56 protein-coding genes, 2 tRNA genes and 1 pseudogene (2 of these 59 only partly in view) are annotated in these 55,601 nt (G+C 63.7%); 29 read left to right on the top strand and 30 right to left on the bottom strand.

From position 1 onward, the window contains the following. From thrS to O3305_RS20925, 6 genes are all read left to right on the top strand, one after another. Positions 1–1,551, top strand: partial view of a threonine--tRNA ligase gene (gene thrS, locus O3305_RS20950; RefSeq protein WP_269574266.1) — the 3' portion only. 441 nt of this gene lie to the left of the window's left edge; 1,551 of the gene's 1,992 nt are visible here — the last part of the coding sequence; the start codon falls outside the window, past its left edge; the stop codon is at positions 1,549–1,551. Next, positions 1,548–1,874, top strand: coding sequence for a YnfA family protein (locus O3305_RS20945; RefSeq protein ID WP_269574265.1), 327 nt, complete (start codon positions 1,548–1,550; stop codon positions 1,872–1,874). The genes thrS and O3305_RS20945 overlap by 4 nt, the downstream gene beginning before the upstream one ends. Continuing rightward, positions 1,874–2,314, top strand: a complete 441-nt coding sequence (locus tag O3305_RS20940) for an acetyltransferase (protein ID WP_269574264.1) — start codon at positions 1,874–1,876, stop codon at positions 2,312–2,314. Before O3305_RS20945 ends, O3305_RS20940 begins: the two co-directional genes overlap by 1 nt. A gap of 149 nt (positions 2,315–2,463) precedes the next feature. Next, positions 2,464–2,997, top strand: coding sequence for a translation initiation factor IF-3 (gene infC, locus O3305_RS20935; RefSeq protein WP_184170369.1), 534 nt, complete (start codon positions 2,464–2,466; stop codon positions 2,995–2,997). Beyond that, on the top strand, positions 2,997–3,869 hold the full coding sequence (locus O3305_RS20930) for a glycoside hydrolase family 16 protein (protein ID WP_269574263.1): 873 nt from the start codon (positions 2,997–2,999) through the stop codon (positions 3,867–3,869). The genes infC and O3305_RS20930 overlap by 1 nt, the downstream gene beginning before the upstream one ends. A 70-nt stretch (positions 3,870–3,939) precedes the next feature. Further along, positions 3,940–6,021, top strand: a complete 2,082-nt coding sequence (locus tag O3305_RS20925) for a sulfatase-like hydrolase/transferase (RefSeq protein WP_269574262.1) — start codon at positions 3,940–3,942, stop codon at positions 6,019–6,021. Positions 6,022–6,240: 219 nt separating this feature from the next. On the opposite strand, the gene O3305_RS20920 is transcribed toward O3305_RS20925, so the two are convergent. The 7 genes from O3305_RS20920 to O3305_RS20890 all read right to left on the bottom strand — a co-directional run bounded on the left by O3305_RS20920 (position 6,241) and on the right by O3305_RS20890 (position 13,097). Next, the gene (locus O3305_RS20920; RefSeq protein WP_184170375.1) at positions 6,241–6,624 is read right to left on the bottom strand and encodes a VOC family protein; all 384 of its coding nucleotides are present in this window, start codon (positions 6,622–6,624) and stop codon (positions 6,241–6,243) included. 16 nt (positions 6,625–6,640) lie between these two features. Then, positions 6,641–9,391: a [protein-PII] uridylyltransferase gene (locus O3305_RS20915; protein ID WP_269574261.1), complete on the bottom strand. Its 2,751-nt coding sequence runs from the start codon at positions 9,389–9,391 to the stop codon at positions 6,641–6,643. Between the two features lie 49 nt (positions 9,392–9,440). Next, positions 9,441–9,998, bottom strand: a complete 558-nt coding sequence (locus O3305_RS20910) for a hypothetical protein (protein WP_269574260.1) — start codon at positions 9,996–9,998, stop codon at positions 9,441–9,443. Positions 9,999–10,105: 107 nt separating this feature from the next. After that, complete coding sequence (locus tag O3305_RS20905) at positions 10,106–10,915, bottom strand: ferredoxin--NADP reductase (protein WP_269576577.1); 810 nt, start codon at positions 10,913–10,915, stop codon at positions 10,106–10,108. Between the two features lie 54 nt (positions 10,916–10,969). Further along, entirely contained in the window at positions 10,970–11,368 is a 399-nt protein-coding gene (locus O3305_RS20900; protein WP_184170384.1) for a hypothetical protein, read from the bottom strand. Positions 11,369–11,451: 83 nt separating this feature from the next. Next, positions 11,452–11,889 (bottom strand): DUF1003 domain-containing protein, encoded by a 438-nt coding sequence (locus O3305_RS20895; RefSeq protein WP_184170386.1) that lies wholly within the window; start codon positions 11,887–11,889, stop codon positions 11,452–11,454. Between the two features lie 239 nt (positions 11,890–12,128). Continuing rightward, a complete protein-coding gene (locus O3305_RS20890; protein ID WP_269574259.1) occupies positions 12,129–13,097 on the bottom strand; it encodes an SDR family NAD(P)-dependent oxidoreductase in 969 nt (322 codons plus the stop codon). Positions 13,098–13,237: 140 nt separating this feature from the next. Between O3305_RS20890 and O3305_RS20885 the strand changes: the two genes are divergently transcribed. Further along, positions 13,238–13,807 (top strand): TetR/AcrR family transcriptional regulator, encoded by a 570-nt coding sequence (locus O3305_RS20885; RefSeq protein ID WP_269574258.1) that lies wholly within the window; start codon positions 13,238–13,240, stop codon positions 13,805–13,807. Between the two features lie 173 nt (positions 13,808–13,980). Here O3305_RS20885 and grpE read toward each other — a convergent pair whose 3' ends face one another. From grpE to O3305_RS20870, 3 genes are all read right to left on the bottom strand, one after another. After that, entirely contained in the window at positions 13,981–14,535 is a 555-nt protein-coding gene (grpE, locus tag O3305_RS20880) for a nucleotide exchange factor GrpE (RefSeq protein WP_269574257.1), read from the bottom strand. 10 nt (positions 14,536–14,545) lie between these two features. Then, entirely contained in the window at positions 14,546–15,589 is a 1,044-nt protein-coding gene (gene hrcA, locus O3305_RS20875) for a heat-inducible transcriptional repressor HrcA (protein WP_184170393.1), read from the bottom strand. A 148-nt stretch (positions 15,590–15,737) separates the two neighbouring features. Continuing rightward, positions 15,738–16,247, bottom strand: a complete 510-nt coding sequence (locus O3305_RS20870) for a DUF6438 domain-containing protein (RefSeq protein ID WP_269574256.1) — start codon at positions 16,245–16,247, stop codon at positions 15,738–15,740. 106 nt (positions 16,248–16,353) lie between these two features. On the opposite strand from O3305_RS20870, the gene rph reads away from it, so the two are divergent. From rph to O3305_RS20855, 3 genes are all read left to right on the top strand, one after another. Next, on the top strand, positions 16,354–17,067 hold the full coding sequence (gene rph, locus O3305_RS20865; protein ID WP_184170397.1) for a ribonuclease PH: 714 nt from the start codon (positions 16,354–16,356) through the stop codon (positions 17,065–17,067). Beyond that, positions 17,064–17,696: an RdgB/HAM1 family non-canonical purine NTP pyrophosphatase gene (gene rdgB / locus O3305_RS20860; RefSeq protein WP_269574255.1), complete on the top strand. Its 633-nt coding sequence runs from the start codon at positions 17,064–17,066 to the stop codon at positions 17,694–17,696. Before rph ends, rdgB begins: the two co-directional genes overlap by 4 nt. A 101-nt stretch (positions 17,697–17,797) precedes the next feature. Next, positions 17,798–17,974, top strand: a complete 177-nt coding sequence (locus tag O3305_RS20855) for a hypothetical protein (protein WP_269574254.1) — start codon at positions 17,798–17,800, stop codon at positions 17,972–17,974. A 71-nt stretch (positions 17,975–18,045) separates the two neighbouring features. Here the strand turns inward: O3305_RS20855 and O3305_RS20850 are convergent. Continuing rightward, a tRNA-OTHER gene (locus O3305_RS20850) sits at positions 18,046–18,118 on the bottom strand. 410 nt (positions 18,119–18,528) lie between these two features. On the opposite strand from O3305_RS20850, the gene O3305_RS20845 reads away from it, so the two are divergent. Together O3305_RS20845 and O3305_RS20840 are read left to right on the top strand one after the other, a co-directional pair. Further along, positions 18,529–21,624, top strand: coding sequence for an HD domain-containing protein (locus O3305_RS20845; protein ID WP_269574253.1), 3,096 nt, complete (start codon positions 18,529–18,531; stop codon positions 21,622–21,624). 2 nt (positions 21,625–21,626) lie between these two features. Further along, on the top strand, positions 21,627–22,094 hold the full coding sequence (locus O3305_RS20840; RefSeq protein WP_269574252.1) for a hypothetical protein: 468 nt from the start codon (positions 21,627–21,629) through the stop codon (positions 22,092–22,094). 175 nt (positions 22,095–22,269) lie between these two features. On the opposite strand, the gene O3305_RS20835 is transcribed toward O3305_RS20840, so the two are convergent. Both O3305_RS20835 and O3305_RS20830 read right to left on the bottom strand, forming a co-directional pair. Then, positions 22,270–22,923 carry a hypothetical protein gene (locus tag O3305_RS20835; protein ID WP_269574251.1) on the bottom strand — a complete coding sequence of 218 codons (654 nt, stop codon included), beginning with the start codon at positions 22,921–22,923 and terminating at the stop codon, positions 22,270–22,272. A 10-nt stretch (positions 22,924–22,933) separates the two neighbouring features. Continuing rightward, complete coding sequence (locus O3305_RS20830) at positions 22,934–23,518, bottom strand: recombinase family protein (RefSeq protein WP_269574250.1); 585 nt, start codon at positions 23,516–23,518, stop codon at positions 22,934–22,936. 351 nt (positions 23,519–23,869) lie between these two features. Here O3305_RS20830 and O3305_RS20825 point away from each other — a divergent pair, with 351 nt between their 5' ends. The 3 genes from O3305_RS20825 (at position 23,870) to O3305_RS23185 (ending at position 25,293) form a co-directional block, all read left to right on the top strand. Then, positions 23,870–24,217: a hypothetical protein gene (locus O3305_RS20825; protein ID WP_269574249.1), complete on the top strand. Its 348-nt coding sequence runs from the start codon at positions 23,870–23,872 to the stop codon at positions 24,215–24,217. Next, complete coding sequence (locus tag O3305_RS20820) at positions 24,214–24,657, top strand: hypothetical protein (protein WP_269574248.1); 444 nt, start codon at positions 24,214–24,216, stop codon at positions 24,655–24,657. The genes O3305_RS20825 and O3305_RS20820 overlap by 4 nt, the downstream gene beginning before the upstream one ends. Positions 24,658–25,050: 393 nt before the next feature. Continuing rightward, a complete protein-coding gene (locus O3305_RS23185; RefSeq protein ID WP_353739210.1) occupies positions 25,051–25,293 on the top strand; it encodes a DUF2188 domain-containing protein in 243 nt (80 codons plus the stop codon). Here O3305_RS23185 and O3305_RS20815 read toward each other — a convergent pair. From O3305_RS20815 to O3305_RS20805, 3 genes are all read right to left on the bottom strand, one after another. Next, positions 25,290–25,535: a hypothetical protein gene (locus tag O3305_RS20815; RefSeq protein ID WP_269574247.1), complete on the bottom strand. Its 246-nt coding sequence runs from the start codon at positions 25,533–25,535 to the stop codon at positions 25,290–25,292. The two genes, O3305_RS23185 and O3305_RS20815, sit on opposite strands and share 4 nt — an antisense overlap. A gap of 73 nt (positions 25,536–25,608) precedes the next feature. Further along, on the bottom strand, positions 25,609–26,070 hold the full coding sequence (locus O3305_RS20810) for a Ros/MucR family transcriptional regulator (RefSeq protein ID WP_269574246.1): 462 nt from the start codon (positions 26,068–26,070) through the stop codon (positions 25,609–25,611). Between the two features lie 165 nt (positions 26,071–26,235). Next, complete coding sequence (locus O3305_RS20805) at positions 26,236–27,630, bottom strand: hypothetical protein (protein WP_269574245.1); 1,395 nt, start codon at positions 27,628–27,630, stop codon at positions 26,236–26,238. Between the two features lie 411 nt (positions 27,631–28,041). On the opposite strand from O3305_RS20805, the gene O3305_RS20800 reads away from it, so the two are divergent. Next, positions 28,042–28,368, top strand: coding sequence for an excalibur calcium-binding domain-containing protein (locus tag O3305_RS20800; RefSeq protein WP_269574244.1), 327 nt, complete (start codon positions 28,042–28,044; stop codon positions 28,366–28,368). Between the two features lie 69 nt (positions 28,369–28,437). Here O3305_RS20800 and O3305_RS20795 read toward each other — a convergent pair whose 3' ends face one another. Further along, positions 28,438–28,632, bottom strand: coding sequence for a helix-turn-helix transcriptional regulator (locus O3305_RS20795; protein ID WP_184000764.1), 195 nt, complete (start codon positions 28,630–28,632; stop codon positions 28,438–28,440). Between the two features lie 127 nt (positions 28,633–28,759). After that, the gene (locus O3305_RS20790) at positions 28,760–29,164 is read right to left on the bottom strand and encodes a hypothetical protein (protein WP_269574243.1); all 405 of its coding nucleotides are present in this window, start codon (positions 29,162–29,164) and stop codon (positions 28,760–28,762) included. Between O3305_RS20790 and O3305_RS23180 the strand changes: the two are divergent. Then, positions 29,159–29,791: pseudogene (locus O3305_RS23180) on the top strand (tyrosine-type recombinase/integrase); the annotation flags it as partial. The gene O3305_RS20790 and the pseudogene O3305_RS23180 overlap by 6 nt on opposite strands. 193 nt (positions 29,792–29,984) lie before the next feature. Here the strand turns inward: O3305_RS23180 and O3305_RS20780 are convergent. Continuing rightward, positions 29,985–30,070 (bottom strand) — tRNA-Tyr (locus O3305_RS20780). A gap of 113 nt (positions 30,071–30,183) precedes the next feature. On the opposite strand from O3305_RS20780, the gene O3305_RS20775 reads away from it, so the two are divergent. The 3 genes from O3305_RS20775 to O3305_RS20765 are packed head-to-tail and all read left to right on the top strand — an operon-like array spanning position 30,184 to position 33,336. Then, on the top strand, positions 30,184–31,809 hold the full coding sequence (locus O3305_RS20775; RefSeq protein ID WP_269574241.1) for a M20/M25/M40 family metallo-hydrolase: 1,626 nt from the start codon (positions 30,184–30,186) through the stop codon (positions 31,807–31,809). Then, positions 31,809–32,558, top strand: a complete 750-nt coding sequence (gene rlmB, locus O3305_RS20770; protein ID WP_269574240.1) for a 23S rRNA (guanosine(2251)-2'-O)-methyltransferase RlmB — start codon at positions 31,809–31,811, stop codon at positions 32,556–32,558. The genes O3305_RS20775 and rlmB overlap by 1 nt, the downstream gene beginning before the upstream one ends. 16 nt (positions 32,559–32,574) lie before the next feature. After that, the gene (locus O3305_RS20765; RefSeq protein ID WP_269574239.1) at positions 32,575–33,336 is read left to right on the top strand and encodes a hypothetical protein; all 762 of its coding nucleotides are present in this window, start codon (positions 32,575–32,577) and stop codon (positions 33,334–33,336) included. A 44-nt stretch (positions 33,337–33,380) separates the two neighbouring features. Here O3305_RS20765 and O3305_RS20760 read toward each other — a convergent pair whose 3' ends face one another. Continuing rightward, a complete protein-coding gene (locus tag O3305_RS20760) occupies positions 33,381–33,698 on the bottom strand; it encodes a 2Fe-2S iron-sulfur cluster-binding protein (protein ID WP_184170438.1) in 318 nt (105 codons plus the stop codon). Between the two features lie 63 nt (positions 33,699–33,761). Between O3305_RS20760 and O3305_RS20755 the strand changes: the two genes are divergently transcribed. Continuing rightward, positions 33,762–34,385 carry a DNA-3-methyladenine glycosylase family protein gene (locus O3305_RS20755; protein ID WP_269574238.1) on the top strand — a complete coding sequence of 208 codons (624 nt, stop codon included), beginning with the start codon at positions 33,762–33,764 and terminating at the stop codon, positions 34,383–34,385. A gap of 33 nt (positions 34,386–34,418) precedes the next feature. On the opposite strand, the gene O3305_RS20750 is transcribed toward O3305_RS20755, so the two are convergent. After that, a complete protein-coding gene (locus tag O3305_RS20750) occupies positions 34,419–35,300 on the bottom strand; it encodes an ROK family protein (RefSeq protein ID WP_269574237.1) in 882 nt (293 codons plus the stop codon). A gap of 124 nt (positions 35,301–35,424) precedes the next feature. Beyond that, entirely contained in the window at positions 35,425–38,589 is a 3,165-nt protein-coding gene (locus tag O3305_RS20745) for a TonB-dependent receptor (protein ID WP_269574236.1), read from the bottom strand. 312 nt (positions 38,590–38,901) lie between these two features. Between O3305_RS20745 and O3305_RS20740 the strand changes: the two genes are divergently transcribed. Continuing rightward, positions 38,902–39,933 (top strand): aldo/keto reductase, encoded by a 1,032-nt coding sequence (locus tag O3305_RS20740; protein WP_269574235.1) that lies wholly within the window; start codon positions 38,902–38,904, stop codon positions 39,931–39,933. A gap of 3 nt (positions 39,934–39,936) precedes the next feature. Here O3305_RS20740 and O3305_RS20735 read toward each other — a convergent pair whose 3' ends face one another. Genes O3305_RS20735 through O3305_RS20725 form a run of 3 tightly spaced genes read right to left on the bottom strand, consistent with a single transcriptional unit; the run spans position 39,937 to position 44,347 of the window. Continuing rightward, the gene (locus O3305_RS20735) at positions 39,937–41,172 is read right to left on the bottom strand and encodes a cytochrome P450 (protein WP_269574234.1); all 1,236 of its coding nucleotides are present in this window, start codon (positions 41,170–41,172) and stop codon (positions 39,937–39,939) included. Continuing rightward, positions 41,169–42,752, bottom strand: coding sequence for a Dyp-type peroxidase (locus O3305_RS20730; RefSeq protein ID WP_269574233.1), 1,584 nt, complete (start codon positions 42,750–42,752; stop codon positions 41,169–41,171). The genes O3305_RS20735 and O3305_RS20730 overlap by 4 nt, the downstream gene beginning before the upstream one ends. Next, positions 42,734–44,347, bottom strand: coding sequence for a hypothetical protein (locus O3305_RS20725; RefSeq protein ID WP_269574232.1), 1,614 nt, complete (start codon positions 44,345–44,347; stop codon positions 42,734–42,736). Before O3305_RS20725 ends, O3305_RS20730 begins: the two co-directional genes overlap by 19 nt. Positions 44,348–44,548: 201 nt before the next feature. Here O3305_RS20725 and O3305_RS20720 point away from each other — a divergent pair, with 201 nt between their 5' ends. Together O3305_RS20720 and O3305_RS20715 are read left to right on the top strand one after the other, a co-directional pair. After that, on the top strand, positions 44,549–46,165 hold the full coding sequence (locus O3305_RS20720; protein WP_269574231.1) for a family 43 glycosylhydrolase: 1,617 nt from the start codon (positions 44,549–44,551) through the stop codon (positions 46,163–46,165). An 88-nt stretch (positions 46,166–46,253) separates the two neighbouring features. Next, entirely contained in the window at positions 46,254–46,793 is a 540-nt protein-coding gene (locus O3305_RS20715) for a pseudouridine synthase (protein WP_269574230.1), read from the top strand. Between the two features lie 16 nt (positions 46,794–46,809). Here the strand turns inward: O3305_RS20715 and O3305_RS20710 are convergent, their stop codons facing one another. After that, positions 46,810–47,469, bottom strand: coding sequence for a trimeric intracellular cation channel family protein (locus O3305_RS20710; RefSeq protein WP_269574229.1), 660 nt, complete (start codon positions 47,467–47,469; stop codon positions 46,810–46,812). Positions 47,470–47,561: 92 nt separating this feature from the next. Here O3305_RS20710 and O3305_RS20705 point away from each other — a divergent pair, with 92 nt between their 5' ends. Then, a complete protein-coding gene (locus tag O3305_RS20705; RefSeq protein WP_269574228.1) occupies positions 47,562–49,088 on the top strand; it encodes a tryptophan halogenase family protein in 1,527 nt (508 codons plus the stop codon). A gap of 215 nt (positions 49,089–49,303) precedes the next feature. Here the strand turns inward: O3305_RS20705 and O3305_RS20700 are convergent, their stop codons facing one another. Then, the gene (locus O3305_RS20700; protein WP_269574227.1) at positions 49,304–50,512 is read right to left on the bottom strand and encodes an alginate export family protein; all 1,209 of its coding nucleotides are present in this window, start codon (positions 50,510–50,512) and stop codon (positions 49,304–49,306) included. A gap of 64 nt (positions 50,513–50,576) precedes the next feature. Next, positions 50,577–51,950, bottom strand: a complete 1,374-nt coding sequence (locus O3305_RS20695; RefSeq protein WP_184170475.1) for a cation:proton antiporter — start codon at positions 51,948–51,950, stop codon at positions 50,577–50,579. A gap of 206 nt (positions 51,951–52,156) precedes the next feature. Between O3305_RS20695 and O3305_RS20690 the strand changes: the two genes are divergently transcribed. The 3 genes from O3305_RS20690 to O3305_RS20680 all read left to right on the top strand — a co-directional run bounded on the left by O3305_RS20690 (position 52,157) and on the right by O3305_RS20680 (position 53,467). After that, positions 52,157–52,381 carry a type II toxin-antitoxin system Phd/YefM family antitoxin gene (locus tag O3305_RS20690; RefSeq protein ID WP_184170478.1) on the top strand — a complete coding sequence of 75 codons (225 nt, stop codon included), beginning with the start codon at positions 52,157–52,159 and terminating at the stop codon, positions 52,379–52,381. Next, positions 52,381–52,878: a type II toxin-antitoxin system VapC family toxin gene (locus tag O3305_RS20685; protein WP_184170481.1), complete on the top strand. Its 498-nt coding sequence runs from the start codon at positions 52,381–52,383 to the stop codon at positions 52,876–52,878. Before O3305_RS20690 ends, O3305_RS20685 begins: the two co-directional genes overlap by 1 nt. 70 nt (positions 52,879–52,948) lie before the next feature. Next, positions 52,949–53,467 (top strand): GAF domain-containing protein, encoded by a 519-nt coding sequence (locus tag O3305_RS20680; protein ID WP_184170484.1) that lies wholly within the window; start codon positions 52,949–52,951, stop codon positions 53,465–53,467. 10 nt (positions 53,468–53,477) lie between these two features. Here O3305_RS20680 and O3305_RS20675 read toward each other — a convergent pair whose 3' ends face one another. Beyond that, positions 53,478–53,867, bottom strand: coding sequence for a response regulator transcription factor (locus O3305_RS20675; protein WP_184170487.1), 390 nt, complete (start codon positions 53,865–53,867; stop codon positions 53,478–53,480). Between the two features lie 3 nt (positions 53,868–53,870). After that, positions 53,871–54,239 (bottom strand): response regulator, encoded by a 369-nt coding sequence (locus O3305_RS20670; protein WP_184170490.1) that lies wholly within the window; start codon positions 54,237–54,239, stop codon positions 53,871–53,873. 153 nt (positions 54,240–54,392) lie between these two features. Between O3305_RS20670 and O3305_RS20665 the strand changes: the two genes are divergently transcribed. Continuing rightward, a protein-coding gene (locus O3305_RS20665; protein ID WP_269574226.1) for an ATP-binding protein crosses the window boundary here: on the top strand, positions 54,393–55,601 show its 5' end (the start). It continues 1,365 nt past the right edge of the window; 1,209 of the gene's 2,574 nt are visible here — the first part of the coding sequence; it begins with the start codon at positions 54,393–54,395; its stop codon lies beyond the right edge, outside the window.

Below are 55,601 nucleotides of genomic sequence, written 5' to 3'. Positions count from 1 at the left end.
GATCGCTGGACCAGGCAGGGCGAGACCTTCAAGGCCGAATGGGCGCAGGAACTGCCCGAGGGCGAAGAGCTGACCGTCTACCGCGCCGGCAAGGGCGAGGACGCCTGGCTCGACATGTGCCGCGGCCCGCACCTCGCCTCCACCGGCAAGGTCGATCCCAACGCCTTCAAGCTGACGCGCGTTTCGGGCGCCTATTGGCGCGGCGACCAGAAGAACGCGATGCTCTCGCGCATCTATGGCACGGGCTGGCTCAACAAGAAGCAGCTCGACGAGCACATGATGCGCCTCGAGGAGGCCGCCAAGCGCGACCACCGCAAGCTCGGCCAGGAGATGGACCTGTTCCACCTCCAGCAGGAAGCGCATGGCTCGGTGTTCTGGCACCCGAACGGCTATGTCATCTACCGCGCGCTCGAGGATTATATGCGCCGTGCGGTCAACGCCGCGGGCAGCCGCGAGGTGAAGACCCCGCAGGTGATGGACGCGCGCCAGTGGGAGCAGTCCGGCCACTGGGGCAAGTATCGCGAGAACATGTTCGTCATCCCCGACGAGACCCCGAACATCGAGGACGAAGGCCCGATGGTGTCGGAAGACGTGCAGTGGATGGCGCTCAAGCCGATGAACTGCCCGGCGCACATCTTGATCTTCAAGCAGGGCATCAAGTCGTATCGCGACCTGCCGCTGCGGCTCGTCGAGAATGGCTGCTGCCACCGCAACGAGCCGCACGGCGCGCTGCACGGGCTGATGCGCGTCCGCCAGTTCACCCAGGACGACGGCCATATCTTCTGCCGTGAGGACCAGATCGTCGACGAGGTGCAGGATTTCTGCCAGCTCGCCGACCGCGTCTACAAGGACTTCGGCTTCACCTATTCGATCAAGCTGGCACTGCGCCCCGAGAATCGCTTTGGCACCGAGGAGATGTGGGACCAGGCCGAGGCCGAGCTGCGCGACGCCGTGGTCCGCGCCGGAATGGCGACCGAGGAATATGGCTGGGAAGAGCTGCCCGGCGAAGGTGCCTTCTATGCGCCGAAGCTGGAGTGGCACCTGACCGACGCGATCGGCCGCACCTGGCAGGTCGGCACGATCCAGTCGGACCGCGTGCTGCCCGAGCGTCTCGACGCGTCTTACGTCGCCGAGGATGGCGAGCGTCACCGCCCGGTGATGCTCCACCGCGCGATCTTCGGGTCCTATGAGCGCTTCATCGGCATCCTGATCGAGCATTTCGCCGGCAAGCTGCCGACCTGGCTCGCGCCGACCCAGGCGGTGGTCGCGACGATCGTCTCCGATGCGGACGATTATGCGAAGGAAGTCGCCAGGAAGCTCCAGGCCGTCGGCATCCGCGTCGAGACCGATCTTCGCAACGAGAAGATCAACTACAAGGTCCGCGAGCATTCGGTGGCCAAGGTCCCCAACCTGCTCGTCGTCGGCAAGCGCGAGGCCGAAGAAGGCACCGTGGCGTTGCGCGTGCTGGGCAGCCAGGGCCAGCAGATGCTGAGCCTCGACGAAGCGGTGGCCAGGCTGGTGGCCGAGGCGACTCCGCCCGACCTGGCATGAACCCGGCAACGCTCGCGATCTATGCCGGCGCCGCGCTGGCCGAGATCGTGGGCTGCTTCGCCTTCTGGGCGGTGCTGCGGCTGGACAAGTCGGCGTGGTGGTTGATCCCCGGCGGCATCTCGCTCGCCCTGTTCGCCTGGCTGCTGACGTTGAGCAGCGCCGATGCGGCCGGGCGGGCCTACGCCGCCTATGGCGGGATCTACATCCTCGCCTCGCTCGGCTGGATGGCGCTGGTCGAACGCGTGATGCCCACGCGCTGGGACATGGCCGGCGCCGCGCTGGCAGTGGCAGGTTGCCTGGTGATCCTGTGGGGGCGCCGCTGATGCCCCGCGTTCGTCTTGGCACCAAAGCCGATGTACCCCGTGCACTGGCTATCTGGCGCGCGGCAGTTGATGCCACCCATGGCTTCCTCTCTGCAGAACACCGCGCCGAGATCGACACCATGGTCGCGGAGCAGTTCCTGCCCCAGGCACCGCTTTGGCTGGTCGAGGACAATGCCGGGGTGGTTCAGGGCTTCCTCGCCATGGACGGGGCCATGATCGACGCATTGTTCGTCGATCCGGCCGCGCATGGCCGCGGCCTTGGCAGTGCCCTGGTAGCACACGCCCTGTCCCTGTCTCCGGACCTACTGGTCGATGCCAACGAACAGGCGGACAATGCCCTGCCCTTCTATATCGCACGCGGCTTCGAGGTCATCGGTCGCTCGGAAAGCGATCCGGCAGGGCGGCCTTATCCCATCCTCCACTTGCGTTATGTCGGCTAAAACCCGATATCAGCGTTACGTCCACGCCACAGTGCGCGGAATTTCGGCGGAAACGCGGTCGCCGGGCTACCGATTTGCCCCTTACTGCGTTATTGAGCCGCCCAAACCCTGAGTCTGCAACAACAGGAGCAAGTCGTATACGTCCGCCCATGAATCGCCGCTCGATGGTGGCACCGCCGATGAACGGTCCGCGGTTTAACGAATTCATTCAGTCGCCCAAGGTCCGCGTGATCGACCATGAGGGCGAAAATCTCGGCGTGATGTACACGCGCGAGGCGATGGAACAGGCGCAGGAGCTTGGGCTCGACCTTGTCGAAGTGTCGCCCAACGCTGATCCGCCCGTTGCCAAGTTCCTCGACGTCGGCAAGTTCAAGTACGAGGCGCAGAAGAAGGCCAACCTCGCCCGCAAGAGCCAGAAGACGCAGGAGATCAAAGAGATCAAGATGCGTCCGAACATCGACGATCACGATTACGACGTGAAGATGAAGGCCATCCACAAGTTCATCGGCGAAGGCGACAAGGTGAAGGTCACCCTGCGCTTCCGCGGTCGTGAGCTCAGCCATGGCCAGCTCGGCATGATCCTGCTCAAGCGTGTGCAGGAAGACTGCGCCGAGGACGCGAAGGTCGAGTCCTATCCGCGCATGGAAGGTCGCCAGATGCTGATGGTGCTGGCACCCAAGTGATGCACAAGGCGCGAGGGCTGCTGATCGCGGCCCTCGCCGCCCTTCCCCTGCCGGCAGCGGCACAGACCGCCGCCTCTTCCACCACTTCCGAAGCCAGCGAGCCGATGGCGGTGCCCACCGGCTATCGTCAGGTATGGGCCGACGAGTTCGACCGGCACGGCGCCCCGGACCCGGCGAAGTGGCGCTACGACACCAGCCGCAACAAGGCGGGCTGGTACAACAACGAACTCCAATATTATGCCGCCGACCGGCCGGAAAATGTCCGGGTCGAGAAGGGCCATCTCGTCATAGAGGCGCGCAAGGAACGGCTGGCCGACAAGCCCGATTTCGGCGGCCAGGACTATGCCTCGGGCAAGCTCGTCACCGCCGGTATCGCCGACTGGACCTATGGTTTTGTCGAGGTCCGGGCCAGGCTCGCCTGCGGGCGCGGCGTCTGGCCGGCGATCTGGATGCTCGGCACCGACGGCAAGGCTGGCTGGCCGGCGCTCGGCGAGATCGACATCATGGAGCATGTCGGCTGGGACGAGGGCCGGGTCCATGGCACGATCCACACCAAGGCCTATAACCACGCCATCCACACCCAGCGCGGCGCCAATACGCTGCTTGCGGATGCGTGCACCGCCTTCCACACCTACCAGCTCGACTGGACCAAGGATCGCATCCTGATCGGAGTCGATGGGCGCGCCTTCATGCGCTTCGACAATGACCATAAGGGCGATCCCGCGACCTGGCCGTTCGACAAACCGCAGTACCTGATCCTCAACGTCGCCGTAGGCGGCTGGGGCGGGCAGAAGGGCATCGATGACGATGCCTTCCCGTCGCGGATGGACGTCGACTATGTCCGGGTTTGGCAAGCGCCGACACCTCGATAACGGTGCCATCCCTCGTTGAAGGCTGCACGGCCGTGAAGCATCCTCCCGCCCAGCTTGGGGAGAGGGAATCATGGCGACCAGCACTGCCGGGGACGCCACCGCGCGTCCGAACATCCTGCTCATTACCTGTGACCAGTATCGCTTCCCCCGCTTCGCCTATGGCGCCGAGGGCGGGTTCGACGCCGAGCTGAAGGAGATATTGGGCTTCCAGGGCGAGATCGGCACCCATAACCGCTACGCCGAATATTTCCCCGGGCTGCTGCGACTGCGCGAAAACGCCGTGGTGCTGCGCAACCACACGATCGCCGCCTCGGCCTGCACGCCCAGCCGCGCGGTGATCTACACCGGCCAATACGGCACCCGCACCGGCGTCACCCAGACCGACGGGCTGTTCAAGAACGGCGACTCGCCCAACTTCCCCTGGCTCGATGCCGACGGCATCCCGACACTGGGCAGCTGGATGCGCGAGGCCGGCTACTCGACCCATTATTTCGGCAAGTGGCACGTCTCCAACCCGCCCGAGCACAGCCTGAAACGCTATGGCTTCGACGATTGGGAAGAGAGCTATCCCGAGCCGCACGGCGCCCAGCCCAACAATCTGGGCGTCTACCGGGACACCGGCTTCACCGACAGCGCCTGCAGCTTCCTCCGCCGCCAGGGGCTGGCGCTCAACTATAACCGCGTCTCGGCCGAAATGGCGGTGCAGGACCCGGCCTCGACCGGCCCGGACGTGAGCAGCATCCCGCCCTGGTTCGCGGTGGTCTCCTTCACCAATCCACACGACATCGCCACTTATCCCGGTGTGATCGCCCAGGCGCTGCCGGACCATCAGAACAAGAGAGGCACCCAATCGATCTTCGGGCCGCTGACCATCCCCGGCAAGCACCAGAAGACCCCCGCCCCGATCGCCGGGTCGATGCGCATTCCGCTCAATCCGCTCGACTTCCCGCAGGATTGCTCGCGCGCATCCCCAACCCAGAACGAGGATCTCTCGACCAAGCCGAGCGCGCAGCACGAGGCGGCCTACAAGGTCGGGCTCGCGCTGGCGGCCAAGGGCGGGTTCAACATCGTCAATGGGCTGGTCGCCGCCGGCGAGAACTGGCTCGACCAGCACGACCTCGACCCCTCGCTCGATCCCGAAAAGGCCGCCGCGCGGCGCAAGCGGCTCGCGCTGCAACAGTCGCTGAAGAGCTGCATTCCCTTCCAGCTCGCGACCGAGGAGCAGGGCGGCGCCGACGCGAACTGCGTCCAGTTCCTGCAATTCTACGCCTGGCTGCATTCGGTGGTCGACCAGCACATCGACGCCGTGCTCGATGCGCTCGAGCAATCGGGCCAGGCCGACAACACCATCGTCGTCTTCCTGACCGATCACGGCGAATATGCCGCGGCGCACGGCATGATGATCGAGAAATGGTACACCGCCTATCAGGAGGCGCTGCACGTGCCGGTGGTCGTGCAATTCCCCAAGGGCGGGCGCGACCTGGGCCACGACGTCGTGGCGCCGGAGCCCGCGCAATATGACGGACTTACCAGCCATATCGACATCCTGCCGACCATCCTCGGCCTTGCCGGGGTGGGTGCGGACGAGCGGCATGCGATCAGCCAGAAGCTGGCGCTGAGCCGCCCGGTGCCGCCGCTGCCCGGTGTCGATCTGTCGGCGATCATCGCCGGCGCCGTCACCAAGGGCGAAATCGCAGTGACGCCGATCGTCGAGCCGGACGGACAGGAGCGCAAAGGCGTGCTGTTCATCACCGATGACGACATCACCGCGCCGCTGCCGCTCTCCCGCACCGCGCAGGAGCGGCACAGCTATGAGGAGTTCGCCGTCTATCTCGACGTGGTCGACAGCGTGATTCACGGCAGCGACGGCAAGGGGCCGGTCTCGCTCCGGCGAGGGCCGGTGAAGCAGCCCAACCACGTTCGCGCGGTGCGCACCCACGACTTCAAGCTGGTCCGCTATTTCGACCCTTCCGGCCACGAGCCGCAGGAATGGGAGATGTACGACCTGCGCAGCGACCCGATCGAGGCGAACAACCTGGTGCAGGTAGCGGTGACCCCGCCGACGATCCGCGAGGGGCTGCCGGCCGCACTGCAGCAGGAGGCCGACAAGCTCGCCCAATTGCTGCGGCGGCTGGAATTGCGCGACCTGTAGCGCTTTGCACCAAAACGAAAGTACACGAAGTACAGGCCAAGAACCGGTTTCCAGCGCCCCGCCACGCAAGTTCCTTGCGCGCGCGAGATCCTATTTTTCCAACAACTTGAATAGCGGCCCGGGCTGGCCGGGCCCGCGCGAGCCCGGCAGGCGAAATCCTGCATTGCAAGCGCCGCCATCGCCTGAGCCCGGCCTTGGCCGGGATGATGGCCCGGACGCCTATTGCGCCGGCGGCTCCCAAAGCTCGATCGGATTGCCCTCGGGATCGTGGATGCGGGCGAAACGCCCGGTCTCGGGCGTGTCCCATTCGTCCTTGGTAACGATCTCGATGCCGCGGGCATTGAGCTGCTCGAGCAGGCTGTCGAGATCGCGCACCCGGAAGTTCAGCATGTAGCTCTTGTCCGGCGCGAAATAGTCGGTCGTCGCCTTGAACGGCTCGAACACGACTCCGCCCGGCTCGGGATGCCAGAACCACGGGCTCGACTGGCCGCTCTCGTCCTTGCCGAAGCCGCCGCCGACACCCAGCACCTCGCCATACCAGGCCTTGAGGCCCTCGGGGTCCTGCGCACGGAAGAAGAAGCCTCCAAACCCGACAACCGGCATTCCCGATCCCCTTTCCTCAGGCGGCTTCTGCCACCGTACCATCACCCGTCGCAGCTTCGAGCAGGCGGCGCTCGATGGTCTTCAACCGGCCGCTGCTCTCGATCTTATCGCCGATCAGATCGGTCAGATAGAAGGTATCGACCGCGCGCTCGCCATAGGTGGCGACATGCGCCGAATGGATCGTCACCTTCGACTGGAACAACGCATAGGCGAGGTGGCAGAGCAAAGCCGGCCGATCGCGCGCGTTGATCTCGATCACGGTGAAGCGGTTCGACGCGTTGTTGTCGATCAGCACATTCGCTTCGATCGCAAAGGCTTCCGCGCGGGGCCGGACCAGCGGCTTGGCCTTCAGGCGATCCTGCAGCTTGGCGCGATTGGCCAGCGCATCGGCGATCGTCGTCTTGATCCGGTTGAGCCGCGCTTCCTCGTCGAACGGGCGGCCGAGCGGATCCTGGATCAGGAAATTGTCGAGCGCCATGCCGTCGCGCGTGGTGTGAATGCGCGCGTCGATGATGTTGCCGCCGGCGACATGGATCGCGCCGGCGATGCGATAGAACAGGCCCGGATGGTCCGCGGCATAGACCGTGACCAGAGTCGCGCCGCGCTCGGGATAGACCTGCGCCTCCACCGAGAGCTGCGCCTGCCCAGCGGCATCGACCTGCCGCGCGTTGCGCTCGAGCACGTCGGACGGCTCGGCGATCCAGTAGCTCTCGGTCATCCGCTTCTTGAAGGCGTCCATGCGGGCACCTTCCCAGCCGAGCGCCTGGGTAAGCTCTTCCTGCTTGGCGGCGATGCGCTCGTTGCGGCCCTTCTGCTTGTGGCCGAGGCGGAGCACTTCCTCGGCGGCATCGAACAGATCGGCGAGCAGCTGGCGCTTCCAGCCATTCCACACGCCCGGCCCCACCGCGCGGATATCGACGATGGTGAGGAGGAGGAGCATGCGCAGTCGCTCGGCGCTCTGCACATGGCCGGCGAAATCGAGGATCGTCTTGAAGTCGCTCAGGTCGCGCTTGAACGCGGTCGCCGACATCAGCAGGTGCCAGCGTACCAGCCAGGCAACGGTCTCGGTCTCGGCCTTGCTCATGCCCAGGCGCGGACAGAAGCGCTCGGCGACTTCGGCACCCAGGATCGAGTGATCGCCGCCACGCCCCTTGGCGATGTCGTGGAGCAGCACCGCGACATAGAGCGCGCGCCGCTGGGCGATCTGCTTGAAGATGCTGGTGCCGAGCGGATGATCGTCGCGCAGCTCGCCCTTCTCGATCTGGGCAAGCAGGCCGATTGCCCGGATCGAGTGCTCATCGACCGTATAATGGTGGTACATGTCGAACTGCATCTGCGCGACGACCCGGCCGAAGTCCGGAACGAAGCGGCCGAACACGCCGGCCTCGTTCATCCAGCGCAGCACCGTTTCCGGATCGCGCGGCGAAGTCAGCACATCGAGGAACAGCGCATTGGCGCGGGGATCGTCGCGGACATCGTCGACCAGCTTGGCGTCCCGTGCGGCCACGCGCATCGCCAGCGGATGCACTTCTAGCTTGTGCAGGTCGGCGAGCTGGAACAGCTCGATCAGCCGCACCGGATCCTCGCGGAAATAATCGTCGCGCGGGATCGCCAGCCGGCCGCGGTCGAGCGTGAAGCCCTTGAGCTTGCGCGGCCGCCGCCAGAGCTGGGGGAAGCCGAAGCGCGAGCCCCGCGCGGCGAACTTCTCGTCGAGATGCGCGAGGAACACGCCGGTGAGGTCACCCACCGCCTTCGCCTGGAGGAAGTAGAAGCGCATGAAGCGCTCGACCTTCGACATGCCCGGGCGATCGGAATAGCGCATCCGCTCGGCGATCTCGCGCTGGACGTCGAACGTGAGCCGGTCCTCGGCGCGGCCGGTGATCAGGTGGAGATGGCAGCGCACCGCCCAGAGGAAATTCTCGGCGCGGCGGAACTGGCGATATTCGAGCTTGGTCAGCAGCCCCTTCTCGACCAGCTCGCCGGTCTCGCGGACATTGTACGCGTACTTGCCGATCCAGAAGAGCGTGTGCAGGTCGCGCAACCCGCCCTTGCCTTCCTTCACATTGGGCTCGACGACATAGCGGCTGTCGCCCATCCGCTTGTGCCGCGCCTCGCGCTCGGCCAGCTTCTCGGCGATGAAGGTTCGGGCAGTATCGGCCTGGACCTCGCTTTTGAAGCGCGCCGCGGCTTCGTCATAGAGGCTGGTATCGCCCCACACATAGCGCGCTTCGAGCAGCGCGGTGCGCACGGTCACATCGGCCTTGGCCTGGCGCACCATGTCGTCGAGCGAGCGCGACGAATGGCCGACCTTCAGCTGCATGTCCCACAGCGAATAGAGCATCGATTCGATCACCTGCTCGCACCAGCCGGTGACCTTCCACGGGGTGATGAAGCCGATATCGATATCGGAATGCGGCGCCATCTCGCCCCGGCCATAGCCACCGACCGCGATCAGCACCATGCGTTCGGCGGCGCTGGGATTCGGATTGGGGTGGAGGCGCTCGACCGTAAAGTCCCAAAGCAGGCGCAAAAGCTGGTCGATCAGGAACGCGCCCGAAGCGGCGATTTCGTGTCCGCGCGAAGGATGTTCGGCCAGGCGCCGGGCGATCTCGGCGCGGCCGGCATCGAGCGCGGCCTTGAGTTCCTTCGTGCCCGCGGCACGCAGCCTGGCGCCGTCCTTGGCCTGCAGCGCGTGCAGCCGCTCGGCGACGCCGCGCCGGTCGATCAGCGCGCGGCGGTTCGGGACGTTGTCGAAGCGGTTGGACATGTGGGGGAGATAGGGCGAAAGCCTCGCCCCGTCACCTCCCCCAAGGCGATCAGCCGGCGATCGAGCCGGTGATCCTGCCGTTTTCGTCGGCCGTATCGCCCGGCTTCATGCCGGCGGGGCAATCGCCGATGCGCCTGGAGACGATCGCCGCGTTGGACGGCAACGGGTCCGCCGGCGTGGTGCCTCCGTTCGCGATAGTGAGCGCAGTCGTCAGCGCGCCGTCCTTGAAGGTGATGTTACCGCCCACCTCCGTTGCCTTGGGCTTGCTGCACTGGAGACGGAAGATCACGCCAAACATCGTTTTCTCCGACTGCTCCAGCAGCTTGCAGTCCGACAGGAACGGGCGAACCTCGGTAAGAGGGATCACACGGGCACGAACCGAATCAGCGATGCAAATGCGCTCGACCGGCATCGGCTTGCCCGAAAGCGCGGTAACCTTGCGCTCCCACAAGCCGGCGGGAAGTTCGAAAAGGCCGGTGGCCGGCACCGGCACCACCTCGCCATCGGCGCCCGCTTCGGCACCCGCGGTATCCCCCGCCTCGCGCTCCGACGATCCGCAGGCCGAAAGCGCCAGGGCCGCGACAACGGCGATCACACGAAACTTCACGGGCAATTCCTCCAACGAACAGATGACGCGTTTATGCGCCATCCGCCGTGGAGGTGTCGTCCGAACCGGTCGCGAGCCAGTCTGTCCCGGTCGCAAAGGACCGTTCGTCAGCCGACGAAGGCGCGCTCCAGCACGAAGCTGCCCGGGTTGGCGTTCGAGCCTTCCTCGAAACCATGCCCTTCGAGCATCTGGGCGAAGTCCTTGATCATCGCGTTCGAGCCGCAGAGCATGACGCGATCGGTCTCCGGGTTGAGCTCGGGATGGCCCTGGACCGGTGCCTTGAACAGCCAGCCATTCTCGATCAGCTGGCCGATACGGCCGCTGGTGCGGAACGGCTCGCGCGTCACGGTGGGGATATAGTGGAACTGGAGCAGCGCTTGGTCCGCAACCAGCGGATCATTCGCCAGCTGCGCGGTCAGCTCGTCATGATAGGCGAGGTCGCTGACACGGCGCGTCGAGTGGACGATCACCAGCTGCTCGAACCGCTCATAGGTGTCCGGATCGCGCGCGACGCTGAGGAACGGCGCCAGGCCGGTGCCGGTCGACAGCATGAAGAGGCGCTTGCCGGGCAGCAGCGCGTCGGCGACGAGCGTGCCGGTGGGCTTCTTGCCGAGATAGATCTGGTCGCCCGGCTGGATCAGCTGAAGGCGCGAGGTTAGCGGGCCGTTCTCGACCTTGATCGAAAGGAACTCGAGCTCATCCGACCAGGTCGGGCTGGCGATCGAATAGGCGCGCATCAGCGGCTTGCCCTCGCCTTCCAGGCCGATCATCACGAACTCGCCGGCGCGGAAGCGGAAGCTGGCCGGACGCTCGATCGCGAAGCTGAACAGATGCTCGTTCCAATGTTTCACCCAGCGCACCGCAGCCGTCTGGAAGGCGGGATGCTCGGGCAGGACGATGGGCGGGCGGGCATGCATATTCACGAGGTCGGCTCTTTCCAAATTCACGGTGCGCTGCAACGTAATTTTACTTCAACGCGCGAAAGCAACAGCGATACGCGCCACCGCCACGGAGAGCGGAAGGCGCGCTTCGGGTTTCACGATCTGCTCGATGACCGCGTCGACGCGCGGCTGCGCGCCGGCGCGTGCTAGCGCATGCAGCGAAAGGAGCAAGGCCTCGTCATCGCCTATTTCCGCCGAGAAGGGCGGTTTGAAGCGAAGTTGGGACAGGTTTTCGCGCTCGATGAGCAGCATCGCCATGTTCAGATCGGGCAGCATCTCGACCAGTCCGCGCCCGCGCAGCACCGGGCCGAGCACGCTGCACGGGCAGCGCCCGGCGCGAATCGTCGCCACCCATTGCCGCATCGCGTGGAGCAACAGCTGATCGACGGGCGCAAGCTCGGCGGCGGAGCGATCCAGGAACTGGTACAAAGGCGATCCCCTTCCCCGGAGCGGAATCTCCGGGGTGGAATCGCCTTACCCTTTATTGCGAATGACTAGCAATAGCGTAGTTTTCAATCGACCCGCGAAAGCCGTGCTATCTCGGCGGTGAGCAGGTCGATCTTGTGGTGCAGGCTGTCGATCTGCGCCTCGGCGCGCAGATTGGTCTCGTAGTCGAGCCGCGCCTCGAACCGGTCCTTCGCCGCCTGGCGGTTCTGGCTCATCATGATGATCGGGGCCTGCAGCGCGGCGAGCATCGACAGCATCAGGTTGAGGAAGATGAAGGGGAACGGATCAAAGGCGTGCGCGGCGAGCACGACGGTGTTCAGCAGCGCCCAGGCGCCGAGGAACAGGCCGAAGCCGATGATGAATCCCCAGGAGCCGCCGACCGCGGCGACCCGATCGGCGAGCTTCTCGCCAAAGGTCAGCCGCTCGTCGAACAGCGCGTTGGGGTCGCGACCCACGCTGCCGAAGAAGCGAAGATCCGCGAGGAAACGGATGGCTGCGTTCATAATATACCTCACTGCCGACCGGCCGCCCGGGGCGGCTGCGCAGGAGGTGAGCGGATCAGCTCAGCGCGGCGGCCCTGGACGGCACGGTCGATCGACTATGGTCGTTGCTGGACATGACCCCATTCTCGGAGCTGGCGGTTAAGGGTGCACGGTTGTGCATCCACGGGCGAGATGGTCGCCTCGCCCGCGGATTTCAAATGAAAAAGCCGTCATGTTCGCAATAACGGCTCCGGCGAGGCTCAGAAACGCTCGCCGACCATCTCCTCGCTCTTCGCCCAGAGCGCCTTGGCATTCTCCGGATCGAGCGCATAGGAGCGTACGCCTTCGCTGACCGGATTGATGATGCCGTCGGTCACCTGCGAGACATGGCAGTTCTCGCAATAGCGCGCGCCGACTTCCCCGGCAGGCGCGACGAAGCCGGCCCAGACGCTGGTGGCAGCCCCCTGCGGGATCGTCTTCCACTGGAAGGGCGGCTGGCCCTGCTCGGCCAATTCGGCATTGATCCGGGCAAGCACCTGCTCGAGCGTCTCCTGGCCGATATGGCGGCCGAGCTCGGTCTGGATGCCGCCGGGGTGCAGCGCGGTGGCACGGACGCCGCGATCCTTGTGGCGTCGGTCGAACTCGACGGCGAACAGGATGTTCGCGGTCTTCGAGCGGCCATAGGCGACCATCGGCTCATAGGGCGTGTGCTCGAAATTCGGATCTTCGAGATCGACATCCGAATAGCGATGGCCCGAGGACGCAAGGTTCACCAGCCGGCCGCCATCCTTGATCAGCGGCGCGATGCGATTGACGAAGACGAAATGGCCGAGATGGTTGGTACCGAACTGAGTCTCGAAGCCGTCGGCGGTGTAGCCGAGCGGGGTGGCCATGACGCCGGCATTGGCGATCACCACATCGAAGCTTCGGCCATCGGCGACAAGCCTGTCCGCCGCAGCACGCACGCTGGCGAGCGAGGCGAGATCGAGCTCGACCAGCTCGATACCGCCCCCGTTCGCCGCCTGGTCGCGGACGACCTGGGTAGCGCGCTCCGCCTTGGCGAGATCGCGCGCGGTGCCGATCACCTGCGCGCCATGCGCCGCCAGCACCCGCGCCGTCTCGACCCCGAGGCCGGCCGAGACGCCGGTGACAAGCACGCGCTTGCCGCTGAGATCGACGCCGGCGAGCACTTCGTCGGTGGTGGAAGCTGCATTGAAAACCTGGGTCATTGCCTGTCTCCGTCACGCGGACGCACGGCTCCATCGGCCACGAGCCCCTTGCCCGGCGACCTAGGAAATATTAAGTGGAGGGCGTCTCCGGAAATAAATACGGAGGCATCCTCCGCTTTTCAAGGGACGATCCCATAATCGTGGCCGAAACCGGCGATTCCTCCTCCCGCAAGCCGCGCGCCGATGCCGAGCGCAACCGGCTGCGGCTGCTCGACACGGCCAAGGCGGTGTTCGGCGAGAAGGGCCCGAGTGCGAGCCTGGAGGAAATCGCGCGCGAGGCGGGTGTGGGCATCGGTACGCTCTATCGGCATTTCCCGACGCGCGACGCGCTGATCGAGGCGGTCTATCGCAACGAGACCATGCAGCTGGCGGATGCGGCGGCGAAGCTGAGCGAGGCGCATCCACCGGTCGAGGCGCTGCGCCAATGGCTGCTGCTGTTCGTCGATTATCTCGGCACCAAATATGGCATGGCGGCAGTGTTCGGATCGGTCACGGGCGGCACCGCCGCGCTCTATGCCGCCTGCAACAGCGGCACGCCAGAAGCGATCGCGCTGCTTACCGACCGCGCCGTGGCGAGCGGCGAGATCAAGCTCGACATGGATCCGATCGACCTGCTGCGCGCGATCGCCGGCGTGGCGAGCGCGGGGCCGGGCTGGCAGGATACGGCGCGGCGGCTGATCGATATCCTGATCGCGGGGATGCGGGTGTAATTCCCTCTCTTCCCCGGGGCGAACATCCTGCTCCCCGGCGAAAGCCGGGGCCCAGGGTAACAAAGCGATCCGGCAGAGAAACCCTGGGCCCCGGCTTTCGCCGGGGAACTGTTCCGGCAAGAAAAAGGCCGGAGCATTGCCCCGGCCTCTTCGTCTCGCGATGTCCGCCGGGATCAGTCCGGCTTCTTCGCCACGCCGACCAGCGCGGGGCGCAGCAGGCGATCGCGGATCATGTAGCCTGACTGGATTTCCTGCACGATCGTGCCCGGCTCCGCATCGGCGCTGGGCATTTCCATCATCGCCTGGTGGCGGTTGGGATCGAGCGCTTCGCCGAGCGCGACGATCCTGGTGATGCCGTGGCGGCCGAACACCGATTCCAGCTCGCGGCCGGTCGCCTCAAGGCCGGTGACCAGGCCCTTGAGCTTCTCGTCTTCCTTGAGCTCGGCCGGGATCGCGGCCAGCGCGCGGCTAAGGTTGTCGGCCACCGACAGCACGTCGCGCGCGAAACCGGTCGCGGCATAGGCCTTGGCGTCCTGCGCTTCCTTCTCTGCGCGGCGGCGGACGTTCTGCGTCTCCGCCTGGGCATACATCACTGCCGACTTCGCCTCGGCGAGCTGCGCCTCGAGCTCGGCCAGGCGATCGTGCTCGGCCACTTCGGGCGCACCCTCCGCGGTTTCCGCGCGCAGCGTTTCTTCCTGGGTGTCCGTCACCTTGTTCTCTTCCGTCATATTTCCCTGTTCAGGCCAGTAATCGGGCCATTGTGGCCGCCGTGAAATCCACCATGGGGACGACGCGCGCATAGTTCAACCGCGTAGGCCCGATCACGCCGACCACGCCGACCACCCGCCCGTCAAGCGAACGGACGGGCTTGGCGATCACCGACGAACCGGACAACGCAAACAGCTTGTTCTCGGATCCGATGAAGATGCGCGTGGCTTCGCCCTCGCGTGCCGAATCGAGCAGGCGCGCAATCTCCTCCTGCCCTTCGAGCTGGTCGAGCAACTGGCTGACCTTGTCGAGATCCTCCGCCGCGGCAGTGTCGATCAGCCGGGCCTGGCCGCGCACGATCAGCACGGGGCGGCGACCGCCGTCCTCGCTCCACACGGCAAGGCCGCGCTCAACCAGCGCGGCAGCGGCGCTGTCAAGCGCGGCGCGCTGCGCCCCCAGCTCGCGCTCGACCCGGGCTCGCGCCTGACTGAGGGTGAGCCCGGCGAAGGTAGCGGAGAGATAATTGGCGGCACGCTGGAGCGCCGAAGGGTCCATGCCCCCGGGCAGCTCGACCACGCGATTCTCGACCGAACCGTCCTCGCCGACCAGCACGGCGAGCGCACGGTCGTGACTCAGGGGCACGAAGCCGAAGGAGCGCAGCAATGGCTCGACCTTGGGCACCAGCACCAGCCCGGCGCAGGACGAGAGGCCCGAGAGCGCGGCGGTGGTTGCGGCCAGCGCCTCCTCCACCGGACCGCGCTCGGCCGCGTTGCGCTCGATCGCGGCACGCTCCTCGGCGCTGGGTTCGGCCGCCTGCATCATGCCATCGACGAACAGGCGCAGGCCCGTCTCGGTAGGCATCCGGCCGGCGCTGGTATGGGGAGCAGCGAGCAGGCCGAGCTCCTCCAGGTCCTGCATCACGTTGCGGATCGAGGCGGGCGAGAGATTGAGACCGGAGATCTGCGCGATCGTCCGTGAGCCAACGGGAGCGCCGGTGTCGAGATACGACTCGACCACCATGCGAAACACGTCGCGGGCGCGGTCGGTCAGTTCGCGGATCGGCGGGGTGGTCATGGAGCTTATGTAGCGTGCACTTTCGACACGCCAACCTCTGCGGTTGCGCAAACTGTTCCCGGGCGAAAGCCGGGGCCCAGGGCCACAAGCGAGTCGGCAGAGAAACCCTGGGCCCCGGCTTTCGCCGGGGTGCAAGTGGGCCTGAAAATCAGGGCCGCTCGCCGATCAGGTCGTGGATCGGCAGCCCCTCGACTGCGTCGCCGAGTGCCTGGCCAAGCGGGCGGTTCTTTTCCGAGCGGCAGCCATAATAGAAATAGAGCCCCTGGCTGTCGCCGATCGCGCGGGTCCAGGTGACGTTGACGCTGGAGGCATCGGTGACTGCCGGCTCGCAATTCTTCTGGCCGGGGGCATAGCGGACCTCGCCGCTTTCCGGGCGGTAGGGCGCCAGCGCCGCGGCGAAGGCATCATATTGCGCGCGGGTCAGCTTGAACGGCTTCTCGCCGGTGGCCGCGGTAAAGCGCTTGCCCTCGAACACGCCGGTGCCGTCGGGCCGCACGGTGACGGCATAGACCGGGCAGCGGCCATAGCAGGGACCGGTCTCGTAGCGGATCGAATCGCCTTCGATCGGGATCGGCTTGCCCGGGCCCGGACCACCACTCGGCTTCACGCAGCCCGACAATGCCAGCGCCCCAAGTCCGATGATTGCAAGCCTACGCATACCCTGTTCTCCCTGCGGCCACTCTACACGGATCGCCCGCCGACACTGGCGCGTTCCAACCGTTACGTCTACGTGGCGCGTCAAACCTTGCAGGAGACTGAAGCAGATGCGCCCTTCCGGCCGCGCCCCCGACGAGATGCGGGCAATCACCATCGAACCGCATTTCACCCGCCACGCCGAGGGTTCGGTGCTGATCAGCTTCGGCGACACCCGCGTGCTGGTGACCGCGAGCGTCGAAGAGCGGCTGCCGCCCTGGCTCAAGGGCAAGGGCGAGGGCTGGGTCACGGCCGAGTACGGCATGCTCCCGCGCGCGACGCACACCCGCGGCCAGCGCGAAGCGGCCAAGGGCAAGCAGTCCGGCCGCACCCAGGAGATCCAGCGCCTGATCGGCCGCAGCCTGCGGGCCGTCACCGACCTCAAGAAGCTCGGCGAGCGCCAGATCACGCTCGATTGCGACGTGATCCAGGCCGATGGCGGCACCCGCACCGCGGCGATCTCGGGCGCGTTCGTCGCGCTGCGCATCGCGGTGAACAAGCTGATGGCCCAGGGGCTGATCAAGGAAGACCCGATCACGGCGCAGGTCGCCGCGGTTTCCTGCGGCATCCATCAGGGCACGCCGGTGCTCGACCTCGACTATGTCGAGGACAGCGCCGCCGATGCCGATGCGAACTTCGTCCTGCTGTCGAACGGCAACATCGCCGAGGCGCAGGCGACCGCCGAGGGCGCGACCTATGACGAGGAAGGGCTGCTCCGCCTGCTCCGCCTCGCGCGGATCGGCTGCAACCAGATCTTTGAAGCACAGGTGAAGGCAATCGGATGAGCGGCGAAGGCGACACTCCCCAGGCGATCCGCAAACTCAAACCCGGCAAGCTGGTGATCGCCAGCCACAATGCCGGCAAGGTGCGTGAGATTCGCGAGCTTCTCGGTCCGTTCGGGATCGAGCCGGTCTCCGCGGCCGAGCTCGACCTGCCCGAGCCCGAGGAGACGGGGACCACCTTCGTCGCCAATGCCGAGCTGAAGGCGCTGCAGGCTGCGGATCTCTCGGGGCTCCCTGCCCTGGCCGATGATTCGGGCCTGTGCGTCGAGGCGCTGAACAATGATCCCGGCATCTTCTCGGCGCGCTGGGCGGGCCCGAGCAAGGATTTCGGCGTCGCGATGCAGCTGGTCGAGGACAAGCTGGCGGCGCTGCCACCCGAAACCGGGCGCGACGCGCATTTCATCTGCGCGCTCGCGCTCGCCTGGCCCGATGGCCATGTCGAGTGGTTCGAGGGCCGCGTCGACGGCACCCTGGTATGGCCGCCGCGCGGCACCCAGGGCTTCGGCTATGACCCGGTCTTCCTGCCGACGGGGCATGAAGAGACGTTCGGCGAGATGGAACCGGCCGCCAAGCATGCGATGAGCCACCGCGCCGATGCCTTCCGCCAGCTGGTCGCGGCGGTGCTTGATTAAGGAATCGTGATTCGCGCCGCGTTAAGGATTTATTTCGCGAGTCATCCCGTTCGCACCTGCGTTATGACCTCTCGTTATCAGGGAAAAGCGAGGGGTCGCAGATGGGTTCGTACCGCCAATGGGCGACGATGATGCAGCATGTGCACAAGACACATGCCGAGGGTGTCACCGAGGAAGAAACCGAAGAATTCCTGCTCGCGCAGGAAAAGACGGCGCGCGCCAGGCGCGAATCCGCCGAGCGCAAGCATGCCCAGGAGCAGGGCGCCGCGCAGGCCTGAACCCGGCCGCGCTCATGCCGGGCATTTCATCGGCGATGTCCTGAACCGCGGGCCGTGCCCCGCGGGGAAAGTGGTGGACAGGGCTGGATTCGAACCAGCGTACGCTTGCACGGGCAGATTTACAGTCTGCCTGCCGGAAATTCCCGAAACAGACCTAACGTTCCTAAATCTATATGATTAGAACAACTTAGTCTATTTTCGAGCACACACCGGCAGGCATCAATTTGCCCGTCCTCTCCCCCGGTTTCCCGGCATGATTACACCATACCTACACACGGTGGAACGAGGCGCCTTCTCTGAGCACCAGCCGTCTACCTTCGCCAAGAAGCGAGTCCTTTTTGAAGTAGGTTGCGAACCCATAAAAGCTGCAAAGGATCGAACCGCCTTCGCGCGGTTCGTAGGCAGACGCAAAGCACGCTCCCATTCCAGCACCGCAGCGGCAGGCAACTGAGCTGCCTGGTCAGTTCAGCTCATCCCTTCTTTGGGATGACGCCCGCCTCCGCTTGATCCGTGGCTCGCCTCCGTGCACATTAGTTTGATCAGGAGGGGGAAGAATGGCAGAAATTCCATTTACGGATGCAGAGAACAGGGCAAACGAAGCCACAAAGCTCTCGCCATTTCGCGTTAATCTCGCGAAAGTTCGTGAGCAGGTAGAAATCGCTCTCTCCGAGTGGAAAAATTCCGGTATATTTTTTGAATATACGGATCATAGCTTTAAACATGTTATTGATATGCTGGAAGCAGCAGATTGGATAATCCCGAAATCCACTCAAAGTATCATGACTTCCGGTGACTGGCTAATGCTCGTGCTAGCGTCATATTTTCATGACCTTGGCCTTTTGGTGACTAAAGACGAGTATAGTCACCGTGCTAGCAATCCAGATTTTCAAGCATTCCGTTCAAACCCGGTGCTTCCCGCTGATAAGCATAAGGAATACGCGTCTCGGCTAGAGCAACTAGACCCCGCTGAAGCTGACCGTATTGAATATCAAGAATTTGTCCGAGCGTCGCACGGCAAACGCGTCAGAACATGGATAGAAGGCAGCGGCGCAGACGATGACGGGGCCACCGCTGCGATCAAGCAAATTGTAAGGGACCTTCTTAGGGACCTCGATGACACGTTCAGGCGCGATTTGGGCCTCGTCTGCGAAAGCCATACTTTGGGCCATGCTGAGGCTATCGCCGATCTCCAGGTTTCACAGCCGTATGGGGGTGGGCGCCAGGGCGAGGTAAATCTCAGATATATAGCTGTGATTCTTCGGACAATAGATCTGATACAGATATCGCGGCGACGAGCACCCTCGGTTTTGCTGCAGCTAATAAACCCCTCCAGCCCTACAAGCCAAATCGAGTGGCAAAAGCAGGAAGCAGTGCGGGAGGTTAGACCCTCTCCTAAACTTGATTCGGATGGCAATGTCTCCAAAAATGGCATTTCTACAGCAATAGAGGTCCACGCGACATTTAAAGAACCCACGGGATTCTTTGGATTAACGAGCTATATTGCCTATGCCTCCAAGGAAATATCTGCATCCTTCAACCTAATCGAAAAATCTCGCAGAGAGGTAGAAGAGCCTTACGAATTCCCCTGGCAAAGAGTTGACGACAGCGGGATTAAAGCGGACGGCTTTATGACTAAGTCGTTTCGATTTAATCTGGATCAACGACGGATCTTGGATCTTCTAACAGGTCATACGCTTTACAATAATTCCACTGTTGTCCTACGTGAACTAACGCAAAATGCTCTGGATGCCGTTCGCCTCCAAGATTCTCTGAATCAGGAAGAAGGGTATGTTGGGCGCGTAGATATTAAATGGAATAGCGTGGACAAGGTCTTAACGATCTCTGATACGGGGACGGGGATGTCGCAAGATATCATCGAGCGACACTTACTCACGGTCGGCTCCTCTCGATACCAGGACCCATCATTTCTAGAAAAGTATCCCTCATTCCATTCTATTAGTAGATTTGGGATCGGGGTTCTTTCAACATTTATGGTCTCTGACGACGTAGAGATTACGACGTGCAGTATAGAAGAGCCCAAGGCTCGGCGCATCGCTTTGCAATCCGTACACGGAAAGTACCTTATCAAACTCCTCGATAAAGAAAATGACCGAGATGAGATACCCGTATATCCTCACGGAACTTCGGTAAAAGTAAAGTTACGCCCGACTGCCGATTTTACAGATGTGATCGCGATCGTTCGGTCGTGGATAATGTTTCCTCGGTGCATTGTTACGGTCCAGATCGACGATAATGAAGCACAAACTGTAGGTTACAACTCTCCACGCGCAGCAGTTGAAGAGTATGTCGAGCACCTTAGAGCTTCAAGATCAAAGGTGGAGTTTAAGGTCGAGGAACTTGAAGAGAATGGTGTAACACTTGCATATGCACTTTCTAAAAGTGATCTTTTTCAGGACTGGACATTTGTAAATGCGCAGCGCGGATCGCGGCTTAGCTATGATAGAGATGTTCCTATACCGACTTCGACGTGCATAGAAGGTGTCGCAGTCGAGCAGAATACTCCCGGATTCGAGGCAGTAAACATTCTCGCGGTAGCCAATGCGACCGGCAAATCGGCACCGAAGACGAATGTGGCTCGATCTGCACTGGAAGATACTGCAGAGAACCGCAATATGATTAGGACGGTGTATCAATTGTACACCAAGCATGTGGATGGTGAGATTGTAAGACTCTCTGGCGCCAAGGGAAATTCCCTCACCCGAGCCGTGGGCTTTGCACCATTCATTGTCAGTCCGCTTTCAGCGTATTCAAACTACCCCTCCAAGCCCGAGCTACTGGAAGAAGCCCTATCGTCGATTCCGCTCATCCTGCTGGAGACGCCCGATAATCGTAAGAATATTTCTTTGGCAGAACTGGCGTCCTCGGCGCCGTTCAATACAATTGAGTCACATCTAAATAAGTCAATCGAGTATTTTATCAAAGAAGCACCGACAGATTTAACAAGTCGTGAGCTTATGAAGGTTCTAGGCAATTCCGGATTACAACAGCCTGGATCCATAGTACTGTGCAATATAAACTCGTACTATGTTAACGAGCATGTTCAGCGTAAATTTGATATAGTTAACGTTGATGCGTCAGTTGAGACGCGAACGCTGACCTTATCTTGGGATAGAAAATCTCATGACAAGGAACGGTGGTTCAGCAATAACGATGTCTTCTCTGACCTGATTCAAGCTGACAGCGTGTTATATCATCAGCTTTCCGAAGCTCGGAATCGCCTTTCTAATGTTGGCGGGGCCGCCAGGTATTCGACTAAGCTTAATGTTCCCATTCGCGACATAGCGATGAGCAATCTGGACGCATTCGGTGGATTCGTTGCTCATGACGCGAGATATTTAAAACTTGGAACACCCGTCGCCTCGCTGCTCGCAGATCTGTATCTTAAAAAGAATGATGCAGGGATAAGGAAATTGTCCGCGACACTTCTTTTTCTGGACAGTCTCCGCGCCAATAATTGGTCTTGGGATATGATAACTCAGGACCTAGCAAATCGCGTCCTAGCCACCAACAATTTCCAGGCATTCCGAGCACTCATAGATGTCCCGGAGACCATTGCCGCGCTATCTGCAACCAATCCTGTGTTCTTCGACTCCTATGCGTGGGATCGAAGAGCAGAAGTGGATATATAAACATGAATGAATCGGAGAAAAACGACCACAGTGAGTTTCTTCTCGAAAGATATAAGTATATACTTTCGCAAAAAAGAGACCTGAACGACAGGACGTTCAAAATTGCTTCGGTTTTTCAGGCCCTAGTTTTAGTGATTGCCAGCGGCCAGTACAAGATTCTTTTAGATATATCGTCCAAATCTATTAGTGCAGATCGCGGAATCGCTGTATCATGGACGATTTTTCTATTCTTATGCCTGGCCAGCGTCTGCTATATAACGCTGCTCGTCGGCGGATTGTATTCGTGGCTGAAATATAGATCTGACGAAGCCAAGATAGAGCTTTTGGTATTTGGTAATCCTCGACCAAATCCAACAATTCTAGACTGCTTCCGATGGTATGAGACATATCTAATTCTTGCGGGCATTCTTGCTCCCGCTGTTCACTTTTTCGCCCTTCATAGCACAGTGTTTGATATACCCCTTAAATAGGTGGGCGTTGCTGCCAGATTCCAGCTTCAGGGAACCTTTCGCTCGGTACCGCGAGAGTCAGTACTGATGTTGCGCGTTGCGCCCGAAAGGGCATACCCCATTCGGGGCCTGCCCGAGATCAATTTGCTCTCTGCTACGCACCGCCGAAGGATCGGCTAAATTCCTTGGCTAGAGGCTATCGGGACAGAGCTAACGCCTCCGCTGCGACCATTTTCCGCAAAACTCCGTGGAGCATGTGCCCGCCGCGCGTTACGTCGGGAGAATACAGCGCGCGCCCCTCTACAGAGCCTCGCTTGAGCCCCCAGAACTCGGGCGATCGGAGGCACAAAACCATGCGCTCACCAGCTATCGCTTGGGGGAAAAGAACGCGCTGCGCCCACCCCACGCAAACGCGAACGGATGGCAGCGCCGCAAGAAAGCGCGCATCATGGAAACTTGCCGAATGGTATGGCGCAAGGTCAAGCACAGCTAAGTTGTTTGCTGCCCATTCCGTTGGAATGCCGAGCTGCTTCGCCTTGCTAGTCCACCATTGGAAATGGGGCTTATGCTGCAAAGGGCCCGGCAGCGGCGCGAAGCCGCTCAGTTGTGTGGCGTACCAATCCTTGCCTGAATCCGTCTCCGCGTGTTTCCGATCGAATCCATCCCGCCCAAGGCCGGGGGCCAAAAATAGTAGGACGATTTTTGCGGTCTTCAACGGGCCGGTGAACGGCGCAGGTAGGCAGTTCAGATCGAAATGATGATCAATCCGGGCTAACACCTTAGAGTCATCTGGATGCACGAACGATCCGCGAGCGCAGCGATTCCAAAAGTCGAAAATGTCTTCGTTCATTTGGTCCAGCCTATTTTATCGCAGCGCAATAACGCTTGACCGTGGCCTCCGACAATCCGAATTGCCTAGCCGTTCCCTTGATGCTTGCGCCATTCTCCTTGCGCCAGGATCGCACTATCTCGGCGTCTGCGGCCATTGGCCGACCTAGACTCACCTTTCCCCGATGGGTCCGCCCAGTGGTAGCGAGAGAGGCCCGCGCCGCATTCCTGCCGGCGTCGCAGCGTTCCTTGATCCTATTGCGCTCCATGTCGGCTATCTGGGCCAGTACCGCGACGGTCAGTTCACCCACACCCTTGCCGATTGGGCCAAGGCCGAGAACGTCAACGGTCACGCCTTTGTCGATCAGCTTGCGAACTGTCGCTTGGATATCCAGGGCGTCACGCCCGAGGCGATCAATCGCAGCAATGTGAACCGTGTCACCTTCCCGGACGTAGGACAGCAGCGCCGCGAAGCCGGGGCGATCTTCGGCATAGACCGAGCCCGATACGCCCTCATCAATAAACTCTTTCTCGAACGGGCCGCCGCCAAGCGCCCTGCGTTGCGCTTCTACGCTTTGGTCGCCGGTAGAAACGCGAAGGTAGCAAATGCGGCTCATTGGATTTCGACTCGCTCAAAAGGTACAAATATATTTTGAGCGTGGCTCTTTAAGAGTCAATATATCTTTAGAGCCAAAGCAGGGACTGCGGAAGCGCTAGGCTCGACACTTACAAGTTCTGAGCCATTGCCGATCGCCGGTTCCCCCGGCATGAAGGAAGTGCGCTGCCGTATGTCCGGCGCGTGGGGCGTGGAATCCCCTTTGACGCGTAGCTCGGTCGAATTCTTCGGCCGGGTGACCGTTGCGTTATGTCCAGGGCTCGCGCCTAAAGGCAGCGGTGCCTCGGGCTACGCACGGGGATTCCAACACCCGGCTTTTGCCGGGTCAGCCTCTCAACAAAGGGGAGGCTACATGATCCTAGGATTGCTTCTATCTAGCGTTGCGGTCCCATCGCCGCAGGCAGCGCCAACGCCTATCCAATACGTCTTCAACAAGGCTCAACCAGACGGCGGGCGCTACATTAAAGCCAAGTTCGAGGGTGACACCTTCCTCATCCGCGCCTCCCGTGACCGGATCGTCGTGGATCGCCGCGAAAAGATCGGTCGGCGAAACACTGGGCCGGATCAACGCGACCGGATGCGCCGCCTTGCCCAGACCCTCACCGGTTGTGAGCTACAGCATGAATTCTTCGATGCTTGGAAGTTTGCCCTAGAGGCAGACCTAACCTGCCCGGCCTCCGGTAATCAGGTGCTACTATGAGCGAAGAGCCCGACGCCAGCGGCGACTTCTGGGAGCGCACCTTTGACGAGCCCAAAATCGCCAAGGCAGGCTGTTACGGCGTCCTTGTTGCCGGTGTGGTGGGTATCGTCTTGTTAGTGTCCCAGTGCGCTAGCGGAAGCCATGAAGAGCCAGTGAGCGAGGCAACAACAAGCAGCGCGCCGGATGAAACTGAAATCGTCACGGAATGCGACCTGACGCTCAAGGCAGCGCTAGTCTCGCCTCGATCCTACGACCCTTCCATGGCATGGGATTATAAGGACCAGGGCTCCTACGCGACGGTCCTGCGCAAGTTCGAAGCGACGAACTCTTTTGGCGCCGGCATAGGCGGTACGTACTTGTGCAAGTGGGACAAGGCAGGCCAACGGATCGCCTCGCTCGAAACCATCGATGCGCTGGGGAAGCATACCGTGGTTCGATAGGCCGATGTCTTAGAGAATCCGCAAGGTCGCCGCTCCTTTCAATTCACAGCCTAACGCCCGAATTCCGCGGATGCTCACACCTTCCAACAAAGAAAACAACATTTAGCGATTGAACCGCCTCTCAAGCTCTTCAACGCGCCCCTCTAACTCCCGTAGCTTGGGGCTGTCGGCGATAGCATCTGCGACAGCGTCAGAGGCAATATCCTCAACCTCGTCGTGCGTATAAAGGCGAGGTCCGTCGCCAGCGCAACTTCCTAACAATAGCCCTACGCACACTACTATTTCGATACGAGCGTGTCGCGTGAGTCGCACATCCCTTCCCCTCGTCACATGCGTTCATTAACTAATAAATAGCTGGAAAGAGGCATTCGTGATAATCACTCTCTCCCGTAGATGGGAAAGGCATCACAAATGGCTAGAAATCAATACTTTGTTGTATTAAGCCAAGGTGAGTGGAAGATAACCCACAACCAAAAGCACTACGGCCCTTACGCTTCCCAGAAAGCCGCGATACGCGCCGCTGTCGATGCGGCACATAGCTCAAAGGGTGATTCGCAGGTTCTGGTTCAAGGTGCGAACAACCAGTTCCGCACAGAGTGGACCTATGGTCACGATCCGTATCCGCCGCCCGGCTAATGCGGGTTTGCCGCCGCATCTATGGCATCTGCAAGCCCCTCATTGGTCTGGACCTTTCGGAGCCTGCCTTTCAATTCGTTGTGCTTAGCTATTGCTCGCCCAAGATCATCCGTAGCAAATAGATGCTGGTCGCCGTTTTCATCTTCACCACCGACAATATAGACTCGATCTTCCTCCATGACTTCGCTCCGGATAATTAACGAACACGCGAGAAGATCGAAATAAGACCCGTAGAGAGCCATTTGTGATTTTAGCTATCTGACTGGCCTCAAATCTACTTTGCGCCTGTACGGGCCTCCTAGGGCGAAATAGGACCTATTTAGCAGTCGACCTCTTCGCAGGAGCTTTTTGCCCCGGCTTACGGCCCAAGCCGAGCTTCTTCGCCATTTCCCGCCGTTGCTCGCTGTAGGCAGGAGCCGTCATAGGGTAGGTCTTCGGCAGGTTGTATCGGGCCCGATACTCATCCGGGGTCAGCCCATGCGTGGACAGATGCCGCGTGAGCGTCCGGTATGGACGACCATCTATAAGGCTGATGATATGCTCTTTGCTGGCGAGGCTCTTCCGAACCGACACTGCGGGAACATGCTCCTGCTCGGCCGGCGCAGCAGGCTCGGGCTCAACCGCCGCTACCTTGCCCAACTCCGCGACTGCCGCGTGGATCGAAGTCAGGAAGGCCACCGCATCTTCCGTCGTGGACCGAGTGTTGGGATTTGCCAACCACGCAGCAGTAAGTTCAGCGGCGAGTTCAACTGAACTCAAGGAGCTATCATCGGTCATCGTGGAACCTCCAAAGGTAACGGCGCTCCCGGACCATAGCGCAGCCCCGTACAATGTCACGGCATCATTGGACATTGCAGGGGGCGCTGAATGGCAAACGTTTCCAGTAAGGGGTTAAGTGGTAGAGAAGTGTTATATAGGTTATATAATTATATTAGGGTTAATCTAGTTAACTCTCGGTATAACACCTACATAATACTTAAAAGACTCTTTCAATAACTCTATGGCTTTATCTTTATGGGATAGTGGCATGATGAGAGAATCGTGAATCGGTAGGCAGGCAATCCCAAAATCTTGGTTCAGCGAATCCATTGCCCTGAGGATAGCTTGGGACTCAATGAATTGTAGATCTGACCAATCAAGTTGGATCGATTTCCTTTGGCAAAGGATGGGATGACGTTCTAGACACGCCTCCCTTACGAAATATATTGAGTGATCTCGATCAATCTCATACCCATATCTATCAAGGAAGTCCGACCGCATATCGGCTGGCCATTGCTTGGGTAGCCTCGGTTTGCTGAGGGTTAAGTTGATATAGGCCTTCACGACTTCACGCTCGATCCCTGGAATGTCATAAAGATCAGCTTGAGGATCGAATGGCAGGCCAAGTTTTGCTTGGAAGATGGTAAGGTGGCTTGATCCGATATCAATCTCGGTGGTGAGCTCGCCGTTGATCAGAATTGAAGAGCGGAGCTTGGTTCCTTCCGGATGCGATGGCTTCCACCTCTTCGGCATCATCTGGTATCCGCCGCCAACAACCCAAAGGCGACCGCCCTTGCGATATGCATGGCCGGCTTGATCGCCGCAGTTAAACTTTCGGAAGAAGACGACTTCGCCGGCACCTTCGATAACCTGCTTAGCAATGAAGGCATTGAGGCGATCCACCTGAGCCGCATATTTGATTACGGTCGGATCAGTGGCATCCACCGGCAACGGCTTTCCCTCGACGCGGCGCTTTCCTCGCCACGCAGAGGAAGTGCTGAGAAGGATGGGCCTGGATGCTACCTCCGAACCTTCACCCTTTATGAAATGCTCACGCCGATTGGACGGGGCGATGCCAAATTCGGCTAGATGATCGAGCAAAGCAGTGGTGGGCCAGATGCGTGTCGTCGTGCCGTATGAGACCCGGCCCTCCCTGTTTAAGTTCCCGCCGGCGAGGTGGACCAAACCCTTCACCTCGAACAGGTCGATAACAGCCTTTGCGCTCCTGTATCCAACAGGCCCGCCCGTGAAATCTTTCGCCCGCATAGAACGGAAACATGGGCGAAAAGGGGTGTTCTCAGCGGCATTCAGCAGGTCGTTGAGGATCGCACCGATCGCGTCTTTCAATTTGGCTGCGCGGCCGGCGATCGATTGCCCGCCGAGGTGAAGGTAGAACCAGTCAATGGCAGAACGTGCTGCCGCAGAGGCTGGCTTCCATTCCAGATCCATGCTGACGGCAGACAAGTCGCGTAGCCGCAAGCCTTCTGGAACGCGGATCAATCCAATGGTGGCATCGTTGGCGGGATTTAGGCACGCAGTATCATTCACCCCGACTAGGGGCGTGGCTTCAGGTTTCATAATGTCTTTCTGTGATTAGCCCTCAGTTGCGGGGCTCGGAGAGAATGCGCGACCACCGCGCCTGAAGCAACGGCTAGTGTCGACTCAACCTAATGGATGTTAAGCTAAGTTTTGCTTATGTTAAGGGATAAGCCCATTTTTCAGTTTATCTACTTCTGAGGATGTTAATTTTAGGAATGGAATTAACTACCACGCCAATCCAATTCTATGGGATACCCTCCTGCGCTCTGAAGTCGAGGCGGTGAGAAAGGATGATGAATGAGGGGTCGGGGTGAAAGTCCCGAAACTCACAGCAAGTTGGCTCAATGCGCGTTCGATGATGACTGCGGCCATCGAACTCCGCAGCGGCCACATCACGCAAGGATAAGGCCGTTAGGTCATTTGCAAGGTTACGCATGTGATCATCTGGCGATGCCGCCGCGCTCCCGCCATCGCCGCAAGCAGGAACCGACGCCTTTTGGCGCACAGGTCATAACCGGGTGCTTGGCAGTGGGTCTTGTGGTGTTTTTTGCGGCGCCGATGATCCAGACCACGCTAACCGGCTCCACTGCCATGGCCGACCAGATTCGAGCCAATGAGGAGCAGCAGCGAATGGTCGAGCAGTCTCGCCATTTCCACAACTGTAACGAGGCACGCTCGGCTGGTGTCGCGCCAATCTATCGCGGGTCGCCAGGGTATCGATCGGAACTTGACGGCGACAGCGACGGTATCGCCTGCGAGCCCTACTACGGAAACTAGAGGCTCTGCCGCCCACCGATCGGTTACGTATGATCGCTTGGGAACGGCAGACCCATCGATGCACTTGCATCAAACCAGCGCGCCCGCCTCGATGAAGGCGAGCAGGTCGGCGACATAGTAGAAGCGACGCCCGCCCACTCGAACGCTGCGCGGCCCGAGCCCTCGCGTCTGCCAATTCGCAAGTGTCTTGGCCGACAGACCAAGAATGGCCGCAGCGCGAGAACGAGGCACCCGCCCGTCAGGGGTGGACTCCGAAATATTCATAATCTAACGCTCCACAACATGGTGAGTCGATCGGGACGGAATTCGATCGATGAGCGCGATGTATCGGCCACTACGCCAGGGAAAAACCCTTAGTGCCGGGTATTAGTCTTAGTTTTATTATTGGAGCTTATAATACATGTCTCTTAAGTTCACCAAGCTTTCGAGGAGTTCTATCAAGGGACTTACCGCAGGCTCTCGCCTGACGGAACATGGCATTGAAGTTACCCGACTCGCTGATGGCGATCTTCGGTACGCAATCAACATCATGGTCGATGGCGAGCGCATTCATCGCGTCGTCGGTAAAGAGAGCGAAGGAGTGCGTAGAGAGCAGGCGGAACGCCAAATCGAGCAGTTCCGCACGGACGCGCGTGCTGGGCGCCTCAACCTTCCCAAGCGCCGCAAGGCACACCCTCTCTTTGCGCAGGCCGCCGCCGACTACCTTGAGCGGCTCGGCAAGACGGGTGGCAAGGACATCATCAACAAGCGACGCCACATCGACCACCATCTCATCCCGGCCTTCGGCAAGATGCAAATCAACCGTGTTTCCACTCTCGCCGTATCCGAGTACGCGGCTCGCCGCTCCCTAGAATCTCCAATTGCAACGGTAAACCGGGAGCTTTCGACCCTCAGCCACATGTTCAATCGCATGATCGATTGGCAGTGGCTTGCCGCAGGTGATCGTCCGCGAATTAGCAAAGCTGCGGAGACCGCGAAGCCCATCATCGTATTGACCGACGCCGATGCAGCGGCGCTCACGGTCGCCGCGATTGAGGACGTTGACCCCAAACTCCACCTGTTCGTCGCTTTTGGCCTCAACGCAGCCATGCGGCATAGCGAAATCCTTCGCGTGCGATACGATCAAATCGATTTTGATAACCGTCGCATACGCATTCCTCAGGCAAAAGCCGGGGCCCGCGATCAACCCATCACACCCGCGTTGGCCGAACTTCTCCTCAGGCAACAGCAACAAGACACGGATAAGGATGGCTGGGTGTTTCCTGCCGCCGAACGCTGCAAGAAGCCGCACCGAGTCTCCATGGGCAAGGGGTTTCAGCGCGCGGTCGTTAACGCAGGCCTGGACCCCAAGAAGGTTACGCCGCACGTCATGCGACACACCGCCATCACGCGCTTGGTAAAGGCTGGAGTCGACCTACCCACGGTGCAGCGGATCAGCGGGCACAAGACGCTCGCGATGGTGCTGCGCTACACACATATCTACGGCGATCACTTGGACCACGCCGTGGCGATGCTCGATAAGCGTCCCAATACGATTACACAGGAACTACACACGGCGGATGCCGCAGCGAACGACGATGAGGGCTTAGAAGACACCCCCCTCTCAGAGGGGGGTGTGGTGGACAGGGCTGGATTCGAACCAGCGTACGCTTGCACGGGCAGATTTACAGTCTGCTGCCTTTAACCACTCGGCCACCTGTCCATGGCGCCGTTCGGCGAGAGGGGGCCCATTGCCGAAGCGACGCGCGCCTGTCAACGCCTTGCGCGCAGACTTTGTGCAGCATAGCGTCCGCCGCTTCCAAACAGGGGTCCATAATGCGCCGACTTTCCTTCGCCATCGCCACGCTGCTCGCCGCCACCGCCATGGCGCCGCTCGCCATCGCCAAGGGACCGGACGGCCCGAGCGCGCCGGTCGACAAGATCGTCGATCAGGGCACCAACCACAGCGAAGTGATGCGCATCGCGCAGTACCTCACCGACGTGATCGGCGCGCGACTCACCAATTCGCCGCCGATGCGCCAGGCCGAGGACTGGACCCAGGCCAAGTTCCGCGAATGGGGTCTGACCAATGTCCACAAGGAAGGCTTTGGGTTCGGCCGCGGCTGGTCGGCGAAGAATGCCAGTGTGAAGATGGTTGCGCCGCGTCCGCTGACCTTGGTCGCCGCGCCGCTTGCCTGGACGCCGGGAACCAACGGAACCGTCACCGGCCAGGTCGTGCTGGCGCCGATGGCGGACGAAGCGTCGCTCGACCAGTATAAGGGCAAGCTCAAGGGCAAGATCATCCTGCTCACCGAGCCGACCGACATCACCGATTCGACCGACCTCGACTTCCGCCGCTGGAGCGACGCCGATCTCGACCGCTACGACAGTTTCCAGCTGCAGAACGGCGCCGCCACCGCGAATCGCCGCCCGAGCAGCCAGAGCCGCCTCGCTTTCGCCGCCAAGCGCGACGCCTTCCTGAAGGCCGAGGGCGCGATCGGCTATGCGACCATGTCGTCGCGCAACGGCAAGCTGGTGCACGGCCAGAACAGCCAGTTCCAGGTCGGCGCCACCCCGCCGCTGCCGGGCTTCGAGATCGCCGCCGAGGATTATCGCCGCCTCGCCCGCCTCGCCAAGATGGGCATGGCGCCGAGCCTCGAGCTCAACAGCGACGTCACTTTCGATGACAGCGACACCAAGGCATACAACATCCTGGCCGACATCCCCGGCACCGACGCCAAGGCAGGCTATGTGATGGCCGGCGCGCACATGGACAGCTGGGCGATGGGTGACGGCGCCGCCGACAACGCCGCCGGCGTCTCGATGGTGATGGAGGCCGCGCGCATCATCAAGGCATCGGGCATCAAGACCAAGCGCGCGATCCGTTTCGCGCTCTGGTCGGGCGAGGAGCAGGGTCTGCTCGGCTCGATGGCTTATGTCGAGAACCATGTCGCCAGCCGCCCGGTCGATCCGGCGCTGAGCGGCTATGCCCGCTACATGGGCTGGAGCAAGGGCTTCCCGATCCAGCCGGGCCCGGACCACGCCAAGCTCGCCGCCTATTTCAACCTCGACAACGGCTCGGGCAAGATCCGCGGCATCTTCACCCAGGGCAATACCGCGGTGGTGCCGATCTTCCGCGAATGGCTGGCGCCGTTCAATTCGTTCGGCGCGACCAAGGTGGCCACCGCCCGCACCGGCAGCACCGATCACGTGTTCTTCGACGCGGTGGGCATCCCGGCCTTCCAGTTCATCCAGGATCCGCTGGATTACGGCTCGAACGTGCACCACACCGATGTCGACACCTTCGACCATCTGAAGGCGGACGACATGCGCCAGGGCGCGATCATCCTGGCAGCCTTCCTGATCAACGCCGCCAACGCGCCCGAGCCGCTGCCGCGCCTGCCGCTGGCGACCGAGCCGAACGCTTCGGACGGCTTCTACGCGGCACCGGGAGCACATTGATGGCAAAGCGTGGTCACCGGCCGAGCCAGGCCTCCGCGAACCGCCCGCGTTTCTACGGGCGGCACGCGGTGCTGGCGGCGCTCGACAATCCCGAGCGCAACGTCCGCAAGATCTGGGGCACGCACGACGCGCTGGCCGGGCTCGACATCCCGTCGACGATCCCGATCACCTTCGCCAATGCCGCCGATCTCGGCCGGCTGGTGCCCGGCGACGCCCCGCACCAGGGGCTGGTCGCCGAAGTCGATCCGCTCGAGGAGATCTGGCTGGGCGACCTGCTGGCGCAGGGCGAAGGCGACAACCGGCCGCTGCTGGTGCTCGACCAGGTGACCGACCCGCACAATGTCGGCGCGATCCTGCGTTCGGCGGCGGCGTTCGACGCGCTGGGCATCGTGACGCAGGACCGGCACGCTCCCGGCGAAACCGGCACGCTGGCCCGCGCCGCCGCCGGCACGCTGGAGCAGGTGCCGTGGTGCCGGGTGGTCAACCTGGCCCGCGCGCTGGAGGAGATCGCCGAGGCGGGCTTCTGGCGCATCGGCCTGACCGGCCATGCCAAGGGCACGCTGGCCGAGGTTATGGGTGGCCAGAGCAAGATCGCGCTGGTGCTGGGCGCCGAGGGCGAAGGCATGCGCCAGAACACCGAGGCGCATTGCGACGAGCTTGCGAAGCTGCCGATCTCGGATAAGGTCGAAAGCCTCAACGTATCCAATGCCGCGGCGATCGCGCTCTATGCGGTGAGCGCCCGCGGCTGATTGCCAAGGGGGACTCATGTTGCATCGTCTGAAGGCCGTCGCGTTCGCGCTGATGGCGCCGCTGGTGCTCGCCAGCTGCCTGTTCGTGCCCGGCAAGTTCGATTCGGCGCTGACCATCCATGCCGACCGGACCTTCACCTTCACCTACAAGGGCGAGGTGATGGCGGTCGATCTGCAGAGCTTCATGGGCAAGGCGATGCAGATGGGCATGGAAGAGGCCGCCAAGGAGAAGTCGGGCAAGAAGGCCAAGGCGCCGGAGAAGGAACCGGACTTCACGCTGACGCCCGAGGAGAAGGCCAAGCAGGACGAGACCTTCCGCAAGCTCGCGATCGAGGTTGCCAAGGAGGCGGGCTATCGCAATGTCGAGTATCGCGGCAACGGGATGTTCTGGGTGGATTACCAGATCTCCGGCGTGCTCGATCACGGCTTCCTGTTCCCGTACAATCTGGACAACCAGATGATCATGCCGTGGATCGCGGTGGAGCTGCGCGGCAAGGACCTGATCCGCGTGAAGGCGCCGGGCTATGTGCGGATGAGCGGCAGCGGCATGGGCAATATGGGCGACATGAGCGCGCTGGCGATGATGCCGGGCGGAATGGGCGAGGCGTTCACGCGCCTGCAGGGCACCTTCACCCTGACCACCGACGCCGAGCTGGTGAGCCAGAACAATGAGCAAGGCGCGGTGACCACCGGCAAGGACAAGGTGATCACCTGGAATACCGACACCACCACCACCGATGCGCCGATGGCGTCGATCCGGGTGCGGGCGGTACAGTAGGTTGACTATCCCTCTCCCGCTGTTGCGGGAGAGGGATATTTCGATCAGTCCTCTTCGGCGATCCGCACGCGCAGGCCGTCGAGCTCGTCGGTGAAGGGCAGCTGGCAAGACAGGCGCGACGTCGCGTCGCGGTCGCCGGCGCTGTCGAGCAGGTCGTCCTCGTCCATGCTCATCTTCGGCAGTTTGGCCGCAAATTCCGGATCGACATGGACGTGGCAGGTCGCGCAGGAGCAGCAGCCGCCGCACAGCGCGAGCAGCTCGTCAAAGCCGCTCTCGCGGATCACTTCCATCACGCTCAGGCCCGCCTCGCCCATGACCTCACGCTCTTCACCACTCCTGGTCACGACGATAAGCTTGGGCATGGTCTTCTCCTGGTCCTGCTTCGTCCATGCCGCCGAACGCGGCGCTTCGCAAGGCGGGCACGCATGGGGCTGAGCGCCGAGCAGCTCAAGGCGTCGCTGGACGCCCTGGCGAGCCGCGAGCCGCTGATCGCCGCCGCGATCGGGCGCGTAGGCTATCCTCCGCCCCGCATCCGCGACCGGGGCTATGAGACGCTGCTGCGTACGATCGTCGGCCAGCAGGTGAGCGTCGCCGCGGCGCAGTCGATCTGGAACAAGATGGCCGCGCAGCTGGGCACGCTGAGCGATCCGGAGACCGTTGCCCGGGTCAGCGACGACGATCTGCGCGCGGCCGGGCTATCGCGGCAAAAGGTCGCCTATGCCCGCAGCCTTGCCGAGGAAGTGACCAGCGGGCGGCTCGACTTCGCGCATCTGGCAGAGGACGATGAGGAAGCGATCGCCCAGCTTGTCCGGATCAAGGGCATCGGTCGCTGGTCCGCCGAGGTCTATCTGCTGTTCGCGGAGGGCCGGCCCGACATCTGGCCGGCGGGCGACCTGGCGGTGCAGATCGAAGTCGGGCGGATCATGGGCCATGCCGAGCGGCCGAGCGAGAAGCTTACCCGGGAGATCGCCGAAGCCTGGCGCCCGCATCGCGGCGCGGCGGCGGTGTTCGCGTGGCACCATTATAATTCCGAGATGGAAGTGATCTGAGGAGCTAGCCCCTCCCTGGAAGTGAGGGGAGTTCTACGCTTCCAGCCCCACCGCTATCGCACCGAGCGGCCCCGCCATGGTGCCCAGCCCCGGTGCGCCGAGCCGGGCCTCGATCCCCTCGGCCCATTCCGCCAGCGCGCCATAGCCGCCCAGGCTCTCGACCAGCCGGGTGCGCAGCTTGGGGAACAGATAGTCGCGCGCCGCCACCACGCCCCCGCCGATCGCGATACGCTCCGGCGCCGCGGTGACCACGAGATTGTGGAGCATGCCCGCCAGGTCATGGACGAACAGGTCCCATTCGGGGCCGTCATCGGGCAGCTGGTCGCCCGGCACGCCGAAGCGTTCGGCAAGCGCCGGACCGGAGATCAGGCCCTCGAGGCAATCGCCGTGGAAGCGGCACCAGCCGGCATAGCTGTCGCCCGGCGCGCGCGGCAGGCGCATATGGCCGGCCTCGCCATGCGCCCAGCCCATCACCGGCACGCCGCCCGTGACAAGGCCAACGCCGACGCCGGTGCCGATCGTGATATACGCATGCGCCGACATGCCCTGCGCCCCGCCCCAGCGCCCTTCGGCGAGTGCCGCGCCGCCGACATCGGTCTGGAAGCCGATCGACTTGCCGTAGCGTGCCTCGAGCCGGCGGATCAGGTCGGTGCCGGTCCAGCCGGGCTTGGTCGTCGCGGTGATCGAGCCGTAGTCGGCGCGGGCGCGATCGAGGCCCACCGGACCGAAGCTCGCCACGCCGATCGCATCAAAGCTCCAGCGATCGAGCGCGGCTTCGAGTGCCGCCAGCGTCGCCGCCGGATCGGTGGTGGGCACGGTTACCCGATCACGCACATCGTTGGGCCCGGTGGCGAGCAGCGCCACGCACTTGGTGCCGCCGAGTTCGATGCCGGCGATCAGCTTTTCCTGCGTCATGGCGCCCAGTTAACCCGCTTCGCCCGGACAAAAAAGAGGCCGCCCGAGGGCGGCCGCAGAGGAGAAGTCCGGGGCAGTGGCGGCCGGTTGAAAGGCCCGGCCGCCACGCCCCTTTTGCGACCCGTCAGAACCGTCCGCGCAGACCGATCATGACCTGACGGCCCGGATCGTAGAGCGTGAAGGCGGCCTGATCGAACTGGAAGTAGCTCCGCTGCTTTTCCTTGGTGAGGTTGATGACGTCGAGCGTGAGCTCGGGCGCCCATTTCAGGTCGAACACCTTGGCGAAGTCGACGCTCGCCGACATGTCGAACTGCTGATAGTCGTTCGAATAGAGCCGGGCGAGCGCGATGCCGTTCTGGTTCGCATCCGACGAGACCGAGCCGCGCTGGAAGGTGGTCGACAGACGAATGTTGATACCACCCTGCTCGTAATAGCCGGTGATGTTGTAGGTTACGGGCGACACGCCCACCGCGACCGCCGGGGCGGCGCCAGAACCGGTCTGGTCGATCAGCGTCAGGTTCGCGTTGAAGCCAAAGCCGTTGAGGCCGATCTTGCCGAGCAGGAAGTCGAGCGGCTGCACCCAGTTCACTTCGAGGCCGTTTACCTTGAGCGTGCCGGTGGCGTTGACCTGCTGGTTGAGCACCACGGTGGCGGCGGTGGGGCCGCCGCGCGAGTTGATCGCCGCCTGCTGGGTGGGCGTCAGCGTGTCATAGGTGACGCCGTACGCGGCCAGCGCGGCGAAGGGCACCGTCACCGTACCGGTAGTGGTGAAGCCGGTCACCGCCTTGCGGAAGGCAGTGAAGCCGACATAGCCTTCCTTGCCGGTATAATATTCGAAGCCCAGGTCGATATTGGTCGACAGATAGGGCTCGAGCGACGGGTTGCCGACCGAACCGACATCGGCCGAGGGCGTCGAGAAGTTGAGGCCCGGCAGCATCGTGTTGGGATTGGGCCGGGTCATCGTCCGCGAGACGGCGGCACGGACCACCGCGGCATCGCCGATATGGAAGGCACCGCTCGCCGAGGGCAGCCAGTTGTCATACTTAGCGTCGGTGTAGACGAAGTTGGTGATGTTCGGGAAACAGCTGCCGTCGCGCGGATTGCCGGTGCCCGGGCAGGCCGCGGGCAGCGGGCCGGCGCCGTCCGGATCCTGCGAGTTGCGCGGATCCGAGATCGAGACGCGGCCGCCGATCCGCTGGTCGGTGCGGACATAGCGGACGCCGGCATTGTAGTTGAGGTGGTTGTTGTCGCCGATCTGCAGGTCGCCATTCACTTCGGCATAGGCGCCGAGCACCTTCTCGCGGACATAGCCGCCGCTGGCGCCGGTGTTGGACGAGCCGGCCTCGGGCGCGGCATTGTGGAAGGCGTCATAGTTGGACGCTGCCTTGAACGCGTTCCAGTCGACCGTGACGAAGCCGGCCGAGGTCGGGCGCAGCAGGCTGGCGAGCTGGGCGTTGGAGATCAGCGAGCCGGCATAGGTGACGGGGCCGGTCGAGCCGCTCGAATAGCCGGTGCCATAGGCCGGATAGCTCGGATAGCCCGCCGGCGCTGCGCCGGGCTGGACCAGGCCGTTGCACGGCGGCTGGGTATTGGGCGAGGGCACGAACACGCTGGGGCGATTGCCGCACACCGCGTTCTGCCAGGCCTGGCTGTTGTCGAATGCGCTGATCCGGCGCGACGTGTCGTCATAGGCGGCGCCGACCTTGAGGTTGAACGCATTGTCGCCCCAGACGAGGTTGCCGCGGATGCCCTTGGTCTCGGTCTGGCGCTTCTCGTCCTGGATGTTCACGCGGCCACCGGGCCAGGCGAAGTTGGCAGGGTTGTTGAGGTCGATATTGGTGGTGATCGACGGGATCTCGCCGCCGGTATTGTCATAGTTCACCGTCACGCCCGAGTTCGGCGTGGTGAGCACGACGACGCTCGGCGATTCGCGGTGGAAGCTCGACCAGGTGTAGTTGCCCTGCAGGTCGAACTTCAGCTTGTCGGCGATTTCCCATTCCAGGCCCGGGTTCACGCCCCAGAACTTGGTCTTCTCGAGGAACGGGCGATATTCGAGGAACCACTGGGCATTGGCATAGGTGCCCTTGGTCACCACGCAGCCGGCGGTGCAGTCGCTGCGGTCATATTGGGTGTTGAGCGGGATCGCGGCGCCGTTGCGGCCGACCCAGTTCATGTCGACGCGCTCGAGCTGGTTGTCCTTCCAGCCGAACATGCCGTCGACATAGGCGTGGAAGGTGTCGCCCTTGTATTCGAGGCTGGCGATCGCGTTGATCCGGTCCTTGGTGCCTTCCTCGAACATCGGGCGGCCGAGACGCGGGATGATGCCGTTGTCAATCTGCGAGATCGTAGCCCCCGGATTGCGGGAGAGCAGGAAGGCCTGGTCGATCGTCGTGCCGGTGACGAGGCCGTTGCCGGCATTGGCGGGCACGGTGGCCGGGATCGTCCAGTTGCCGCCGCCGGTGGGGTTGCAGCCGCTGGTCGCGCCGCACTGGGCCGCCGACAGGTTGGGGTTGGTCCAGCCGATCGTCTCGAAGCCGGTGGTGCGCACCTTGTTGTGCACGCCGGCCACGCCGAGCAGCACGCCGAAATCGCCCATCGTGGTGCTGGCGAGCAGCGAGCCGCGATAGCCCCAGTCCTTGGCATTGGTGTTCTTGGTCAGTTGCGCGCCATAGGTGAGGTGCGTGCCCGAGCGGTCGAACGGCCGGGCGCTGCGCATGTTGACCGTGCCGGCGGCGCCGCCCTCGACCTGGTCGGCGATGCCGCTCTTGTTGACCGTCAGCGAGGTGAACAGCTCGGTCGGGAACATGTCGAGATCGACTTCGCGGTTGGTGTTCTGCGAGTCGGTGCGGCCAGTCGAGGCGACCGCCACCGGCGCGCCGTTCAGGAGCACGCGGGTGAAGTTGGTGCCGAGGCCGCGGATCGTGACGTTGAGGCCTTCGCCGGTCACTTCGCGGGCGATGGTCACGCCGGGGATGCGGTTGAAGCTCTCGGCGATGTTGGTGTCGGGGAACTTGCCGATGTCCTCGGCGAAGATCGAGTCGGTGAAGCCGACCGAGTTCTTCTTCGCATTGGTCGAACTGGCGAGCGATGCGCGATAGCCGGTGACGACGATCGACTGCTCTTCCTGGGGGACGCTCGCGTCCTGCGCCGCGGGCGCATCGGCGCTCGGGGTGGCGGGCGGGGTCTGGGCGGTCTGGGCCAGCGCGGGCCAGGCGGTGCCGGCGAGCAGCACGGCGCCGATCATGCCGAGACGGCGCGCAGTGAAACGAGACGCAACTCGAGCGTGCATATTCCCCTCCTGTATGGCCTCTTCCCGGGCCGTTGAGCGTATCGCGTGGTTGCGATGTTAGCGGTCACATTTGGCTATGCCTCGGCGGATGCGCTGTCAACTCATACATTTGGACCATTTAAGTTTAACGCGGGAACAACCACTTACCGCAGCACGGTGCGTGGATTGATGCAGCGCACCATATTGTATGAGTTTATTGACACCGTTGCCAATGGCCGACTCAGGCGGATTTTTCGCGGTACGGCATTGCGGCGGAGGACTGCGCACCACATCTGCCGGGCTCCCTCCCCTCGCTCCCGATGAGGTATCCCCATGCGCTACAACCAGCTCGGCCGTTCGGGCCTGATCGTCTCGGAACTTTGCCTCGGCACCATGACCTTTGGCGGCGAGGGCGGGATGTGGGGGCGGATCGGGCAGCTGCAGCAGGAAGAGGCGGACGCGCTGGTCAAGGCGGCGCTGGATGCGGGGATCAACTTCTTCGATACCGCGAATGTTTACGCCGAGGGTCGCTCGGAGCGGATCCTGGGCCAGGCACTGAAGAATCTCGGCGTGGCGCGGGACGAGGTGGTGGTGGCCACCAAGGTGCTGGGGCGGATGCATGACGGGCCGAACGGTGCGGGCGCATCGCGCGGGCATATCCTGGCGCAGGTGGAGAAGAGCCAGGAGCGGCTCGGCACCGGCCATATCGACCTGTACCAGATCCACGGCTTCGACACGGCCACGCCGATCGAGGAGACGCTCTACGCGCTCGACAGCCTCGTGAAGCGGGGTGTCGTGCGCTATGTCGGCTTGTCCAACTGGGCGGCGTGGCAGGTGATGAAGGCGGTCGGCATCACGGCGGCCAGGGACTATGCCTCGATCGCTTCGCTCCAGGCCTATTACACCATCGCCGGGCGCGACCTGGAGCGCGAGGTCATCCCGATGCTCCAGTCGGAAGGCGTCGGCCTGATGGTGTGGAGCCCGCTCGCCGGCGGCTTCCTGTCGGGCAAGTACACCCGCGCGGGTGAGGGCGAAGGACGCCGGGCGGGGTTCGACTTCCCGCCGGTGGACAAGGAGCGCGGCTATGACGTGGTCGACGTGCTGCGCGAACTGGCCGGGGCCAAGGGCCGCTCGGTGGCGCAGCTGGCGCTGGCCTGGCTGCTCCACCAGAAGGCGGTTTCGAGCGTGATCATCGGCGCCAAGCGGCCCGACCAGCTGGCCGACAATCTGGGCGCCGTCGACGTCGCGTTCACCCCCGAGGAGCTGGAACGGCTCGATGCGGTGAGCAAGCTGCCGGCGGAGTATCCGGGCTGGATGCTCGAGCGCCAGGGCGGGTATCGCGGCGGGCCCAGCGAGCGGCGCTGAGCTTTAGTCGAACACCACTGTCAGCGACTCCGCAAAGGGTCCATTCTTGACCAGCCGCCCGGCACCACCGGGTGCGCGGCGGAGATTTACACGCTTTAACAATGGCTTGAGCATGAAATGTAGCGTCGCGCGGTTGATGTGGCGGCCGAAGCACTGGTGCAAATCATATCCGAAATGGATGTAATTGCTGGCCGGGCGATGCGGATCGAAGCGGGCGGGATCGGTGACCCGGCGCGGATCCATCATCGCCGAAGCGAAGGCGGCGAGCACCGTGTCGCCGGCCTGGACCGGGGTTTCATGCGACGTGCCGCGGGCGATCACGCTGTCGACCAGCACGTTGCGCGGCAGGCCCGGTGCGAGCGGATCGAAGCGCATCGCTTCCTGGACATAGCCCCAGAGCAGGTCGTCGTCCCCTGCCCGCGCCGCCGCCTGGGCACCAGCCAGCGCCGCGGGACGGCGGAGCAGCTGCTCCATCGCCTGGGGCACGACCATCGGCGGCTGGGGCGGCCCGCCGACGATAAAGCCCATCAGATTGGTGCGGATCTCGACATCGGAGAAACCGGGCACGCCCTTCTTCTGCAGGGCAAGGCAACGGGTCAGCACGTCATCGCGGCCGGGCGTGGCCTTCCGCGCGGCGATCTCGGCATCGATATGCGCGCGGAGCGCCGGTGCGATCTGGTCGACATCGGCGCGCAGTGCCGGATCGCCCTTGGGATCGGCGAACTGGAACTCGAACAGGCGCGTGCCCCAGACGCGCAGATCGCCGCCCTTGGGCTCGGGCACGCCGAAATAATCGGCCAGCACCGAGAAGGTGACGCGGCGCACCAGCGTGTCGACCACTTCGATCCGGCCGGGCGCGGCCGCGACGATCGCTTCGGCCATCGCCTCGGCCCTGCGGCCCAGCTCGGGCAGGTCCTTCGGCAGCACGACCATGCGCATCGCATCGGTGTCGCGGTGATAAAGCGGGGTGTCGGCCATGCCTAGGAAGAAGGGCTCGCCGCCCATGATGACATCGAGCTTGGGCTTGTAGGGCGCGCCGAACACCGGATCGGTGGCGAACACTTCCTTGACGTCGTCATAGCGCGAGGTGAGCGTCATCCCGCCGAACTTCACCACCGGCTTCCAGCGCCGGAAAAAGGCGAAGGCATAGGGCATGGCGGCGAACACCCGCCCCTCGATCCAGCGCGCCAGCCCCTTCTTGCCGGGACGCAGCACATCGCGCGAGGTAAGCGCGTTCACAGCGAGCCCAGATAGTTGAGCGCCGGGATGCTCGGCAGGAAGAAATATTCCCCGCCCGCCATCTGCACGAAGGTCTCGACATCGATGATCCGGCGCAGCGGGTCCTCCGGGATCGTCATCGTGCCCTTGGGGCCGATCAGCGGATCGGTCTCGTCATAGAGCGTCGCGAAGTTCGGGTTGAGGATCCAGGTCTGCTGGACGAACTCGAACTGGCGGGTGATGTCGGTGTTCAGGCAGACGAAGAGCAGCCCGCGATCGACCTCGTCCGGCGTCGGCGGCACGCTGATCGTCTTGCCGTACTTCCGGCCGCGACGCAGGATGCGGTGGTTGTTCGCCGCATCGAGCAGGGTCTGCTTGTCGGCCGGCGTCGGTGCGAGGCCATCGCGCGGATTGGCGCGGCGGACATGGCTGCCAAGCGGGCAGCCCATGCCGTGGCGATCATTGTCCCAGAAGCCGAAATCATTGTTCTCGACCGGGATCGTGCCGAGCGGACAGAGCAGGTTGCCGTGCGTGTCGCGCCCGACCACACGCTCGGCCATCCAGGTGGTGGTGACGTGCGCCGATCCTTCCGGATCGCGTTCGCGGATATGGGCGGCGGCGGCGCGCATCGACTGCCAGAAGGCATAGACGTCCTGCTTCAGCTCGCGGACGACCATGTAGCTGCCGTTGAGCCCGAGATCCTTGAATCCGACGCCCTTGGGATGATCGGGCAGACCATCGGTGTTGCCGGCACTCGCGGCGACCACCGGCCCCTGCGCGATCTCGTTATGGCCATTCATATGGCCCATCAGGATCTCGCCGAGCGGCACCCCGTTCCAATAGTCCTTGGGCACGTCGCTGCCGTCCTTGTAGACGACGGTGCCGGTCTCGAACGGAATCGGCTGCGAGATGCCGTCGGCAAAGCCGAAATGTTCGCGGGCGATGCCCTGCTTGTCGAGCCGCAGATCGAGCGGCAGGTGATGCGAGACGGTCACTTCGAACGGCGCGAGCGCGGCGCTCACTTCCTCGCACCAGGCCTCGGCCGCTTCGTCATGCTCGCAATAGAGCAGGACGATCGCATGGACCGTCACCGGCGTCTTGATCCGCTGCTCGCGAATTTCCTGGCGATCGTCGAAGGCGCGGGCCTCGTCATCCACCGCGGCATCGTCGAGCGGGGTGTTGCCGCTCCACTTCGGGCCGCCCGGGATCACCGTGCCCTGCCATTCCTCGCCGCGCCGATCGCCGAGACGGCGCAGGCGGTCTTCCTGGAACATGCCTTCCTGGAAAGGCCGGTCGAACGAGGCGAGCGCGTTCGCGTTGAGCCCCATCTTCTGCAGGCCCGACCAGGTGAAGCCCATCGCCACGGCACGCGGATCGCGGCCATCGGCGTCGGTCACCTGCGCGACCTTGCGCAGCGCCTCCACCCAGGCGCCGCCGCCCTTCTTCTTCACGCCCTTCCAGCCGAGCTCGAGGAACAGCGCGCGGCCGGTGGGCAGCGACGCGAAGCCGCTGACCACCAGGCCCTGGGCCTGGCCGCTGGCCGGGGCCGAGAGATGCCAGTTCGGAGTGCCGCCACCCTCGCTCACAGGTCGTTGATCCACGCCGCGGCCTCCTTCTCGCTGAGCTGCTTCTTCCGGAGACCCAGGGCGATGCGATAGTTGCGCTCGACCTGCTCCGCGGTGAGATCCTTGTACGCCGAGTACCAGAAGCGGCTGACCGTCATCGAATGGCGCGCCCATTCCTTGAACTGGCGGCCATGGCTGGCGCCGTCCTTCACCAGGAAGCGTGTCGGCGGGAAGCCCACCCCGCTGCTCCAGGCGAGGGTGAGGCCCGCATGCGCCTTCTCGATGAAGTCATCGAGATAGCTTTCCCAGGTCTGGTCGAAGTTCGAGAAGAACATCAGCCGGCTGTCATTGTTGACCCGCGCCCAATGGGCGAAATGGATCGTGCGCATCGAGCCGAGATAGCCCTCGCGCGCTGCCTTTTGCGCGCGCAGCAGCAGGTGCAGGCCGTGATGGCCGACGCGGATCAGGATCGCGCGCAGCACGCCCGGCTTGATGAGGACGACCGAGCCCATGTGGTTCTGCGGGATCCAGTCCTCGCGCCGGGCCATTTCGCGCAGCATCTTGGGATCGACCGGCGGCGCATCCTGCGAGGCGTCGCGCCGTTCGAGCCAGCGCAGCCAGACGAGGATGCCGGCGACCGTCACCGCGATGCTGGCGCCGCTCCAGCCGGCCCAGATCGCCATGTCCCACCAGGCCGGCCAGAACGGCTTGTGGCCGATCCACGACCAGATCGGCGCGGTGATGAAGGCGGCAATCGCGACATAGACCGCCACGGCGATCACCACGGGAACCAGAAGGTGCCTGAGGAAGAAGGTGAGGAAACTGAACCGTGTCGGCGTCGCCGTGCCGGGGAGCGGCTTGCCCATCTTGTAGAGTATGCCGGTGAACAGCGCGAACAGCGCCACGCAGAGCCCGGCATAATATTGCCAGGCGAGCTGGCTCTTGAGGATCAGGCCGGGGATCGACAGCGCGAACACCACCAGCAGCACGAACCAGGCGAGCCGGGCGTAATCGCCAACGCTCTGGAGGAACGGGATACGGGCGGGCGCCTTCTCGGCCAGCCAGCCGAACTGGGGCAGCAGGGCCGCGCGCAGCTTGGCGTGGATCTCCACCGGCGTGAGCTTGCGATAGGGGCTGGGGCCGCCGTCATTGGCGTTGGCCAGCTCCTTGCGGGTGCCGAGGAACAGCTCGCCCTCGGCCAGGATGCGGTCGCGCGTCATGCCGCGATTGCCGTGGTGATAGACCGTCGGCGTGAGCGTGCGCGCTTCGAGATAGGGAGCGATCGGGGCGCGGCTGTCCGGCGCGGTCACGGCGTCGAACAGGTCGCCGGTGTGATCGAGCGGGCGCTTGCAGCACCGCAGGAAGCTGCGGAGATCGGGGCCGATCGCGGTTTCGAGCTGCCCCCAGAACGGGCCAGGCGCGCCGTCGAAATTCGCCTCGATCACGAAGAGCGGATCATAGTCGAAGCCCGGAAAGACGCTGAGCGACATGAAGTGCACCGCCGGCACCGTCGTCAGGAAGTCCGCGAACGGCCCGGTGCCGCCCGACGGGTTCGGGCTGCGCCGGTCCCGCAAGGCGTCGAGCAGGCCCGACAGATGGTCGAAGCTCTCGGGCTTGACCTCGAGTGCCACCGATAATGTGGTTTGCCGCATCCCCCGTCCCCTCAAACGTGAACGGAAACTGGCACGGCATTTCCTACATCGATAGCAAATATTCGACATGCACCCGAAGTGGACGCATCAGTCTCCAAAGTTCGCAATGTTAACGCGAACAAAGTCCCTTTCGCTTGCATGACACCGGTGGCATACAATCCTAAAAACGGAGAGGAATGCATGGGTATCAGCAGGCGTGACGCGTTCGGGGCGGTGCTGGCAGGTGGCGCGGCGGTGGCCGGAGGCGCCGGGGCGCTGCTCCGGCCGGACGAGGCCCATGCGACACAAACAGACGCTTTGGTCCCCGGATATAAGCGCGGCTTCGACAACCAGCGCATCGCCGACCTGGGCGACGGGCGCTTCCTGAACCCGCTGCTCGCCGGCGACCATCCCGATCCCGCCATCCTCAAGGACGGCGCGGATTACTACATGACCTTCTCCAGCTTCGATTCCTATCCGGGCATCACGATCTGGCACAGCCGCGACCTGGTGAACTGGCAGCCGCGCAAGGCGGCGCTGACCAGGAATATCGGCTCGGTCTGGGCAGTTAGCCTGGAGAAGCACAATGGGCGCTACTTCATCTACATCCCGGTCAAGGCGAGCCCGAACTCGATCTTCGTGATCTGGGCGGACCATATCGATGGCCCGTGGAGCGACCCCATCGACCTGGGGCTGCACGCCCATATCGATCCCTGCCACGCGGTGGGTGAAGACGGTTCCAGATGGCTGTTCCTTTCGGGCGGAGACCGGGTGCGGCTTTCCGAGGATGGTCTGTCCACTGTCGGCCAGGTCGAGCATGTCTACGACCCCTGGCACTATCCCGAGGAATGGGACGTGGAGAGCTTCTCCCCCGAGGGGCCGAAGATCCATCACCACAAGGGCTGGTTCTACATGATCACCGCGGTGGGCGGCACGGCAGGTCCGCCGACCGGCCATATGGTGATCGCGGCGCGCTCGCGCTCGATCCACGGGCCCTGGGAGCAATGCCCTGCAAACCCGTTGGTGCGCACTGTCAACAACGACGAGGCCTGGTGGTCGCGCGGGCATGCCTCGCTCGTGGAGGCGCCCGACGGGAGCTGGTGGTCGGTCTATCACGGCTTCGAGAACGGATACTGGACGCTGGGGCGCCAGGCCTTGCTCGACCCCATAGAATGGACGGCGGACGGCTGGTTCCGGATGACCGGCGGGGATCTTTCCAAGCCGATCCGCAAGCCGAAGGGCGGCGCGCGGGTGCCGCATGGCCAGGCGCTGTCGGACGACTTCACCGGGCCGCTGGCGCTGGGGCGGAAGTGGAATTTCTTCAAACCCTCCCAGACGGAATCGGACAGAGTGCACGCCGAAGCTGGCACGCTGACCCTGAAGGCCACGGGCAAGGCGCCGGTGGACTCGTCGCCGCTGCTGCTGATCGCCGGCGACACCGGATACGAGTTCGAATGCGAGATCGAGATCGCGCCGGGTGGCACCGCCGGGCTGGTGCTGTTCTATGACGAGAAGCTCTATTGCGGGCTGGGCTTCGACGAGAAGAAGTTCGTCACCCACCAGTACGGCATGGAGCGCGGGCGGCCTGCCAATCCCTATGGCCGCAAGCTCCGCATGCGGGTGCGCAACGACAGGCATATCGTGGCGTTCCATTTGTCGGGCGACGGCGGGAAGACGTGGAAGCGGTTCGACCGGGGCATGGAAGTCTCGGGCTATCACCACAATGTGCGCGGCGGCTTCCTGATGCTGCGGCCGGGGCTGTACTCGGCGGGCGCGGGCGAGGCGAAGTTCCGGGACTTCAGGTTCCGGGCGCTCTGACTTGGCGATCATGGCGGTTCCGCGCTAGGCGGGCCGCCATGATCGACGCCGGCATGTTCTTGCCCCCCTCTTCCGCTGCAAGCCCGGCGTGACGCTCGTCCGGCTGAACAAGCCCTATGGCGTGCTGAGCCAGTTCACCGATCGCGGCACCGAGACGGCGCGCGCCACCCTGTCCGACCTGATCGACATGCCGGGCGTCTATCCGGCCGGCAGGCTCGACCGGGACAGCGAGGGGCTGCTGCTGCTGACCGACGACGGCAGGCTGCAGGCGCGGATCGCCGACCCGAAGTTCAAGCTGCCCAAGACCTATCTGGTCCAGGTCGAGGGTGAGCCGAGCGAGGAAGCGCTGCACCGGCTGCGCACCGGCGTGGTGCTGAAGGACGGCCCGACGCTGCCGGCGCTGGCCGAGCGGATCGAGGCGCCCGACCTGTGGCCGCGCGATCCGCCGATCCGCTACCGCGCGAACATCCCCGATTGCTGGATCAAGCTGACCATCCGCGAGGGGCGCAACCGCCAGGTGCGCCGGATGACCGCGACGGTCGACCACCCGACCCTGCGGCTGGTGCGGTGGAGCATCGGCGACTGGTCGCTCGCGGACCTGCCGAGCGGCGCTTGGCGCGTGGTATGATGCCTGGCGGGAGCGCCTAATGGAGATGCGGCAACCGCCACGCACCAACGAGCGCCGCGGCGCGTAGCGTGAAGATCGCCACGGCACCGGCCGCGCCCGCCACGTCCTGGCGCACCTGGAAGCGACGGACCAGCACGATGATCAGCGTCGCGCCGGCTATGGCGGCGGTGGCGTAGAAATCCTCGTGCAGGACCTTGGGCACCCGGGCCAGCAGCACGTCCCGCAGCATGCCCCCGCCGCAGCCGTTGACGGTGGCGATGATCACGACCGAGGCGCTGTTGAGCTTGTAGTCGAGGCATTTGCGCGTACCGGCGACCGCGGCAAGCGCAAGGCCGCCGCCCTCGAACACATCGACCTGCAGCGGCGGCGTGAAACTCCCGACCGGGCCCAGAACAAGCGACGCGATGAGGACGACCATGGTTGCGGCCAGCGCCAGTGCCGCATAACGCCAGTCGCGGAACGGCGCGGGCGGATGCTCGCCGAGCAGCAGGTCGCGGATCACCGCGCCGCCGACCGAGCCGACAAAGGACAGTACCAGGATGCCGAACAGGTCGAAGTCCGCCTGGACGGCCGTGAGCGCGCACTCCACCGCCAGCACGAAGGTGGCGGCAAGATCCACGGCGTCCAGCATCCTGTCGCGGATACGGTTCGTGGCGGTGTCGTCGAGCTTCATCATGGCAGGCTCCGTCCGATCGCCGGCAAGTTAGGCCGGGTTTCGCATCGCAACCAGTGGCTTCCTCGACCCACGCAGGCTAAGCTCGCCGCTGCATGGGCAAGAGGCGTATCCTTATCGTTGGCGGGGGCACCGCGGGGTGGCTCACGGCCGCCTATCTCGCGCGATTCCTCGATGTGGCGGACAGCGCGCGGATCGAGATCACACTGCTCGAATCGCCCGAACTCGGCATCATCGGCGTAGGCGAAGGCACCTTCCCGACGATCCGATCGACGCTGAAGTTCCTCGGCATCGACGAGACCCAGTTCATCCGCGCGACCAGTGCGACGTTCAAGCAGGGCATCCGCTTCAACGACTGGCTCCACGCACCTTTGCCCGACGGCACGCGGCACCATTATCTCCACCCGTTCGAACCGCCCTTCTACACCGAGGGGACCAGCCTGGTGCCCTATTGGCTGCTCCAGGACGCCGGGACGCGGCCGCCCTTCGCCGAGGCGGTGACGATCCAGAACCGCGTCGCGGAGAGCCAGCGGGCACCCAAGAAGCGCGGCGAAGGCGAGTTCTCCGGGCCGCTCAACTATGCCTATCATTTCGACGCGGCGCGGCTGGCGAAGATCCTGCAGGAGCGCGCGGTCGAGCTGGGGGTAAGGCACGTCTCCGGGCTGCTGACCGGCGTCGAGCTGGACGCGGAGGGCGCGATCGCCCGGGTGCAGACCCGCGAGCTGGGCGCGCTGGAGGCGGACCTCTATATCGACTGCTCGGGCTTCCGGGCGGAACTGATCGGCAAGGCGCTGGGGGCGGAGTTCAAGTCGGCCCGGCAGGTGCTGTTCACCGACCGGGCGATCGCCTGCAAGATTCCATACGCCGACCCCGACGCGCCGATCGAGAGCTTCACCATCGCGGCGGCGCATGCGGCCGGCTGGACCTGGGACATCGGGCTGGAGGGCGCGCGGGGCATCGGCACCGTCTATTCCTCGGCGCACATGTCCGACGACGAAGCAGCGCAGGTGCTGCACGACTATGTGGGGCATGACGCCTACAAGGCCCGCATCATCCCGTTCGAGCCCGGCTATCGCGAGGCGCAATGGGTGAAGAACTGCGTGGCGGTGGGCCTGTCGGGCGGGTTCCTCGAGCCGCTGGAATCGACCGGCGTGGTGCTGATCGAGGCCGCCGTCGGCATGATCGCCGAGCTGTTCCCGCATAACGGGCCGATCGATGCCCCGGCCAGGCGCTTCAACGAGCTGATCGTCGCGCGCTACGAGCGGATCATCAACTTCCTCAAGCTCCATTACTGCCTGAGCCGGCGCGACGAGCCCTTCTGGCGCGACAATGCCGATCCGGCCTCGATCCCCGAGGCATTGCAGGAACTGCTGCGGCAATGGCGCCACCGGCCGCCGGGACGCTTCGACTTCCTGCTCGACCTGGAGAGCTTCGCCTTCTTCAACTACCAGTACATCCTCTACGGGATGGACTATCGCACCGACCTGTCGGACGGGCGCGGCGATTTCCCTAACGTGGCGGCGGCGGAGAAGCTGTTCGCGCGGATCCGGACGTTCAGCGAGCGGGCGACCGAGGATCTGCCGACGCACCGCGCGCTGATCGACGCGATTAACGCGAAGTAGCCGTCATCCCGGCGAAAACCGGGATCTCGGGCGGCAAGCGCCCCTCCCTATTTCAACCGTCATTCCCGCGCAGGCGGGAATCCATTCACTACTGACAGCGGTAATGGATCCCCGCCTGCGCGGGGATGACAGTCATGTTGTTGGCGAAGTACTCTTACCGCCTGAAATCCCGGCTTTCGCCGGGATGACGGGTATGGGGCCGGCCGCCGCCCCGGTCAGAGTATCCAGTCCAGCTGGACGAAGAGCTTGTTGGTATCCGTGGCGAACTGCTTCGCCTTGTAGCGGCCATAGCGGGCGGAGAGTGCGTAGCGCCCGCGCTTCACGCCGGCGATGAAGTCGAACTCGTCGCCATATTGCAGGTCGAGCCGGTCGCTGTGGAAGCGGTGATAGATCGCGCCGACATTGATCGCGTCGAGCGGGCCGACCTTCTTCCAGGCATAGCCGACATTGCCATAGAGATCGCGCAGGCCGTTGGGCGGGGTGGTGCCGAACTTGCCGGCCCAGCCGTTGAACTTGAACAGCGGCGCGAGCGGGGTCTGGACGCTGGTGAGCGCCACGCCCTTGTCGGCGCCGAGCACTTCATAGCCGGCGGTCAGGCTGAGACCCCTGGCGGTGAGCTTGGCCTCGCCCATCCAGTAATCGGCGGCGTAGCGATTGGGGTTGCGGTGGTAATTGCTCTGCCGCGCCCAGCTGGCGGCATAGCCGACCGACACATCCTTGCCGAGCGGCCGACTGCCGCTGAAGCGCACGCCATAGGTCTGGGTCGACAGGCGGAAGCCCTGCACCGCAGCCTCGTCCTGATCGACCAGATAGGCGAAGCCGCTGAGCGTACCCATCTTGGTACCATAGTTGACCAGGGCGAAGACGTTGTCGCCGCCGATCGCCTGAGGCCGGGAGCCGCGGCCCTGGCGGCCGTCCGTGGTCCGGACGCTCCAGCTATACGCCACGTCGGTGCTCAGCCCGAGCGGCTTGCCATATTGGAAGCGGACCGCGTCATAGGTCCGCTCGCTCTGCCGCCACGGCGCGTTGCCGACAAAGCGATCATCGGCGAAGTTGAGGCGCTGGCGCCCGGCGGTCACGGCCAGCCCGTCCTTGCCGGCATAGCGGAGCTGGGCGCGATTGAGCTCGAGATTCTCGGCGTCAGGGATCAGCGGATAGCGGGTTTTGCCGTTGAACCCGTCATTATAGCTGTTGGTCAGCGCGACCACCGCATCCACATCGACCAGCGCCGTCCAGTTCCGCCAGCTCGCCGTCACGCCCGGACGGACGCGAAGCGTCACCGCATCGGCGTCTTCGGGCATGCCGTCCTGCTCGAAATGCTCCCAGCGCAGCCGGATATCCAGGTTGGGCGTGAACTTCACTTCCTGCGCCCGCGCCGTGCCGGCGACGAGCAATCCCATAGCGCAAACCAGCGCTTTCTTCATTCTGCTTTCCTCGAAAAGAACCCGCCCCTCCTTTATAGAACGGGGCGGGCGGAGGAGGACCTCTTCAGGCAGCGGCGAGCTGCGGCTCAGGCTCGCCGCGGGCGCCGAGCTCACCGGTCTCGCGGGCCTTTCGACCATAGACCAGCTCGAACAGCGGGGTGGCCATCACGGTGGTGACGATCGCCATCAGCACCAGCATCGAGAAGAGCGTCGGGCCGATGATGCCCTTCTGCAGGCCGATATTGATGATGATCAGCTCCATCAGGCCGCGCGAGTTCATCAGCGCGCCGATACCGAGCGCGGTGCGATTGTCCTCGCCGGCGAGGCGGGCCGCGGCCCAGCAGGCGCCGAACTTGGCGAGGATCGACACCGCGAGCACGCCCAGCGCGATCAGCAGCAGCTCGACCGAGTTGACCATGTCCATCCGGGTGTTGAGGCCCGAATAGGTGAAGAACATCGGCAGCAGCAGGACGACCGCGATCGGCTCGACCTTGCGCTGCAGCTCGCGGACGAACAGGCCGCGCGGCATGCAGACGCCCATCAGGAAGCCGCCGAAGATCGCGTGGATGCCGATCGCATCCATGACGAAGGCAGAGAGGCAGAAGAGCATCATCGTGACCGCGAGCATGCCCGTGGTCATCTCGCCCTTTTCCTCGACGATGCGGCCGAGCGGAGCGAGCAGCTTGCGACCCCAGATCAGCATGAAGCCGGCGTAGAGGATCGCGCCGCCGATCGCGAGCACCGCCACGCCTGGGCCGGCGCCGAAGGTCGCCAGCACCAGCGCCAGCACGCACCAGGAGGCGGCATCGTCGAACGCGCCGGCCGTCAGCGAAAGCGTGCCGAGCGACGAGTTGGCCAGGCCGTTCTCGTTGATGATGCGGGCGAGCATCGGGAAGGCGGTGAGCGCGATGCAGGCGCCCATGAACAGCGTGGCGTTCGACTGGCTGATGCCCGGCGTGAACAGGCCCGGCACGGTGAGCAGGAACGGCGTGATCAGCGCGGCGAGCAGGAACGGCGCGGCGATGCCGGCGGCCGAGACGCCCGCGGCGCTCTTCGCCTTGGACTTGAAATGATCGAGCCGGAGCGTGAGGCCGACCATGAACATGTAGAGGCCGACGCCGAGCTGCGCGCCGGTGTAGAGCACGTTGCGCGTCTCCTTGGGGAAGATCGCCAGCTGGAGATCGGGGAAGAACAGGCCGAACAGCGACGGGCCGAGCACCACGCCGGCGATCATCTCGCCGACGACCTGGGGCTGTTTGAGGAACTTCTGGCCGAGCCAGCCGACGACGCGGCAGGCGAGGATGATGATCGCGAGCTGCAGGAAGAAATGGATGCTGTAGTCGCCGGGCGCATAGCTCTTCGCGGCGTTCACCGCGGGGCCGTGCGGACTGAGCACATCGGTCAACGCATGCCAGGCACTATTCAACAGATCGAGCATTCTACCTTCCCCCACTCATCCTCTCGCGTGGCACTTGTGCGCCTGTCGCTTGGCAGGAAGGAGCGCGCGGCAATGGCTGCACGCAACTGCAAAGTTCGCCACCCCCCTGATTTTTCCGGCGGCCGGGATGTTTCTGTTGCATGTCGTCCACACAGTAGTAACGTACCTACATGACAACGCGGACAATATAGGTACATAGGCACCAAATGAAGGTCATCACCAGCCGCGAATTCAACCAGGACGTGAGCGCCGCCAAGCGACTCGCGCGCGGCGAGCCGGTGTTCGTCACCGATCGCGGGCGGCCGACCCATGTACTGATGAGCATCGACCAGTTCCGTGCATTGAGCGGGCAGCGCGAGAGCATCGTCGACCTGCTCGCCCTGCCCGCCGGCAGCCTCGATGCCGAGCTGGCGCCGCCGGGGCGCTGGTGATGTTCCTGCTCGACACGCCCATCGTCTATGAACTGCGCAAGGCGCGCGCCGGCACCGCCGAGGCGGGGCTGACCGCCTGGGCTTCGGGGGTCGCGCGCGAGCGGTTGTTCCTCTCCGCGATCAGCCTGGTCGAGCTGGAGACCAGCGCCGCCGAGACCGCGCGGCGCGACAAGACGGCCGGCGCGATGCTGCGCGGCTGGATCGACGAGCAGCTGCTCCCGGCGTTCGAGGGGCATGTGCTGCCGCTCGACGCGGCGGTGGCGCGGCGGCGCGGGCAGCTTGCCCTGGGCGACACCCGCGATGCGCTGTTCGCCGCGACGGCGCTGGAGCATGGACTGACCCTGGTGACCCGCAACACCGCGGCCTTCAAGGGCATGCGCGTGAAGCTGTTCGACCCGCGCGGCTATACGCCCGATGCGGCCGAGGAGGAGGGCGATTGGCGCGACGCCGCACGAACTGGTCCGCTTTGGCTCAAGAACTTGTTCGTCCGTGCGTGATGTGCGTTACGAAGAGGCCCGTATTGCCGCCTTCACTTGTGGTTAGACAATTTACGGCAACAGTCGCCCAATGGTACCTAAACTCAAGCCGATCTTTCATGCCCTCGCCCCCTTGCTGCGCGGCGAGAAGCAGCGCCAGGCGTCGGTCGACAAGCTCGGTCTGACCGGCAAGTCGGCGTCGCCGGAGCTGAAGGCGATCGTCGAGGAAGTCGCCCAGCTGTTCGGATCGAACATGGGCATCGCGACGCTGATCGACCGGCAGACCCAGCATATCCTGGCCTGCCATGGCGGCGAGCTGAGCTCGACGCCGCGCGACATCTCGTTCTGCGGCCACACCATCGCCAATCCGCACGACGTGATGTGCGTGTTCGACGCCGCGCATGATCCGCGCTTCGCGGGCAATCCGCTGGTGCTCGGCTCGCCGCATATCCGCTTCTATGTCGGCGTGCCGCTGCTCACCCCCGAGGGTGAGGCACTGGGCGCCTTGTGCGCGATCGACCAGCATCCGCGCGCCAAGCTGCTGCCCGAGCAGAGCAAGCGCCTGCGTGAGCTGGGTGAACGCGCGGCGGAACTGCTGGCCGCGGCCTGACGGCCGCCTTTCAGGAAACCCGATTGGCGAAGCTGTTGTTGCGCAGCACGTCGGCGACGCGCTGGACCAGCTCCTCGGGTTCGAACGGCTTGACCAGATAGTCATTGGCCCCCGCCCCCATCGCCGCGTCGATCTCCGCCTCGCTGCCCTTGGCGGACAGCATCAGGATCGGCGTGAGATAGAGCGCCGGCAGCCGGCGCAGCGCCTTGAGGATATCGGTGCCCTGCATGCCCGGCAGCGATTGATCGAGGATCACCAGGTCGGGCTTCTTGAACGCGATGGTGTCGAACGCCAGCGTGCCGTGGTTGATCACCCCGACGATATGGCCGGCCGCGCTCAGCACCTGCTGCACCACGGCACCGACCAGTTCGTCATCCTCGACATAGATGATGCGCGCCATGGCTCAGGCCTTGGCCAGCATTTCCTCGACCCGGAAGACCAGCTCGTCCGGATCGAAGGGCTTCTTCAGATACTCGTTCGCGCCGGCGAACCGCGCGAGCTCCTCGTCGCGGTCGCTGCGGCGACCGGTGAGCATCATCACGGGCAGATCGGCGAAATCGGGCATCTTGCGCAACTCCTGCACCAGGAGAACGCCCGAGATCTCCGGCATGTTGCAATCGAGGATGACCAGATCGGGCCGGCGCGCCTTGATGACGCGCAGCGCCTCGGCCCCGTCCTTGACCAGCCCGGCGCCATGCCCGGCCGCGATCAGCGCATCGCGGGCGATCTCGCCCACGATCTCGTCGTCGTCCGCTATGATGATCCGTGCCATCTGACTCTCGTTCGATCCTAATCTATTTTATAACGCACGGAGACCGCATGGTTTCGCTTCCGTGCTAAAATTCTGTGGCCATTCTGTCTTTCCGGCGTTTTGCAGCAAGGGGCCGAACACCCCGTTAACCCTTTTTATTTAGGGGCCGAGTCCATGGCAGAGATACTGACGCGCCGGTCGCAATGGATCCTTGTCGCAGCCCTGGTGCTGCTGGCCTGCTCGGCCGCATCGGGCATCTGGCTGTTCAGCCAGAAGCAGAATGCCGACAAATGGGTGCGCCACACCTTCCAGGTTTCCGACCGGCTATCGCATGTCCGCATCCTGACGCTGCGCGCCGAGGTCTATCGCCGCGGCTATCTGCTCACCGGGGATCCCGAGGCACGCAAGAATATCGACGGCGTCCGCAAGGAGCTGCCCGGCGAATTGTCGGGCCTGGAGGACATGACCGACGACAATCCGCGCCAGCGCGAGCGCGTCGCCTATCTCGCCGCGCTGATCCGCCAGCGCATGGTCGAGACCGAACAGACGCTGGCGATGCGCGGCGCCAATCGCGCCGCCGAGGCGACCGCGATCCTGGCGAGCGACGCCAATCGCCACGAGACCGCCCGAATGCTGGCGCTGATCGGCGATATCCGCGGCGAGGAGGAGAAGCTGCTCCAGACGCGGCTGGCGCGCGCCAGCGGCTATGAAGGGCCGATCCAGCTCGCCGGCCTGGCCAGCGGCATGCTGGTGCTGCTGCTCGCCTATCTGATCGCGCGCGAGCGGCGCGAGCGGATGACGATCCTGCGCGACGCCAACCGCCGGCTGCACGAAGACATCTCGCGACGCGAAGTGGTTGAGGCCGAGCTGGCTCTGCTCGCGATGAACGCCACCGACGCGGTGCTGCGCTTCGACCTGAACGGCGTGTGCATCTATGCCTCGCCCTCCACCGAGCCGGTGCTCGGGGTCGAGCCGGCGCATGTCTTGGGCCGCTCGATCGGCTTCGGCGTGTCGAGCGAGCATCGCGCCGAGATGTTCGAGTTCCAGCACCTGCTGACCACGGGCGAAGTGGAGCGCGGGGTGATCACCTATCGCACCCATCTGCTCGACCCCAATGCGTCGGAACAATGGATCGAGGCGCATTGCGGGCTGGTCCGCGATCCCGCCACCGGCGCGCCTTCGGAGATCATCGCGTCGTTGCGCGACGTCACCCGGCGCAAGCAGCTCGAGCACGAACTGGAGGCGGCGCGCGAGCGGGCGGAGCTGGCGGTGCAGGCCAAGTCGAGCTTCCTGGCGAACATGAGCCACGAGATCCGCACGCCGATGAACGGCGTGCTGGGCTTTGCCGACCTGCTGCTCGCCAGCGACCTGCCGCCCGAGCAG

The sequence above is a fragment of the Sphingomonas sp. NIBR02145 genome (genome assembly GCF_027359115.1).
Taxonomy (GTDB): domain Bacteria; phylum Pseudomonadota; class Alphaproteobacteria; order Sphingomonadales; family Sphingomonadaceae; genus Sphingomonas; species Sphingomonas kyeonggiensis_A.
Note: the sequence above shows the minus strand (reverse complement) of the source record. Positions and strands in the feature narration are given on the sequence as shown.

Coding starts and splice junctions, on each gene's coding strand:
- O3305_RS20945 (WP_269574265.1), top strand. CDS start 1,548: ATGAACCCGGCAACGCTCGCGATCTATGCCGGCGCCGCGCTGGCCGAG.
- O3305_RS20940 (WP_269574264.1), top strand. CDS start 1,874: ATGCCCCGCGTTCGTCTTGGCACCAAAGCCGATGTACCCCGTGCACTG.
- infC (WP_184170369.1), top strand. CDS start 2,464: ATGAATCGCCGCTCGATGGTGGCACCGCCGATGAACGGTCCGCGGTTT.
- O3305_RS20930 (WP_269574263.1), top strand. CDS start 2,997: ATGCACAAGGCGCGAGGGCTGCTGATCGCGGCCCTCGCCGCCCTTCCC.
- O3305_RS20925 (WP_269574262.1), top strand. CDS start 3,940: ATGGCGACCAGCACTGCCGGGGACGCCACCGCGCGTCCGAACATCCTG.
- O3305_RS20920 (WP_184170375.1), bottom strand. CDS start 6,624: ATGCCGGTTGTCGGGTTTGGAGGCTTCTTCTTCCGTGCGCAGGACCCC.
- O3305_RS20915 (WP_269574261.1), bottom strand. CDS start 9,391: ATGTCCAACCGCTTCGACAACGTCCCGAACCGCCGCGCGCTGATCGAC.
- O3305_RS20905 (WP_269576577.1), bottom strand. CDS start 10,915: ATGCATGCCCGCCCGCCCATCGTCCTGCCCGAGCATCCCGCCTTCCAG.
- O3305_RS20895 (WP_184170386.1), bottom strand. CDS start 11,889: ATGAACGCAGCCATCCGTTTCCTCGCGGATCTTCGCTTCTTCGGCAGC.
- O3305_RS20890 (WP_269574259.1), bottom strand. CDS start 13,097: ATGACCCAGGTTTTCAATGCAGCTTCCACCACCGACGAAGTGCTCGCC.
- grpE (WP_269574257.1), bottom strand. CDS start 14,535: ATGACGGAAGAGAACAAGGTGACGGACACCCAGGAAGAAACGCTGCGC.
- hrcA (WP_184170393.1), bottom strand. CDS start 15,589: ATGACCACCCCGCCGATCCGCGAACTGACCGACCGCGCCCGCGACGTG.
- O3305_RS20870 (WP_269574256.1), bottom strand. CDS start 16,247: ATGCGTAGGCTTGCAATCATCGGACTTGGGGCGCTGGCATTGTCGGGC.
- rph (WP_184170397.1), top strand. CDS start 16,354: ATGCGCCCTTCCGGCCGCGCCCCCGACGAGATGCGGGCAATCACCATC.
- rdgB (WP_269574255.1), top strand. CDS start 17,064: ATGAGCGGCGAAGGCGACACTCCCCAGGCGATCCGCAAACTCAAACCC.
- O3305_RS20855 (WP_269574254.1), top strand. CDS start 17,798: ATGGGTTCGTACCGCCAATGGGCGACGATGATGCAGCATGTGCACAAG.
- O3305_RS20845 (WP_269574253.1), top strand. CDS start 18,529: ATGGCAGAAATTCCATTTACGGATGCAGAGAACAGGGCAAACGAAGCC.
- O3305_RS20840 (WP_269574252.1), top strand. CDS start 21,627: ATGAATGAATCGGAGAAAAACGACCACAGTGAGTTTCTTCTCGAAAGA.
- O3305_RS20835 (WP_269574251.1), bottom strand. CDS start 22,923: ATGAACGAAGACATTTTCGACTTTTGGAATCGCTGCGCTCGCGGATCG.
- O3305_RS20830 (WP_269574250.1), bottom strand. CDS start 23,518: ATGAGCCGCATTTGCTACCTTCGCGTTTCTACCGGCGACCAAAGCGTA.
- O3305_RS20825 (WP_269574249.1), top strand. CDS start 23,870: ATGATCCTAGGATTGCTTCTATCTAGCGTTGCGGTCCCATCGCCGCAG.
- O3305_RS20820 (WP_269574248.1), top strand. CDS start 24,214: ATGAGCGAAGAGCCCGACGCCAGCGGCGACTTCTGGGAGCGCACCTTT.
- O3305_RS23185 (WP_353739210.1), top strand. CDS start 25,051: ATGGGAAAGGCATCACAAATGGCTAGAAATCAATACTTTGTTGTATTA.
- O3305_RS20815 (WP_269574247.1), bottom strand. CDS start 25,535: ATGGCTCTCTACGGGTCTTATTTCGATCTTCTCGCGTGTTCGTTAATT.
- O3305_RS20810 (WP_269574246.1), bottom strand. CDS start 26,070: ATGACCGATGATAGCTCCTTGAGTTCAGTTGAACTCGCCGCTGAACTT.
- O3305_RS20805 (WP_269574245.1), bottom strand. CDS start 27,630: ATGAAACCTGAAGCCACGCCCCTAGTCGGGGTGAATGATACTGCGTGC.
- O3305_RS20800 (WP_269574244.1), top strand. CDS start 28,042: ATGCCGCCGCGCTCCCGCCATCGCCGCAAGCAGGAACCGACGCCTTTT.
- O3305_RS20795 (WP_184000764.1), bottom strand. CDS start 28,632: ATGAATATTTCGGAGTCCACCCCTGACGGGCGGGTGCCTCGTTCTCGC.
- O3305_RS20775 (WP_269574241.1), top strand. CDS start 30,184: ATGCGCCGACTTTCCTTCGCCATCGCCACGCTGCTCGCCGCCACCGCC.
- rlmB (WP_269574240.1), top strand. CDS start 31,809: ATGGCAAAGCGTGGTCACCGGCCGAGCCAGGCCTCCGCGAACCGCCCG.
- O3305_RS20765 (WP_269574239.1), top strand. CDS start 32,575: ATGTTGCATCGTCTGAAGGCCGTCGCGTTCGCGCTGATGGCGCCGCTG.
- O3305_RS20760 (WP_184170438.1), bottom strand. CDS start 33,698: ATGCCCAAGCTTATCGTCGTGACCAGGAGTGGTGAAGAGCGTGAGGTC.
- O3305_RS20755 (WP_269574238.1), top strand. CDS start 33,762: ATGGGGCTGAGCGCCGAGCAGCTCAAGGCGTCGCTGGACGCCCTGGCG.
- O3305_RS20750 (WP_269574237.1), bottom strand. CDS start 35,300: ATGACGCAGGAAAAGCTGATCGCCGGCATCGAACTCGGCGGCACCAAG.
- O3305_RS20745 (WP_269574236.1), bottom strand. CDS start 38,589: ATGCACGCTCGAGTTGCGTCTCGTTTCACTGCGCGCCGTCTCGGCATG.
- O3305_RS20740 (WP_269574235.1), top strand. CDS start 38,902: ATGCGCTACAACCAGCTCGGCCGTTCGGGCCTGATCGTCTCGGAACTT.
- O3305_RS20720 (WP_269574231.1), top strand. CDS start 44,549: ATGGGTATCAGCAGGCGTGACGCGTTCGGGGCGGTGCTGGCAGGTGGC.
- O3305_RS20710 (WP_269574229.1), bottom strand. CDS start 47,469: ATGATGAAGCTCGACGACACCGCCACGAACCGTATCCGCGACAGGATG.
- O3305_RS20705 (WP_269574228.1), top strand. CDS start 47,562: ATGGGCAAGAGGCGTATCCTTATCGTTGGCGGGGGCACCGCGGGGTGG.
- O3305_RS20700 (WP_269574227.1), bottom strand. CDS start 50,512: ATGAAGAAAGCGCTGGTTTGCGCTATGGGATTGCTCGTCGCCGGCACG.
- O3305_RS20695 (WP_184170475.1), bottom strand. CDS start 51,950: ATGCTCGATCTGTTGAATAGTGCCTGGCATGCGTTGACCGATGTGCTC.
- O3305_RS20690 (WP_184170478.1), top strand. CDS start 52,157: ATGAAGGTCATCACCAGCCGCGAATTCAACCAGGACGTGAGCGCCGCC.
- O3305_RS20685 (WP_184170481.1), top strand. CDS start 52,381: ATGTTCCTGCTCGACACGCCCATCGTCTATGAACTGCGCAAGGCGCGC.
- O3305_RS20680 (WP_184170484.1), top strand. CDS start 52,949: ATGGTACCTAAACTCAAGCCGATCTTTCATGCCCTCGCCCCCTTGCTG.
- O3305_RS20675 (WP_184170487.1), bottom strand. CDS start 53,867: ATGGCGCGCATCATCTATGTCGAGGATGACGAACTGGTCGGTGCCGTG.
- O3305_RS20670 (WP_184170490.1), bottom strand. CDS start 54,239: ATGGCACGGATCATCATAGCGGACGACGACGAGATCGTGGGCGAGATC.